The sequence below is a fragment of the Actinomadura macrotermitis genome (genome assembly GCF_009604375.1).
Classification (GTDB): Bacteria; Actinomycetota; Actinomycetes; order Streptosporangiales; family Streptosporangiaceae; genus Spirillospora; species Spirillospora macrotermitis.
In genome coordinates this window covers 230,687-286,094 of record NZ_WEGH01000007.1, presented here as the reverse complement: position 1 = coordinate 286,094, position 55,408 = coordinate 230,687, and the positions used below count along the sequence as shown (strand labels likewise).

53 protein-coding genes and 1 rRNA gene (1 of these 54 only partly in view) are annotated in these 55,408 nt (G+C 73.4%); 14 read left to right on the top strand and 40 right to left on the bottom strand.

The features are described 5' to 3' along the window. From ACRB68_RS39650 to argC, 12 genes are all read right to left on the bottom strand, one after another. Positions 1 to 121: ribosomal RNA gene (locus ACRB68_RS39650) — 16S ribosomal RNA — on the bottom strand; the annotation flags it as partial. 620 nt (positions 122 to 741) lie between these two features. Beyond that, complete coding sequence (gene tyrS, locus ACRB68_RS39645) at positions 742 to 2,019, bottom strand: tyrosine--tRNA ligase (RefSeq protein WP_328595348.1); 1,278 nt, start codon at positions 2,017 to 2,019, stop codon at positions 742 to 744. An 85-nt stretch (positions 2,020 to 2,104) separates the two neighbouring features. After that, positions 2,105 to 2,491 (bottom strand): hypothetical protein, encoded by a 387-nt coding sequence (locus ACRB68_RS39640; protein WP_153542077.1) that lies wholly within the window; start codon positions 2,489 to 2,491, stop codon positions 2,105 to 2,107. Then, a complete protein-coding gene (locus ACRB68_RS39635; protein ID WP_153542075.1) occupies positions 2,484 to 3,116 on the bottom strand; it encodes a DNA-3-methyladenine glycosylase in 633 nt (210 codons plus the stop codon). Before ACRB68_RS39635 ends, ACRB68_RS39640 begins: the two co-directional genes overlap by 8 nt. A gap of 58 nt (positions 3,117 to 3,174) precedes the next feature. After that, positions 3,175 to 4,593 (bottom strand): argininosuccinate lyase, encoded by a 1,419-nt coding sequence (gene argH / locus ACRB68_RS39630; protein ID WP_328595347.1) that lies wholly within the window; start codon positions 4,591 to 4,593, stop codon positions 3,175 to 3,177. Between the two features lie 130 nt (positions 4,594 to 4,723). Continuing rightward, positions 4,724 to 5,923 carry an argininosuccinate synthase gene (locus ACRB68_RS39625; protein WP_153542073.1) on the bottom strand — a complete coding sequence of 400 codons (1,200 nt, stop codon included), beginning with the start codon at positions 5,921 to 5,923 and terminating at the stop codon, positions 4,724 to 4,726. Between the two features lie 91 nt (positions 5,924 to 6,014). After that, a complete protein-coding gene (locus tag ACRB68_RS39620) occupies positions 6,015 to 6,530 on the bottom strand; it encodes an arginine repressor (RefSeq protein ID WP_153542071.1) in 516 nt (171 codons plus the stop codon). Then, positions 6,527 to 7,447 (bottom strand): ornithine carbamoyltransferase, encoded by a 921-nt coding sequence (gene argF / locus ACRB68_RS39615; protein ID WP_153542069.1) that lies wholly within the window; start codon positions 7,445 to 7,447, stop codon positions 6,527 to 6,529. The genes ACRB68_RS39620 and argF overlap by 4 nt, the downstream gene beginning before the upstream one ends. Positions 7,448 to 7,450: 3 nt before the next feature. Continuing rightward, positions 7,451 to 8,647 carry an acetylornithine transaminase gene (locus tag ACRB68_RS39610; protein ID WP_153542067.1) on the bottom strand — a complete coding sequence of 399 codons (1,197 nt, stop codon included), beginning with the start codon at positions 8,645 to 8,647 and terminating at the stop codon, positions 7,451 to 7,453. Continuing rightward, positions 8,644 to 9,546, bottom strand: coding sequence for an acetylglutamate kinase (gene argB, locus ACRB68_RS39605; RefSeq protein ID WP_153542159.1), 903 nt, complete (start codon positions 9,544 to 9,546; stop codon positions 8,644 to 8,646). The genes ACRB68_RS39610 and argB overlap by 4 nt, the downstream gene beginning before the upstream one ends. Positions 9,547 to 9,584: 38 nt before the next feature. Beyond that, positions 9,585 to 10,742, bottom strand: coding sequence for a bifunctional glutamate N-acetyltransferase/amino-acid acetyltransferase ArgJ (argJ, locus tag ACRB68_RS39600; RefSeq protein WP_153542065.1), 1,158 nt, complete (start codon positions 10,740 to 10,742; stop codon positions 9,585 to 9,587). After that, a complete protein-coding gene (argC, locus tag ACRB68_RS39595; protein ID WP_153542063.1) occupies positions 10,739 to 11,767 on the bottom strand; it encodes an N-acetyl-gamma-glutamyl-phosphate reductase in 1,029 nt (342 codons plus the stop codon). Before argC ends, argJ begins: the two co-directional genes overlap by 4 nt. Positions 11,768 to 11,922: 155 nt before the next feature. Between argC and ACRB68_RS39590 the strand changes: the two genes are divergently transcribed. The 4 genes from ACRB68_RS39590 to ACRB68_RS39575 all read left to right on the top strand — a co-directional run bounded on the left by ACRB68_RS39590 (position 11,923) and on the right by ACRB68_RS39575 (position 15,615). Beyond that, entirely contained in the window at positions 11,923 to 12,411 is a 489-nt protein-coding gene (locus tag ACRB68_RS39590; RefSeq protein ID WP_153542061.1) for a MarR family winged helix-turn-helix transcriptional regulator, read from the top strand. Next, positions 12,408 to 13,433: an ABC transporter ATP-binding protein gene (locus ACRB68_RS39585; protein ID WP_153542059.1), complete on the top strand. Its 1,026-nt coding sequence runs from the start codon at positions 12,408 to 12,410 to the stop codon at positions 13,431 to 13,433. Before ACRB68_RS39590 ends, ACRB68_RS39585 begins: the two co-directional genes overlap by 4 nt. Then, complete coding sequence (locus ACRB68_RS39580) at positions 13,430 to 14,305, top strand: ABC transporter permease (protein WP_153542058.1); 876 nt, start codon at positions 13,430 to 13,432, stop codon at positions 14,303 to 14,305. The genes ACRB68_RS39585 and ACRB68_RS39580 overlap by 4 nt, the downstream gene beginning before the upstream one ends. A gap of 80 nt (positions 14,306 to 14,385) precedes the next feature. After that, positions 14,386 to 15,615, top strand: coding sequence for an alpha/beta hydrolase (locus ACRB68_RS39575; protein ID WP_153542056.1), 1,230 nt, complete (start codon positions 14,386 to 14,388; stop codon positions 15,613 to 15,615). On the opposite strand, the gene ACRB68_RS39570 is transcribed toward ACRB68_RS39575, so the two are convergent. The 9 genes from ACRB68_RS39570 to infC form a co-directional block, all read right to left on the bottom strand. Continuing rightward, positions 15,593 to 17,182 carry an ABC-F family ATP-binding cassette domain-containing protein gene (locus tag ACRB68_RS39570; RefSeq protein WP_153542054.1) on the bottom strand — a complete coding sequence of 530 codons (1,590 nt, stop codon included), beginning with the start codon at positions 17,180 to 17,182 and terminating at the stop codon, positions 15,593 to 15,595. The two genes, ACRB68_RS39575 and ACRB68_RS39570, sit on opposite strands and share 23 nt — an antisense overlap. A gap of 304 nt (positions 17,183 to 17,486) precedes the next feature. Continuing rightward, on the bottom strand, positions 17,487 to 19,964 hold the full coding sequence (gene pheT / locus ACRB68_RS39565; protein ID WP_153542052.1) for a phenylalanine--tRNA ligase subunit beta: 2,478 nt from the start codon (positions 19,962 to 19,964) through the stop codon (positions 17,487 to 17,489). Continuing rightward, positions 19,964 to 21,073, bottom strand: a complete 1,110-nt coding sequence (pheS, locus tag ACRB68_RS39560; RefSeq protein WP_153542049.1) for a phenylalanine--tRNA ligase subunit alpha — start codon at positions 21,071 to 21,073, stop codon at positions 19,964 to 19,966. Before pheS ends, pheT begins: the two co-directional genes overlap by 1 nt. A 121-nt stretch (positions 21,074 to 21,194) precedes the next feature. Further along, positions 21,195 to 22,250: a sensor histidine kinase gene (locus tag ACRB68_RS39555; protein WP_153542157.1), complete on the bottom strand. Its 1,056-nt coding sequence runs from the start codon at positions 22,248 to 22,250 to the stop codon at positions 21,195 to 21,197. 124 nt (positions 22,251 to 22,374) lie between these two features. Then, positions 22,375 to 22,845: an STAS domain-containing protein gene (locus ACRB68_RS39550; RefSeq protein ID WP_153542047.1), complete on the bottom strand. Its 471-nt coding sequence runs from the start codon at positions 22,843 to 22,845 to the stop codon at positions 22,375 to 22,377. Positions 22,846 to 23,091: 246 nt separating this feature from the next. Then, positions 23,092 to 23,904, bottom strand: coding sequence for a TrmH family RNA methyltransferase (locus ACRB68_RS39545; protein WP_153542045.1), 813 nt, complete (start codon positions 23,902 to 23,904; stop codon positions 23,092 to 23,094). Positions 23,905 to 23,927: 23 nt separating this feature from the next. Beyond that, entirely contained in the window at positions 23,928 to 24,305 is a 378-nt protein-coding gene (rplT, locus tag ACRB68_RS39540; protein WP_328595346.1) for a 50S ribosomal protein L20, read from the bottom strand. 70 nt (positions 24,306 to 24,375) lie between these two features. Then, positions 24,376 to 24,570, bottom strand: coding sequence for a 50S ribosomal protein L35 (gene rpmI, locus ACRB68_RS39535; protein WP_153542043.1), 195 nt, complete (start codon positions 24,568 to 24,570; stop codon positions 24,376 to 24,378). 181 nt (positions 24,571 to 24,751) lie between these two features. Then, complete coding sequence (infC, locus tag ACRB68_RS39530; RefSeq protein ID WP_328595345.1) at positions 24,752 to 25,414, bottom strand: translation initiation factor IF-3; 663 nt, start codon at positions 25,412 to 25,414, stop codon at positions 24,752 to 24,754. 367 nt (positions 25,415 to 25,781) lie between these two features. On the opposite strand from infC, the gene ACRB68_RS39525 reads away from it, so the two are divergent. Together ACRB68_RS39525 and ACRB68_RS39520 are read left to right on the top strand one after the other, a co-directional pair. Then, positions 25,782 to 26,243, top strand: a complete 462-nt coding sequence (locus ACRB68_RS39525) for an NUDIX domain-containing protein (protein ID WP_153542042.1) — start codon at positions 25,782 to 25,784, stop codon at positions 26,241 to 26,243. 4 nt (positions 26,244 to 26,247) lie between these two features. Beyond that, positions 26,248 to 27,183, top strand: a complete 936-nt coding sequence (locus tag ACRB68_RS39520; protein WP_207709996.1) for a PfkB family carbohydrate kinase — start codon at positions 26,248 to 26,250, stop codon at positions 27,181 to 27,183. On the opposite strand, the gene ACRB68_RS39515 is transcribed toward ACRB68_RS39520, so the two are convergent. Further along, on the bottom strand, positions 27,150 to 27,797 hold the full coding sequence (locus ACRB68_RS39515; protein ID WP_153542040.1) for an HIT family protein: 648 nt from the start codon (positions 27,795 to 27,797) through the stop codon (positions 27,150 to 27,152). The genes ACRB68_RS39520 and ACRB68_RS39515 overlap by 34 nt on opposite strands. Positions 27,798 to 27,889: 92 nt before the next feature. Here ACRB68_RS39515 and ACRB68_RS39510 point away from each other — a divergent pair, with 92 nt between their 5' ends. Next, the gene (locus ACRB68_RS39510; protein ID WP_153542038.1) at positions 27,890 to 29,176 is read left to right on the top strand and encodes a prenyltransferase/squalene oxidase repeat-containing protein; all 1,287 of its coding nucleotides are present in this window, start codon (positions 27,890 to 27,892) and stop codon (positions 29,174 to 29,176) included. Here the strand turns inward: ACRB68_RS39510 and ACRB68_RS39505 are convergent. From ACRB68_RS39505 to ACRB68_RS39475, 7 genes are all read right to left on the bottom strand, one after another. Next, complete coding sequence (locus ACRB68_RS39505; protein ID WP_407924342.1) at positions 29,163 to 29,981, bottom strand: shikimate dehydrogenase; 819 nt, start codon at positions 29,979 to 29,981, stop codon at positions 29,163 to 29,165. The two genes, ACRB68_RS39510 and ACRB68_RS39505, sit on opposite strands and share 14 nt — an antisense overlap. 83 nt (positions 29,982 to 30,064) lie before the next feature. Further along, positions 30,065 to 31,225 (bottom strand): endolytic transglycosylase MltG, encoded by a 1,161-nt coding sequence (gene mltG / locus ACRB68_RS39500; protein WP_153542036.1) that lies wholly within the window; start codon positions 31,223 to 31,225, stop codon positions 30,065 to 30,067. Then, the gene (gene ruvX / locus ACRB68_RS39495; RefSeq protein ID WP_153542034.1) at positions 31,222 to 31,680 is read right to left on the bottom strand and encodes a Holliday junction resolvase RuvX; all 459 of its coding nucleotides are present in this window, start codon (positions 31,678 to 31,680) and stop codon (positions 31,222 to 31,224) included. Before ruvX ends, mltG begins: the two co-directional genes overlap by 4 nt. A 145-nt stretch (positions 31,681 to 31,825) precedes the next feature. After that, positions 31,826 to 34,495, bottom strand: coding sequence for an alanine--tRNA ligase (alaS, locus tag ACRB68_RS39490; RefSeq protein WP_153542032.1), 2,670 nt, complete (start codon positions 34,493 to 34,495; stop codon positions 31,826 to 31,828). Positions 34,496 to 34,497: 2 nt separating this feature from the next. Beyond that, a complete protein-coding gene (locus ACRB68_RS39485) occupies positions 34,498 to 34,812 on the bottom strand; it encodes a hypothetical protein (protein ID WP_153542029.1) in 315 nt (104 codons plus the stop codon). 43 nt (positions 34,813 to 34,855) lie between these two features. Then, positions 34,856 to 35,233: a DUF948 domain-containing protein gene (locus ACRB68_RS39480; RefSeq protein ID WP_407924341.1), complete on the bottom strand. Its 378-nt coding sequence runs from the start codon at positions 35,231 to 35,233 to the stop codon at positions 34,856 to 34,858. 242 nt (positions 35,234 to 35,475) lie between these two features. Continuing rightward, positions 35,476 to 36,762 carry a replication-associated recombination protein A gene (locus ACRB68_RS39475; protein ID WP_153542151.1) on the bottom strand — a complete coding sequence of 429 codons (1,287 nt, stop codon included), beginning with the start codon at positions 36,760 to 36,762 and terminating at the stop codon, positions 35,476 to 35,478. Between the two features lie 234 nt (positions 36,763 to 36,996). Between ACRB68_RS39475 and ACRB68_RS39470 the strand changes: the two genes are divergently transcribed. Genes ACRB68_RS39470 through ACRB68_RS39455 form a run of 4 tightly spaced genes read left to right on the top strand, consistent with a single transcriptional unit; the run spans position 36,997 to position 39,352 of the window. Continuing rightward, positions 36,997 to 37,407, top strand: a complete 411-nt coding sequence (locus ACRB68_RS39470) for a hypothetical protein (RefSeq protein WP_153542025.1) — start codon at positions 36,997 to 36,999, stop codon at positions 37,405 to 37,407. 59 nt (positions 37,408 to 37,466) lie between these two features. Then, positions 37,467 to 38,081 (top strand): DUF3105 domain-containing protein, encoded by a 615-nt coding sequence (locus ACRB68_RS39465; RefSeq protein WP_153542023.1) that lies wholly within the window; start codon positions 37,467 to 37,469, stop codon positions 38,079 to 38,081. Next, on the top strand, positions 38,078 to 38,716 hold the full coding sequence (locus ACRB68_RS39460; RefSeq protein WP_328595343.1) for a DUF305 domain-containing protein: 639 nt from the start codon (positions 38,078 to 38,080) through the stop codon (positions 38,714 to 38,716). The genes ACRB68_RS39465 and ACRB68_RS39460 overlap by 4 nt, the downstream gene beginning before the upstream one ends. A 39-nt stretch (positions 38,717 to 38,755) precedes the next feature. Then, complete coding sequence (locus tag ACRB68_RS39455; RefSeq protein WP_153542021.1) at positions 38,756 to 39,352, top strand: TIGR03086 family metal-binding protein; 597 nt, start codon at positions 38,756 to 38,758, stop codon at positions 39,350 to 39,352. A 41-nt stretch (positions 39,353 to 39,393) separates the two neighbouring features. Here ACRB68_RS39455 and ACRB68_RS39450 read toward each other — a convergent pair whose 3' ends face one another. Further along, positions 39,394 to 40,629: a DUF349 domain-containing protein gene (locus tag ACRB68_RS39450; protein ID WP_328595342.1), complete on the bottom strand. Its 1,236-nt coding sequence runs from the start codon at positions 40,627 to 40,629 to the stop codon at positions 39,394 to 39,396. A gap of 73 nt (positions 40,630 to 40,702) precedes the next feature. Next, entirely contained in the window at positions 40,703 to 41,506 is an 804-nt protein-coding gene (locus ACRB68_RS39445; protein ID WP_328595341.1) for a peptidylprolyl isomerase, read from the bottom strand. Between the two features lie 228 nt (positions 41,507 to 41,734). On the opposite strand from ACRB68_RS39445, the gene ACRB68_RS39440 reads away from it, so the two are divergent. From ACRB68_RS39440 to aspS, 3 genes are read left to right on the top strand one after another with little or no spacing between them, the layout of a single operon-like run. After that, positions 41,735 to 42,430, top strand: coding sequence for an MBL fold metallo-hydrolase (locus ACRB68_RS39440; RefSeq protein WP_328595340.1), 696 nt, complete (start codon positions 41,735 to 41,737; stop codon positions 42,428 to 42,430). Between the two features lie 10 nt (positions 42,431 to 42,440). Then, complete coding sequence (gene hisS / locus ACRB68_RS39435; protein ID WP_153542017.1) at positions 42,441 to 43,709, top strand: histidine--tRNA ligase; 1,269 nt, start codon at positions 42,441 to 42,443, stop codon at positions 43,707 to 43,709. Further along, on the top strand, positions 43,706 to 45,469 hold the full coding sequence (gene aspS, locus ACRB68_RS39430; RefSeq protein ID WP_153542015.1) for an aspartate--tRNA ligase: 1,764 nt from the start codon (positions 43,706 to 43,708) through the stop codon (positions 45,467 to 45,469). Before hisS ends, aspS begins: the two co-directional genes overlap by 4 nt. Before the next feature lie 60 nt (positions 45,470 to 45,529). On the opposite strand, the gene ACRB68_RS39425 is transcribed toward aspS, so the two are convergent. From ACRB68_RS39425 to ACRB68_RS39385, 9 genes are all read right to left on the bottom strand, one after another. Then, positions 45,530 to 47,704 carry a RelA/SpoT family protein gene (locus ACRB68_RS39425; RefSeq protein WP_153542147.1) on the bottom strand — a complete coding sequence of 725 codons (2,175 nt, stop codon included), beginning with the start codon at positions 47,702 to 47,704 and terminating at the stop codon, positions 45,530 to 45,532. 408 nt (positions 47,705 to 48,112) lie between these two features. Continuing rightward, positions 48,113 to 48,637, bottom strand: coding sequence for an adenine phosphoribosyltransferase (locus ACRB68_RS39420; protein WP_328595339.1), 525 nt, complete (start codon positions 48,635 to 48,637; stop codon positions 48,113 to 48,115). A gap of 80 nt (positions 48,638 to 48,717) precedes the next feature. Beyond that, the gene (secF, locus tag ACRB68_RS39415; protein ID WP_153542013.1) at positions 48,718 to 49,866 is read right to left on the bottom strand and encodes a protein translocase subunit SecF; all 1,149 of its coding nucleotides are present in this window, start codon (positions 49,864 to 49,866) and stop codon (positions 48,718 to 48,720) included. 2 nt (positions 49,867 to 49,868) lie between these two features. Then, positions 49,869 to 51,584: a protein translocase subunit SecD gene (gene secD, locus ACRB68_RS39410; protein ID WP_328595338.1), complete on the bottom strand. Its 1,716-nt coding sequence runs from the start codon at positions 51,582 to 51,584 to the stop codon at positions 49,869 to 49,871. 110 nt (positions 51,585 to 51,694) lie between these two features. Next, positions 51,695 to 52,099, bottom strand: a complete 405-nt coding sequence (gene yajC / locus ACRB68_RS39405) for a preprotein translocase subunit YajC (RefSeq protein WP_235960965.1) — start codon at positions 52,097 to 52,099, stop codon at positions 51,695 to 51,697. Between the two features lie 229 nt (positions 52,100 to 52,328). Beyond that, on the bottom strand, positions 52,329 to 53,408 hold the full coding sequence (gene ruvB, locus ACRB68_RS39400) for a Holliday junction branch migration DNA helicase RuvB (protein WP_153542009.1): 1,080 nt from the start codon (positions 53,406 to 53,408) through the stop codon (positions 52,329 to 52,331). Then, complete coding sequence (ruvA, locus tag ACRB68_RS39395; RefSeq protein WP_328595337.1) at positions 53,405 to 54,007, bottom strand: Holliday junction branch migration protein RuvA; 603 nt, start codon at positions 54,005 to 54,007, stop codon at positions 53,405 to 53,407. Before ruvA ends, ruvB begins: the two co-directional genes overlap by 4 nt. Next, on the bottom strand, positions 54,004 to 54,537 hold the full coding sequence (ruvC, locus tag ACRB68_RS39390; protein WP_328595336.1) for a crossover junction endodeoxyribonuclease RuvC: 534 nt from the start codon (positions 54,535 to 54,537) through the stop codon (positions 54,004 to 54,006). The genes ruvA and ruvC overlap by 4 nt, the downstream gene beginning before the upstream one ends. 82 nt (positions 54,538 to 54,619) lie before the next feature. Continuing rightward, positions 54,620 to 55,408, bottom strand: partial view of a GNAT family N-acetyltransferase gene (locus ACRB68_RS39385; RefSeq protein WP_153542008.1) — the 3' portion only. Its footprint extends 363 nt past the window's final position; the window shows 789 of its 1,152 coding nt (coding positions 364-1,152); the start codon falls outside the window, past its right edge — the gene reads right to left on this strand; its stop codon occupies positions 54,620 to 54,622.

Below are 55,408 nucleotides of genomic sequence, written 5' to 3'. Positions count from 1 at the left end.
GCTCACGTGTTACTCACCCGTTCGCCGCTCGAGTACCCCCGAAGGGGCCTTTCCGCTCGACTTGCATGTGTTAAGCACGCCGCCAGCGTTCGTCCTGAGCCAGGATCAAACTCTCCATTAAGGTCCATCGCGACGACCCCAGGGGGCGAACCCCAGAACCGCCAAACCTTGAAAGGATCGAAATCCCAGCAAATGCGACCACCGCTACAGTGGCCGACTTGCCTCAAAGAAATCCCTGCCAACCATCCCGAAGGACAGCCGGCACGGGGTGATCGAGTCTGTGCTCGATCGTTAAAGGCACTGGCTTTTAACACGCTGTTGAGTTCTCAAGAAACGGACACCCACCGCGCCCGACCTACTTCCGCAGGTCCAAGCTCCGGGGCAACTCTTCAAGCTTATCCGATTCGTCCGATTTGTTCAACTTCGGGCGTTTCGGTCTCCATCGGGTTCAGGGCGTGAGAATTCCCGCCCGTCCTGCCTGTGGAGTTCCCCCGGGGCCGGCCGCCTCGTTCGGCGTCCCGCTCCCCCGTAGGGCAGGTAGAACATTAGGTCGCTCCCGCAGGACCGTCAAATCGGGCTCACCGCCCCTTGAAACCTCCGCTGACCAGCGGTTTCAAGGGGATGAACACCGGGTTAAGGCTTCTCCCGTGACGCCACTGTGACGTGGATCTACCTAAGTTTTCCCGTTCGATGGCCGATGCCCGTCCGGAGCGGTCCGGACGGGCACCTCAGGCCACGCGCTCAGGGACGGACGACCTCGACGCCGCCGATGTTGCGCTTGCCGCGCCGCAGCACCAGGAAGCGCCCCTGCAGCAGGTCCTCCGCCGCCGGCACCGCCTCCTCGGACTCCACCTTGGCGTTGTTCAGGTAGGCCCCGCCCTGGGCGATCGTCCGCCGGGCCTCCGACTTGCTCTTGCAGAGGCCCGAGGACGCCAGGAGGTCGGCCACCGGCGGCAGTTCGCCGGGGGCGAGCTCGACGCGGGGCACCTCGGCGAGGGCGGCCCGCAGGGTGCGCTCGTCCAGCTCCTCCAGGGAGCCCTGGCCGAACAGGGCGCGGGAGGCCGCGATGACGCGGGCGGTCTCGTCGGCGCCGTGGACCAGGGTCGTCATCTCCTCGGCCAGCGCGCGCTGCGGCGTGCGTGCCGCGGGCCGCTCGGCGCCCTCCTTCAGCAGCGCCTCGATCTCCTCGCGGGAGCGGAAGGAGAAGACCTTGAGGAACTTGTCCACGTCCCGGTCGTCGGCGTTGATCCAGAACTGGTAGAAGGCGTAGGGCGAGGTCAGCTCGGGGTCGAGCCAGTAGGTCTCGCCGCCCGCGGTCTTGCCGAACTTGGTCCCGTCGGCCTTGGTGAGCAGCGGCGTCGTCAGGGCGTGCGCGCTGCCGCCCTCGGCGCGGCGGATGAGGTCGACGCCCGCGGTGAGGTTGCCCCACTGGTCGCTGCCGCCGGTCTGCAGGACGCAGCCGTAGCGGCGGTACAGCTCCAGGAAGTCCATGGACTGCAGCAGGACGTAGCTGAACTCGGTGTAGCTGATCCCGGTGGTGTCGAGGCGGCTCTTGACGGTGTCGCGGGCCAGCATCTTGTTGACCGGGAAGTGCTTGCCGATGTCGCGCAGGAACTCGATGGCCGTCATCGGGCCGGTCCAGTCCAGGTTGCTGACCATGGTGGCGCCGGTCGGGCCGTCGTCGAAGTCCAGGTAGCGCGAGACCTGGCCGCGGATGCGCTCGACCCAGCCGGCGACGGTCTCGGCGGAGTTCAGGACGCGTTCGGCGCTCTTGCCGCTCGGGTCGCCGATGAGCCCGGTCGCACCGCCGACCAGGCCGATGGGCCGGTGGCCGGCCTGCTGGAAGCGGCGCAGGGTGAGGATCTGGATGAGGTTGCCGAGGTGCAGCGACGGCGCCGTCGGGTCGAACCCGCAATAGAGCGTGACCGGCCCCGCGGCGAGCAGCGCTCGCAGTTCACCCTGATCAGTGGACTGCGCGATCAGATCGCGCCAGGCGAGATCGTCCAGGATGTCGGTCACGTTCTTCCTCGTCTCCGGCTTGCTTCGGGTACGTCCATCAGGGTGCCCGATGGAACGGCGTCAACGGTAACGGTATTCGGGCGGCTCACCGGCCGTACATGAAGGCGCGCGCCGGGACGAACACCTCGTGCCCGGAGGCGAAGCGCAGCCGGACGCCCTCGGGCCGCCAGTCGGCGCCGGCGAGGACGGGCCGGCTGTCGAGCACTTCCAGCTCGACCAGGTGGCCGTAGGTGAGGCCGGGGTCGTGGCCGACGACCAGCTCGTAGGGGCGGTGGCGGCCGAAGACCCCGGTGCGCGCCTCGAACACCCCGGCGTAGTGGACCGACTCGTCGGGGTAGGCGATCGTCGCGGGCTGGACGGCCTTGCCGATCAGCTTGCGGTCGGTGGTCTGCGCGTCGGCCCAGAGGGCGAGGGTCGTCAGCAGGGTCGCGGTCACCAGGCCGATGACCAGGCCGGCGAGGCGCTCAGGCACGGCCGGCCGGCCGGCGCTTGCGGGGCACGTGCTCGCGGTAGGGCGAGACGGAGGGGTCGCCGTCGATCCAGAACCGCCAGGGGGTGTCCTTGGCGGAGCTGACGCCGGTGCGCGGCCCGGTGCGCACGGTGGCGGGGTCGGCGGGGACGCCGTCCAGGATGCGCAGGGTGGAGGCGGGGTCGCAGACGTCCAGGCCGTTGTGCTCGCGGACGATGGCGAGGGCCTGGCAGAGGCGCGCGGGCCCGCGCGCCAGGTCGCGGACGCTGGAGCGGGGCCGGCGGGCCTGCGCCAGGTCCTGCCCGGCGACGATCTCGCCGGCGCGCAGCAGGACGGCCGAGGACATGCCGTCCGGGCCGCAGACCAGATTCACGCAGAAGTGCATGCCGTAGGTGAAGTACACGTAGGCGTGGCCGGGCGGCCCCCACATGACGTCGTTGCGCGGGGTGCGCCCCCGGTAGGAGTGGGACGCCGGGTCGAGCGGGCCCGCGTAGGCCTCGACCTCGGTGAGCCGCACCGCGGCCTCGCCCTCGGGCGTGGCGTGGACGAGGACGCGGCCGAGCAGGGCCGGGGCGACCTCGTCGACGGGGCGGTCGAAGAAGTCGCGAGGCAGGGGTGTCGCGGTCATGGTCCTCCACCTGGGGGTCGCCGGACGATCACGGTACCGTCCGGCGCCCCCGGCCGGGTCAGGACTCGTTGCCCGCCGCCCACGCGGCGTGCTCGTTGACCTGGGCGCGCAGCGACTCCAGCTGCTCGCGGACGCGCTCGGGCGCGGTGCCGCCGTAGGCCTTGCGGGAGGCCAGCGCGCCCTTGACGTTCAGCACCTCGCGGACGTCGGGGGTGAGGTGCGGCGACACCTTGCCGAGCTCCTCGTCGGTGAGGTCGTCGAAGTCCTTGTCGTTGACCTGGCACCACACGACCAGGTGGCCGACGACCTCGTGCGCGTCGCGGAACGCCACGCCGCGGCGCACCAGCAGCTCGGCGAGGTCGGTGGCGAGCGCGAAGCCGTCGGGGGCCAGCGCCTCCAGCCGCTCGGTGTTGACGCGCATGGTGGCGATGAGGCCGGACATGGCGGGCAGCACCAGCAGCAGGGTCTCGACGGCGTCGAAGGCGCCCTCCTTGTCCTCCTGCAGGTCGCGGTTGTAGGTGAGCGGCAGGCCCTTGAGGGTGGTGAGCAGCGCGACCAGGTGGCCGATGAGGCGGCCGGCCTTGCCGCGGGCCAGCTCGGCGACGTCGGGGTTCTTCTTCTGCGGCATGATCGACGACCCGGTGGCGTAGGTGTCGTCCATCTCGATCCAGCGGAACTCCTGCGAGGCCCACAGCACGACCTCTTCGCCGAGCCGCGACAGGTGCACGCCGACGAGGGCGGCCGCGAACAGGAACTCGGCGACGAAGTCGCGGTCGCTGACGGCGTCCATGGAGTTGGGCGCGGCGGCGTCGAAGCCGAGCTCGGCGGCGGTGGCCTGCGGGTCCAGCGGCAGCGAGGAGCCGGCGAGGGCGCCCGAGCCGAGCGGGGACACCGAGGCGCGCCTGTCCCAGTCGCGCAGCCGGGAGATGTCGCGGGTGAGCGGCTGGACGTGCGCGAGCAGCTGGTGCGAGAACAGCACCGGCTGGGCGTGCTGCAGGTGGGTCATGCCGGGCGCGGCGACGCCGAGGTTGTGCTCGGCCTGCGCGATGAGGGCGGTCTCCAGCTCGACCAGGCGGCTGACGATCTGCCGGGCGTGGTCGCGCAGGTACAGCCGCAGGTCGGTGGCGACCTGGTCGTTGCGGCTGCGGCCGGCGCGCAGCTTGCCGCCGAGGGCGCCGAGGCGCTCCAGCAGGCCGCGCTCCAGGGCGGTGTGCACGTCCTCGTCGGCGACGGTGGGGCGGAACTCGCCCGAGCGGCACGCCTCCTCCAGGTCGTCGAGGGCGCCGAGCATGCGCGTCAGTTCGTCGTCGGTCAGCAGCCCCGCCCGGTTGAGGACGCGAGCGTGCGCGCGCGAGCCCATCAGGTCGTAGGGGGCGAGCCGCCAGTCGAACTGGACGCTCACCGAGAGCCGCGCGAGCGCGTCGGACGGGCCGCCTTCGAACCGGCCGCCCCACAGACGCGTCGGTGCCTTGGTCACGAGATTCCTCTTCTTCCCACCGCTGGACGTTGCTTCCACTGCACGGATACACCCCGCACGGGGGCCGTGCCAAACCACGCGCCGGGCCGGGTGATCCGGTCTGCCCGGATCACCCGTTCCCGCGGGGCCGTCAGCCCTGCGCGCGGTCCCGCATCGCGGCGATCTTGCTGGGCAGGCTCCACAGCTCGACGAAGCCCTTGGCCAGGCTCTGGTCGAAGGTGTCGCCGGTGTCGTAGGTGGCCAGGTCGTAGCTGTACAGCGAGGCGCCGCTGCGCCGGCCGGTGACGACGGCCTGGCCGGCGTGCATGCGCAGCCGGATGTCGCCGGAGACGTGCTGCTGGGCGTCGGCGATGAAGGCGTCCAGGGCGCCCTTCAGCGGCGAGAACCACAGGCCGTCGTAGACGAGCTCGCCCCACCGCTGGTCGACCGACCGCTTGAAGCGGGCCAGGTCGCGCTCGACGGTGACGTTCTCCAGCTCCATGTGCGCGGTGATCAGCGCGATCGCGGCGGGGGCCTCGTAGACCTCGCGGCTCTTGATGCCGACGAGCCGGTCCTCGACCATGTCGATCCGGCCGATGCCCTGGGCGCCGGCCCGCTTGTTCATCTCGTCGATGATCTGGAACGGGGTGAGGGCGCGGCCGTCCAGCGCGACCGGGACGCCGCCGGCGAAGGTGACGACGACCTCGTCGGCCTCGCGCGGCTGCGCGGGGTCGGCGGTGTAGTCGTACAGGTCCTCGATCGGCCCGTTCCAGATGTCCTCCAGGAAGCCGGTCTCGACGGCGCGGCCCCACAGGTTCTGGTCGATGGAGTAGGGCGACTTGGCCGACACCTCGATCGGCAGGCCCTTCTCCTCGGCGAAGGCGATGGCCTTGTCCCGGGTCCAGGCGTAGTCGCGGGCCGGGGCGATGACCTTCAGCTCGGGGTGCAGCGCGGACAGGCCGGCCTCGAAGCGGACCTGGTCGTTGCCCTTGCCGGTGCAGCCGTGCGAGACCACGGTGCCGCCGAACTGGCGGGCCGCGGCGACCAGGTGCTTGACGATCAGCGGCCGGGACAGGCCCGACACCAGCGGGTAGCGGTCCATGTAGAGGGCGTTGGCCTGCAGCGCCGGGACGCAGAAGTCGCGGGCGAACTCCTCCTTGGCGTCCACCACGATCGACTCGACGGCGCCGCAGGCGAGGGCCCGCTCGCGGATGACGTTCATGTCCTCGCCGCCCTGGCCGAGGTCCAGGGCGACCGCGATGACCTCCCCGCCGGTCTGCTCGGCGAGGTAGGGGATGGCGACGGAGGTGTCCAGGCCGCCGGAGTAGGCGAGTACGACGCGCTCGCTCATGATCTTGTGTCTCCCGTGTGAAAAGTGTGCGGTGCGGATGGGGTGCCGTACGGGCCGTACGACGAGGCCGGAGGCGGGGGCGCTGCCGCCCCTAGCTTCGTCGCTCGCGGCCGGCGGCGAGCCGGAGCAGGGCCTGCGCGAGGTCCTCCCCGCCGTCGGGCGCGCGCGCGATGACCAGGATCGAGTCGTCGCCCGCGACGGTGCCGAGGACGCTCTGCCATTCGGCGTGGTCGATGGCCGAGGCCAGGTACTGCGCGGCCCCGGGCGGGGTGCGCACGATGACCAGGTTGGCCGACGCCTCGGCCGAGACCAGCAGTTCGGCGGCGAGCCGCGACAGCCGGCCGCCGAAGGTCTCGGCGGCGCCGGTGCGGGCCCGCCGGATGCGGTCCCCGCCCTCGCCCGGCACGGCGTAGATGAGGCTGCCGTCGTCGGCGCGCAGCTTGACCGCGCCGATCTCGACCAGGTCCCGCGACAGGGTGGCCTGGGTGACCTCCAGCCCCGCGTCGGCCAGGAGCTTGGCCAGCTCCCCCTGCGAGTGGACGGGGTGGCGGGTCAGCAGCTCGATCACCTTGGCGTGCCGGGCGGCCTTGGTCATCGGTGTGGTCATGGCGCGGTCTTCTCCAGCAGCCAGGTCAGCAGGGCCTTCTGCGCGTGCAGCCGGTTCTCGGCCTCGTCCCACACCAGGCTCTGCGGGCCGTCCAGGACGGACGCGGCGATCTCCTTGCCGCGGTAGGCGGGCAGGCAGTGCAGCACGGCCGCGCCGGGCGCGGCGAGGGCGAGCAGCGCCTCGTCGACGGCGTAGGGCTCGTACAGGGCGGTGTCCTTGCCCTCCTGCCCCATCGACACCCAGGTGTCGGTGGCGAGGACGTCGGCGCCCTCGGCGGCGGCCTTGGCGTCGTCGGTCACGGTGACCGAGCCGCCGGTGGCGGCGGCGATCTCGGTGGCGCGGGCGACGACGGCGGCGTCCGGCGGCAGCTCGGCGGGGTGCGCGACCCGCACGTGCATGCCGGCGGTGGCGCAGCCGAGCAGGTAGGAGTGGGCCATGTTGTTGGCGCCGTCGCCGAAGTAGGCGAGGGTGCGGCCGGGCAGGTCGCCCTTGGCCTCGCGGACGGTCTGCAGGTCGGCCAGGATCTGGCACGGGTGGAACAGGTCGGTGAGGGCGTTGACGACCGGGACGGTGGTGCCGGCGGCCATCTCCTCGATCCGCTCCTGCCCGGCGGTCCGCCACACGATGGCGCTGACCTGCCGCTCCAGCACCCGGGCGGTGTCGGCGATGGACTCGCCGCGGCCGAGCTGGCTGCTGCCGGCGTCCATCACCAGGGCGTTGCCGCCGAGCTCGGCGATGCCGACGGCGAAGGAGACGCGGGTGCGGGTGGAGGGCTTGTCGAACAGCACCGCGACCGACCGGGGGCCGGCGAGGGGCCGGCGGGCGAACCGGTCGCGCTTCATGGCGGCGGCGAGGTCCAGGACCTCGGCCTGCTCGGCCTGGGTGAGGTCGTCGTCGCGCAGGAAGTGCCGGGTCATCGGTCAGTTCTCCTTGTCGGCGGCGTCGAGGATCGCGGGGAGGGCTCCTGCGAACGCGCGGGCTTCGGCGGCGGTGAGGATCAGCGGCGGGGCGAGCCGGATCGCGTCGGGCTGGACGGCGTTGACCAGGAACCCGGCGGCGCGGGCGGCGGCCTCGACGGCGCCGGCCTTGGCGGCGGTGAGCACGAGCGCGCGCCAGAGGCCCCGGCCCCGCACGCCCGCCAGCAGCGGGTGGTCGACGGCGGCGACGCCCTCGGTGAGGATCTCCCCCACCTCGGTGACGTGGTCCAGCAGGCCGTCGGCCTCGATGGTGGCGATCACCGCGAGGGCGGCGGCGGCGCTGACGGGGTTGCCGCCGAAGGTGGAGCCGTGGTCGCCCTTGGCGAAGATCGAGCCGTGCGCGCCGAACGCCAGGCACGCGCCGACCGGCAGGCCGCCGCCGAGGCCCTTGGCGAGGGTGAGGACGTCGGGGCGGGCGTCTTCGTGCTGGAAGGCGAACCAGGCGCCGGTCCGGCCGATCGCGGACTGGATCTCGTCGGCGACGAACAGCGCGCCGGTGGCGTCGCAGACGCGCCGGGCCGCGGCGAAGTAGCCGGGCTGCGGCGGGACGACGCCGGCCTCGCCCTGCGTCGGCTCCAGGAACACCGCGGCGCAGTCGGCGGTGACGGCGGCCTCCAGCGCGGCGGCGTCGCCGTAGGGGACGAACCGCACGTCGAGGGCGTACGGGCCGAACGGCTCGCGGATCGACTGCTTGCCGGTCAGCGACAGCGCGCCCATCGAGCGGCCGTGGAAGCCGTTCTCGGTCGCCACGAAGTAGGACCGGCCGTGGGTCTTGCCGTACTTGATGGCCAGCTTCAGCGCGCACTCGTTGGCCTCGGTGCCGCTGTTGGTCAGGAAGGCCCTCGCGTCGCCGCCGGCGAGCTCCACGAGCTTCTCGGCGAGGCGCACCTCGGGCTCGTGCAGGAACAGGTTCGAGGTGTGCGCGAGGGCCGCCGCCTGCGCGGCGACCGCCTCGGCCAGGGCCGGGTGGCCGTGGCCGAGGGAGCTGACCGCGATGCCGGCGATCAGGTCGAGGTAGGCGTTGCCGTCCACGTCCCACACGGTGCTGCCCGCGCCGCGCGCGAGGGCGAGCGGCGGCACGCCGTAGTTGGGCATGAACGCGGCCTCGTACCGCGCCTTCAGGTCGTCGTTGCGGGTCATGAGACCGGGGCTCCCGGGGGGCTCGGCAGGACCATGGTCCCGATTCCTTCGTCGGTGAAGATCTCCAGCAGCAGCGAGTGCAGCACCCGGCCGTCCAGCACGTGCGCCTGCGGGACGCCGCCGCGCACCGCGTGCAGGCACGCCTCCATCTTCGGCACCATGCCGGCCGACAGGCCCGGCAGCAGCGCGGCCAGCTCGTCGGTGGTGAGGCTGTCGATCACGTCGTCGCTGTCGGGCCAGTCGGCGTACAGGCCCTCCACGTCGGTGAGCACGACCAGCTTGGTGGCGTCCAGCGCGACGGCCAGGGCCGCGGCGGCGGTGTCGGCGTTGACGTTGTAGACCTCGCCGTCGTCGCCGCGCGCGACGCTGGACACCACCGGGATGCGGCCGTCGTCCAGCAGCGCCTTCACCGCGCCGACCTGCACCTCGACGATCTCGCCGACCTGGCCGATGTCGACCGGCTCGCCGTCGACGATCGCGTGCTTGCGCTCGGCGACGAACAGGTTGGCGTCCTCGCCGGACATGCCGACCGCGAACGCGCCGTGCCGGTTGATCAGGCCGACGACGTCCCGGCCGACCTGGCCGACCAGCACCATCCGCACCACCTCCATCGCCTCGGGCGTGGTCACCCGCAGCCCGGCGGTGAAGGTCGACTCGATGCCGGCCTTGGTCAGCGCCGCGTTGATCTGCGGGCCGCCGCCGTGCACGATCACCGGCTTCAGCCCGGCGTAGCGCAGGAACACCACGTCCTCGGCGAAGGAGTGGCGCAGCTCCTCGTCGGTCATCGCGTGGCCGCCGTACTTGATGACGACGGTGGTGCCGTGGAACCGCTCCAGCCACGGCAGGGCCTTGATCAGCGTCTCGGCCTTGGACATCACCCCGGCCCGGTTCTTGCGCATCCGGGCGCCGCTCACCAGGCTCATCGACTCCGCGCCGCTCATGTGGAGTACGCCGAGTTCTCGTGGACGTAGGCGGCCGTGAGGTCGGTCGTCCAGACGGTCGCGCTGTGCGGGCCCGCCGACAGGTCGACGGTGATCGTCACGTCCCGGGGGCGCAGGTCGACCTTGTCGCGGTCGTCGCCGACCGCGCCGCCCCGGCACACCCACACGCCGTTGACGGCGACGTTCAGCTGGTCGGGCTCGAAGACCGCGTCCGTGGTGCCCACCGCCGACAGCACCCGGCCCCAGTTGGGGTCCTCGCCGTGGATGGCGCACTTCAGCAGGTTGTTGCGGGCGACCGCGCGGCCCGCGGTGACCGCGTCGGCCTCGCTGGCGGCGCCGACGACCTCGATGGCGATGGCCTTGGAGGCGCCCTCGGCATCCACCAGCAGCTGCCGGGTGAGGTCCTGGCACAGGTCGGTGAGCAGCGCGGTGAACTCGGCCTCGCCGGGGGTGACGCCGGTGGCGCCGGAGGCGAGCAGCAGCACGGTGTCGTTGGTCGACATGCAGCCGTCGGAGTCCAGCCGGTCCAGGGTGACGCCGGTCGCGGCGCGCAGCGCCCGGTCCAGCGCGGCGGCGTCCAGGTCGGCGTCGGTGGTGATGACGCACAGCATGGTCGCCAGGGACGGGGCGAGCATGCCGGCGCCCTTGGCCATGCCGCCGATCCGGTAGCCGCCCTCGCCCTGCCGGAAGGCGATCTTGGCGACGGTGTCGGTGGTGCGGATCGCGTCGGCGGCGGCGAGCCCGCCGTCGCCGCGCGACAGCTCCGCGGCGGCGGCGTCCACGCCCGGCAGCAGCCGGTCCATGGGCAGCCGCACGCCGATCAGGCCGGTGGAGCAGACCGCGACCTCGCCGGCCGAGTCGCCGAGCGCCGCGGCGACCTTCTCGGCGGTGGCGTGGGTGTCCTGGAAGCCGGGGGCGCCGGTGCAGGCGTTGGCGCCGCCGGAGTTCAGCACGACCGCGTGCACGCGGCCGCCCTGGACGACCTGCTCGGTCCACAGGACCGGCGCGGCCTTGACGCGGTTGGCGGTGAACACGCCGGCCGCCGCGCGCGACGGTCCGTCGTTGACGACCAGGGCCAGGTCGCGGGCGCCGCTGTCCTTCAGGCCGGCGACGACGCCGGCGGCGCGGAACCCCTGGGGGGCGGTGACGCTCAAGGGGACACTCCGATCGTGGTGAGACCGAGCTGCTCGGGCAGGCCGAGGGCGATGTTGGCGCTCTGCACCGCACCGCCGCCGGTGCCCTTGGTGAGGTTGTCGATGGCGGCGACCACGACGATGCGGCCGGCGGCCTCGTCGTGGGCGACCTGGACGAGGGCGGTGTTGGCGCCGAGCGTCATGGCGGTCGCGGGCCACTGCCCCTCGGGCAGCAGCTCCACGAACGGCTCGCCGGCGTAGGCATCGGTGTAGACGGCCCGCAGCGACGCGGCGGTGACGCCGGGCCGGGCCTTGGCGGTGCAGGTGGCCAGGATGCCGCGGCTCATCGGGGCGAGCGTCGGGGTGAACGACACCGTCACCGGCTCCCCCGCGACCGCGCTGAGGTTCTGGATCATCTCGGGGGTGTGCCGGTGCACGCCGCCGACGCCGTAGGCCGAGACCGAGCCCATGACCTCGCTGCCGAGCAGGTTCGGCTTCGGCGCGCGGCCCGCGCCGGAGGTGCCGGACGCGGCGACGACCACCACGTCGGGCTCGGCGATCCCGGCGGCGAACGCCGGGAACAGCGCGAGGGTGACCGAGGTGGGGTAGCAGCCGGGGACCGCGATCCGGCGCGTCTCGCGCAGGATCTCGCGCTGGCCCGGCAGCTCGGGCAGGCCGTAGGGCCAGGTGCCGGCGTGCGGGGTGCCGTAGAAGCGGGTCCAGTCGTCGGCCCCGGCGAGCCGGAAGTCGGCGCCGCAGTCGACCACCAGCACGTCGTCGCCGAGCCGCTCGGCGAGCGGGCCGGACTGGCCGTGCGGCAGGCCGAGGAAGACCACGTCGTGCCCGGCCAGGGTCTCGGGGGTGGTCTCGGCCAGCACCCGGTCCGCCAGCGAGCGCAGGTGCGGCTGGTGCGCGCCCAGCTCGGTGCCGGCGTTGCCGCCCGCGGTCACCGTCTCGATCTCGAACTCGGGGTGCCCCGCGAGGATGCGCAGGATCTCGCCGCCCGCGTACCCGCTGGCGCCGGCCACCGCCGCCCGGATTCCCATGTCGCCCCGCCCTTCATGATGATGAGTAAGAGTATGCATGAGGGCGAATGAGTATTCAAAGCCGGGACCGCAACCTCTCACTATGTGGGACGGCCGAATATGCTTAGTGAGCTAAATACTTGACGACTGATGATCTGATCCCTAAGGATGAATCCATGGAGTTGCGCGATCTCGGCTTCGGGGACCTGACCGAGCTCGGCCCGATGGAGAAATGGCCGATCGGCCGCCTGTTCGCGGTGGCGGCGCGGATGTCGGGCCCGGTGTTCTTCCGCATGCTCGAACGGCACGACGTCAGTCCCACCGGCTACCTGCTGCTGCGCATGCTGGCCGGCCAGGACGGGCTGCGGGCCGGCGAGGCCGCGCGCCGCCTGATGATCACCCCGGCGACCGTCACCACCGTCGCCGACACCCTGGAACGCGCGGGGAACCTGGAACGGCGCCGCGACCCCGCCGACCGGCGGGGCGTCCGGCTGCACATCACCGAGTCCGGGCTCGCCGTGGTCGAACTGACCGGCCAGGCGGTCGCCCCCGATCTGCGGAGCCTGTACGACGTGGTCGACGAGGCCGACGAGCCCGCCGTCCGCCGGTTCCTGCTCCGGCTCATCGAACGCTTCGACGCCCTCACCGACGGGAACTGCACATGAGCGCACCATCCCCCGAACCACCGGCCCCCGAACCACCGGCCCCCGAACCACCGGCCGGCGAACCACCGGCCGCCGAAGCGGCGGTCCGCGCGGTGGACCTGCACAAGACCTACACCGGCCCGCGCGGCGACGTGCCCGCCGTGCGCGGCGTCGACCTGGCGGTCGCGCCCGGCGAGTTCTTCGGGCTGCTCGGCCCGAACGGCGCGGGCAAGTCCACCACCATCGGCATGCTGACGACGCTGGTCGTCCCGACGTCGGGGCAGGCCCGCGTCTGCGGCCTGGACGTCACCCGCGACGCCGTCGCGGTCAAGCGGCGCATCGGCATGGTGTCGCAGAACAACACCCTGGACAACGAGCTCACCGCCGTCGAGAACCTGGAGTTCCGCGGCCGCTACTTCGGCCTCGGCGCCAAGGACGCGCGCCGCCGCGCCGACGAGCTGCTGGAGATGTTCAACCTGACCGACCGGCGGACGGGCACCCCGTTCGAGCTGTCGGGCGGCCAGGCCAAGCGGCTGATGATCTGCCGCGCGCTGGTGCACCGGCCCGAGGTGCTGTTCCTGGACGAACCGACCGCCGGCCTGGACCCGCAGACCCGCGTCAACCTGTGGGAGGTGCTGCGCGAGCTGCAGGCCGGCGGGCAGACCACCCTGCTCACCACCCACTACATGGAAGAGGCCGAGGCCCTGTGCGACCGGGTCGCGGTCGTCGACCACGGCCGGGTCCTGGCCAGCGGCACCGTGCCCGAGCTGAAGTCCTCGGCGGGCGCCGACACCGTCATCACCGTCACCTACGACGGCGACGTGCCCGAGGGCGTGCGCAAGCTGAGCGAGCGCGAGGGCATCGGCAAGGTCGAGGTGACCGGCGCGCAGGTGCGGGTGTTCGCCCGCTCCCCCGACGGGCTGCTCGCCGAGCTCGTCGCCGCCGGCGCGGCGGCCGGCGTCGGCGTCACCGACGCCTCGCAGCTGCGGCCCAGCCTGGAGACCGTGTTCCTCACCCTGACCGGACGGGACTACCGAGAATGAGCGCCACCGGAATCGACACGAGCGGCCCCCTCGCCCCGGCGGCCGCGCCGCGCCCGACGCTGCCGCGCACCTTCCTGGCGATGATGGCCCGCGAGGTGCGGGTCATGCGCAAGAACTTCGTCTCCACCTTCGCCCGCGTCATCATCCAGCCGGTGCTGTTCGTCTTCGTGTTCGCCTACGTCCTGCCCAAGATCGGCCCGGGCGGCGCGTCGTTCGCCGGGCAGGCCGGCGGGCGGGCCGGCGGCCCGGCGTTCTCCACCATCCTGGTGCCCGGCCTGATCGCCTCCTCGGTCGTCATGCAGGGCATGATGGCGGTGGTGTTCCCGCTGATGATGGAGCTGTCGTGGCAGCGCTCGATCACCGACCGGGCGCTCGCCCCGCTGCCGGTCCCGCTGCTGGCGATCCAGAAGATCGTGGCGGCGGCGCTGCAGGCCCTCATCGGCGGGCTGCTGGTGCTGCCCGCCGTGCTGCTGATCCACGCCGACGGGCAGGCGCCGCGGGTGCACATCGACGACTGGCCGCTGTTCGTGCTGGTCATGATCATGGGGTCGCTCCTGTCGGCGGCGGGCGGGCTGCTGCTCGGCACCCTGATGGACCCGCAGAAGATGCAGATGCTGTTCGCGCTGGTCCTGCTGCCCATGTCCATGCTCGGCTGCGTCTACTACCCGTGGGCCGCGCTGGAGCACGTCCGCTGGCTGCAGATCACGGTGCTGGTCAACCCGATGGTGTACGTGAGCGAGGGGCTGCGCGCCGCGCTCACCCCGCAGGTCGGCCACATGTCGTTCTGGGCGTACGGCCCGGTGCTCGTCATCGGCACCGCCGTGCTGACCTGGTTCGCCACCCGCACCTTCACCCGCCGCGTGCTCACCTGACGGGGTGTCCCCAAGTCCACCCCCGGGCCGGGGCGTAAGCCCCTGGGGACGCGCACGGACGCCGCCTAGCGTTCCGTGACATGAAGAGAACATCGTCCTTACTGGTGGCGGGGCTCACCGCCGCGTGCGCCACCACGCCCACCGCCGCGTCCGCCGCGCCCCGCCCGGCCCCCACCGGGCGGGGCGCCGTCGTGTCCGCCGAACCGGTCGCGGCCATGGCGCCGGACCGGGTCCGCGCCTACCTGGCGGACGTCCATCCCGTGCTCGGCTCGCCGCGGCCGCGGCACGCCGTGACCGCCTACCGGGTCGTCTACCGGACGATCACCCCGGGCGGGCGGCCCACGACCGCCAGCGGCGTCGTCGCGCTGCCGGACGGGCGCGGCGCGGTGCGTGCCGTCGGCTTCGCGCACGGCACGCACGCGGCCCGCGACATCGCCGGGTCGGTCGCCGAGGACGGCCAGGGCCGCGTCGCGGCGATCTACTACGCGGGCGCCGGGTACGCCGGTGTCGCGCCCGACTACCTCGGGCTCGGCCTCGGGCCGGGCTTCCACCCCTACGGGCACGCCGCCTCCGAGGCGAGCGCCTCCCTGGACCTGCTGCGCGCGGCCCGCGCGGTGGCCGCCGCGCACGGACGGCGGCTGGAGCGCGAGGTCCTGCTGACCGGCTTCTCCCAGGGCGGGCAGGCCGCGATGGCCCTCGGCCGGGAGCTGCAGCGCGGCGCCGACCCCTATCTGCGGCTGCGGGCGCTCGCGCCGGTGAGCGGCCCCTACGACATCCGGCACCAGCAGATCCCCGAGTCGCTGCGGAAGGGGACCGGGCTCGACGCGCGGACGTCGGTGTTCTACACGGCCTACGTCACCGTGACCTGGCAGCGGATGTACGGCCTGTACCGCAAGCCCTCCGAGGTCTTCAAGGAGCCCTACGCGAGCCGTGTGGAGAAGCTGTTCGACGGCCGCAAGGACTTCGAGGAGATCGGCCCGCACCTGCCGGGGAACCTGCGGGCGCTGCTGACGCCGTCCTACATCGCCCGGCTGCGGCACCCCTCCGGCGTCCTGGCGCGGGCGATGCGCGAGGCCGACGGGACCTGCGGCTGGCGGCCGCGGGTCCCGGTCCGGCTGTTCGGCGCCTCCGGGGACGAGCAGGTGACCTACCGCAACACCCGCGCCTGCCTGCGGGCGCTGCGCGCCGCGGGCGCCCGGCCCTCGTCGGTCGACTTCGGGCCGGGCACCCGGCACTTCGGCACCCTGTTCGCGGGGCTGCCCGCCACGCTCGCCTGGTTCGGGACGCTCACATCGGCTCGGCCTCGGTGAGCCCGGCCTGCCGGTCCAGGCGCAGCCAACGGGTGATCCCGATGCCGCGCAGGAACGGCAGGTCGTGGCTGACCACGATCAGCGCGCCCTGGTAGGCCTCCAGCGCCTGCGCGAGCTGGCGGACGCTGGCCAGGTCGAGGTTGTTGGTCGGCTCGTCCAGCAGCAGCAGCTGCGGGGCGGGCTCGGCCAGCAGCAGCGACGCCAGCACCGCGCGGAACCGCTCGCCGCCCGACAGGGTGCCGGCCGGCTGCTCGGCGCGCGCGCCGCGGAACAGGAACCGGGCGAGCCCGGCCCGGATCTCGTTCACCGACGCCGAGGGGGCGACGGCGCGGACGTTGTCGACGACGCTCAGGTCGTCGTCGAGCACGTCCAGGCGCTGCGGCAGGTAGCGGGCGGCGACCTTCGGCGGCTCCTCCAGCAGCCGGCGCAGGAACGTGGTCTTGCCCGACCCGTTGGGGCCGACCAGCGCGATCCGCTCCGGCCCCTGCACGACCAGCTCCTCCAGGGTGGCCGGCTCGGGCTCGGCGGCCCGCGGCGCGGCGACGGCGAGCACGGCGCGGCCGGCCGGCACCTCGGTCGCGGGCAGCTCCACCCGGATCGCGGCGTCCTCGCGCACCGTCTCCTCGGCCTCGGTGAGCCGCTCGCGGGCCCCGGCGAGCCGGTCCTCGTGCATGAGGCGGTGCTTGCCGGCCGAGACCTGCTGCTGCCGCTTGCGCTCCTGCATGATGATCTTCGGCTCGCGCTTGTTCTCGTACATCTTCCTGCCGTAGCGGGCGCGGCGCGCCAGCTTGACGTGGGCGTCGGCCAGCTCGCGCTCCTGGCGGCGCACGTCGGTCTCGGCGGCGCGGACCATCCGCTCGGCCGCCTCCCGCTCCACCTCCAGCAGCTCCTCGTAGGCCGGCAGGTTGCCGCCGAACGAGCGGACGGCGCCGTCGCGCAGGTCGGCGATCTCGTCGACCAGCTCCAGCAGCTCCCGGTCATGGCTGATCACCACCAGCACGCCCGGCCAGGACGCGACGGCGTCGTGCAGGCGGCGCCGGGCGTCCAGGTCGAGGTTGTTGGTCGGCTCGTCGAGCAGCAGCACGTCCGGGCGGGCCAGGAACAGCGCGGCCAGCCCGACCATCACGGTCTCGCCGCCCGACAGCGTCGCCACGGTGCGGTCCAGGTCCAGCCGGTCCAGGCCGAGCCGGTCCAGCTCGGCGCGGGCCCGCTCCTCCACGTCCCAGTCGTCGCCGACGAGAGCGAAGTTCTCCTCGGTCGCCTCGCCCCGCTCGATCGCATGCAGCGCGGTGCGCGCCGCCGAGATGCCGAGCAGGTCCGCGACGGTGCGGGCGGTGCCGAGGGGCAGGTTCTGCGGCAGGTAGCCGATCTCCCCCGCCACGCTCACCGTGCCCGACGACGGGCTCAGCTCCCCGGCGACCAGCTTGAGCAGGGTGGACTTCCCCGACCCGTTGACGCCGATCAGGCCGGTGCGGCCGACGCCGAACGCGGCGTCCAGGCCGTCCAGGACGACGGTGCCGTCGGGCCAGGCGAAAGAGAGATCGGAACAGACGATGGCGAAAGACATAGGGCGGCTCCACAACGCGTCGAAGAAGGAAAAGGACACGTGGAGACACCGCGGAGCGCACCTGCGGGCATGAAAAAAGCCCGGGACAACAGGGGTCCACAACTGAGGTCACGTGCGCGAGCCGGAAACGGCCACAGCGCGGCGTCTCGACCTCAGTTCTTCAATGGACTCCCCTACCGGGCGACGATAAGACCCTGGAATTATACCCAAGCCACTGCTGCGACTCAAGAGGTTTCTGCCGGCTCCCGGAAAAGCCGAAGGGCCGCCCGCACCCGAAGGTGCGGGCGGCCCCGGCGGTGGGGCGTTACGCGCCGCGCAGGACCGCGCCGGTGCGATCGGCGGCCACCGCGACGGCGGCGTCGCGGGCGGCGCCGGCCTCCTCGGCGGTCAGCGTCCGGTCCGGCGCGCGGAACCGCAGCGTGTAGGCCAGGGACTTGCGGCCCTCGCCCACCTGCTCGCCGGTGTAGACGTCGAACAGCCGGACCGACTCCAGCAGCTCGCCCGCGCCTTCGCGCAGGGCCGACTCGACCTCGGCGGCCGGGACGGCGCCGGCCACGATCAGCGCGACGTCCTGGGTGGCGACCGGGTAGGTCGTCACGTGCGTCGCGCGCGGCGCGACCGGCTCGCCGAGCCCGCGCAGCTCCAGCTCCATCGCGCAGGTGCGCGGCGGCAGCCCGTAGGCCTTGATCGTGCGCGGGTGCAGCTCGCCGGCGTGGCCGACGAGGGTGCCGCCCGCGTACAGCGCGGCGCAGCGGCCCGGGTGCCAGGGCGCGTGCTGGTCGGCCTTGACCGTCAGCTCCACGCCGGCCTCGCGGGCCACCGTGCGGGCGGCCTCGATCGCGTCCGCCCAGTTCGCCGGCTCGCCCTGGCCCCACCAGCCGGCCGGGCGGCGGTCGCCCGCCAGCACCGCGCCGACGCGCAGCGGCTGGTCGGGCAGCGCGGCGTCCACCGACGCGATCTCCTCCGGCGTCGGGCCCCGGTCGACGGCCAGGCGCGGCGCGGTCTTCGGCGCGTCCGGGCGCGGCCGGAACACCACGCCGACCTCGAACAGGGCGACGTCGCTCATGCCGCGGCCCACGTTGCGCGCCAGGGTCTTCAGCAGGCCCGGCAGCAGCGTGGTGCGCAGCAGCGGCTCGTCCTCCGACAGCGGGTTGGCCAGGCGCAGCGCGTCGCGGCGCGCGTCGCCCGCCGGGAGCTGCAGGGCGTCCCAGTCCTTCTCGGCGGCGAACGAGAAGTTCAGCGCCTCGACGTAGCCGGCGCCGGCGAGGGCGCGGCCGACCCGGCGGCGCAGCCGCTGCCGCGGCGTGAGGCCGCGGCCCGCGACCGGGCGCGGCGCGCGGACCGGGATGGCCTCGTAGCCCTCCAGCCGCAGCACCTCCTCGGCCAGGTCGTTGGGGTCGGTCAGGTCGGGGCGCCAGGTCGGCGGCGTCACCGTGAGGACGTCGCCGCCCGCGACGGCGCAGCCGACCTGCTCCAGCCGCCGCACGACGGTGTCGCGGCCGTAGCCGACGCCCGCGACCTTGTCGGGGTGGTCGGCGGCCATCGTGACGGTGCGGGCCGGCACCGGCTCCTCGGCGTGGGTGACGCCGGGGACGATCTCGGCGCCGCCGAGCTCGGCGAGCAGCTCGGCCGCCCGCCGCGACGCGCGCAGCGGCAGCTCGCGGTCCACGCCCCGCTCGAACCGGTACGACGCCTCGCTGTGCAGCTTGTGGCGGCGCGCCTGGCGGGCCACCGCGACGGCGTCGAAGTGCGCGGCCTCGATCACGATGCCGGCCGACGTCTCGTCGATCTCGGTGGCCAGGCCGCCCATCGTGCCGGCCAGGGCGATCGGCCCCGAGTCGTCGGTGACCAGCAGGTCGCCGGCGTCCAGCGTCCGGGTGAGGTGGTCCAGGGTCTCCAGCTTCTCGTCCGCCGCGGCGCGGCGCACCACGATCGGGCCGGTCAGCTTGGCCCGGTCGAAGGCGTGCAGCGGCTGGCCGAGCTCCAGCATCACGTAGTTGGTGACGTCGACCGCGAGCGACACCGGCCGCACCCCGGCGCGGAACAGGCGGGTGCGCATCCACATCGGGGTCTGCGCGGACGGGTCCAGGCCGCGCACCTCGCGCAGCACGAACCGGTCGCAGCCCGCGGGGTCGGCGATCGCCGCCGGGTAGGACCCGCCCTCCTCGGCGGGCGGCTCGACCAGCGCGGGGTCGGTGAACGGCACGCCGTAGGCGGTGGCGGCCTCGCGGGCCAGGCCGCGGATCGACAGGCAGTAGCCGCGGTCGGGCGTGACGGCGATGTCCAGGACGTCCTCGCGCAGCCCGAGCAGCCCGATCGCGTCGGCGCCGATCTCGGTGTCCGGCGGCAGCACCAGGATGCCCGCGTGGTCGTCGCCGATGCCGAGCTCGGTGACCGAGCAGATCATGCCCTCGGACATGCGCCCGTAGGTCTTGCGGCTGCCGATCCGGAACCCGCCGGGCAGCACGCCGCCCGGCAGGATCACCACGACGCGGTCGCCGACCGCGAAGTTGGTCGCACCGCACACGATCTGCTGCGGCTCGCCGGTGCCGTTGGCCTGCCCGACGTTGACGGTGCAGTAGCGGATCGGCTTCTTGAAGCCGGTCAGCTCCTCGATGGTCAGCACCTCGCCGACCACGATGGGGCCGGTGATGTCGGCACCGGCCTGCTCGACCGTCTCGACCTCCAGGCCCGCGTCGATGAGCTTGGCGGCCAGCTCGCGGCCGGTCACGCCGGCGGGCAGTTCGGCGTGCTCGCGCAGCCAGGAAAGCGGGGCGCGCATCAGATCTCCATCCCGAACGGAAGGGTGAAGCGCGTGTCACCCTCCACCATGTCGTGCATGTCCTCGACGCCGTGGCGGAACATCAGCGTCCGCTCCACGCCGAGGCCGAACGCCCAGCCGCTGTAGCGCTCGGGGTCGACGCCGCAGGCCACCAGCACCCGCGGGTTGACCATGCCGCAGCCGCCGATCTCGATCCAGCCCTCCGAGCCGCAGGTGCGGCACGGGTCCGCGCCCGGCTCCACCGAGGCGCCCCGGCACACGAAGCACTGCATGTCGACCTCGGCCGACGGCTCGGTGAACGGGAAGTACGACGGGCGCATCCGCACCGTCAGGCCCTCGCCGAACATGCCCGCGACGAACGCGTCGATGCCGCCGCGCAGGTCGGCCATCGTCAGGCCCTCGTCCACCGCCAGGCCCTCCAGCTGGTGGAAGACCGGGGCGTGGGTGGCGTCCAGCTCGTCGGTGCGGAAGGTGCGGCCGGGGCCCACCACGTACACCGGCAGGTCGCGCGACAGCAGCGAGCGGATCTGCATCGGCGAGGTGTGGGTGCGCAGCACCAGGCCGGACTCCTCCGACTCCACGAAGAAGGTGTCCTGCATGGAGCGGGCCGGGTGGTCGGGCGTGAAGTTCAGCGCGTCGAAGTTGAACCATTCGGCCTCGACCTCGGGCCCCTCGGCGACCTCGAAGCCCATCGAGACGAACACGTCGACCATCCGCTCCTGCAGCGTGGTCAGCGGGTGCCGGGCGCCCTTCGGCGCGCGGTCCCAGGGCAGCGTGACGTCGACGCTCTCCTCGACCAGCACGCGCTGGTCGCGCTTGGCCTCCAGCTCGGCCTGGCGCTCCTTCAGCGCCGTGGACACCGCGCCGCGGGCCGCGCCGATGCGCTTGCCCGCCTCGGCGCGGGCCTGCGGCGGCAGCGCGCCGATCTCGCGGTTGGCCAGGGCCAGCGGGGAGCGGTCGCCGGCGTGCGCCAGGCGGACCTGCTTGAGTGCGTCGAGGTCGGCGGCGCCGGCGATGGCCGCGAGGGCCGCGTCACGCGCGCCGTCGAGCTCGTCCGGCTGCAGCGCGGACACCTCGACGGGGTCGTAGGACTTGTTGGGTGCAGACATGGTGGTGTGATGACTCCGGTCGGCATGGGATGCCCGGCAGTCTAGTGCGCGGGCAGGAAAGATCCGGAAAAGGACGGCGGGTGCGGCCCGCGCGGTGCCCCTCGTGCCCGGCCGAATGTGCTCAGACGGCGTGGTCGGGGGCCCCGGCGGGCATGGTAAATCGGAACTCTGCGCCGCCGCCGGGCGCGCGCTGCACGGTGATGGTGCCGCCGTGGGCCTCGACCAGGCCCTTCACGATGTACAGGCCGAGCCCGGTGCCGCCACGGCGGTTGCCGCCGGGCCCGCGCCAGAACCGCCGGAAGACACGCGAGGCGGCCTCGGGCGGAATGCCCTCGCCCTCGTCGCGTACCGACACGGCCGCCCCCTCCTTGTGCGCGTCCGGCTCCACCACGATGGTGACAGTACCAGCGCCGTGCCGCACCGCGTTCTCCAGCAGGTTGCCGAAGATCTGATCGACCTTGTCGGGGTCCAGCCACAGCTCCGGCAGCTCCCCCGACAGCTCGAACCGGAACCGGTCCGCGGGGTCGCCGGCCGCGACCCGGCCCGCGATGACCTTGCGGATCTCGGCGGGCAGGTCGACGACCTGGCGGTGCATCTCCAGCCGGCCCGACTCGATCCGCGACACGTCCAGCAGCTCGGTGATCAGCCGGGTCACCCGGTCGGCGTCGGCGTTGACGGTCTCCAGCATGACCCGCTTCTGGTCGTCGTTGAAGCGGTGCCACTTGGCCAGCAGCGTGGCGGTGAAGCCCTTGACGCTGGTCAGCGGGGAGCGCAGCTCGTGCGCGACGGTGGAGACCAGGTCGGCGCGGTCGCGCTCCTGGCGGGCCCGCTGCAGCGCGTCGCGCAGCGCGACGCTGAACCGCACCACCCGGCCGCGCTCGTCGCGCCGGTAGGCGGCGGTGACCAGGACCTCGGCGCCGCCGGGCAGGAACAGCGCGCGCTCGGGGTGGCGGGTGCGGGTGGACAGCCCCTCGTAGGGGGCCACGCACCGCCACCAGTCGCGGCCCTCGGCGTCGTGCAGCGGCAGGACCTCGCGGAAGTCGCCGCCGAGCGCGTCGCCGGCGGGAACGCCGGTGATGCGCTGCGCGGCGGCGTTGAAGACCACGACCCGGCCGGTCTCGTCGGCGACCAGCAGCCCGTCGGGCAGGTCGTCGGGCGAGGCCGCCCCGGCGGGCATGCGCTGCGGCACGTGCGGGGAATCCTCTTCGCCCACAACGGCCTCCAGAACACCGGTGAGAACGCGGCCTGTCGAGTAGAGACCCTACCCGTAGACCGGGGCCCTCCGGGACCCGGAAAGCTCCCTACGGCAAGGCTTTTGTGGCTTCGGCGACGGCCTCGTCCAGGTCGTCGTGCAGGGCGAACAGGGCGTGCAGTCCCGTGATGCGCACCAGCCGCTCCTGCGCGCGGCGCAGCCGGGCGAGCCGGATCTCCCCGCCGCGGCCGGCCACCCGGTTGTGCGCGGCGACCAGCGCGCCGAGCCCGGCGGCGTCGCAGAACGGCACCGCGGCGAAGTCGACGACCAGCCCCCGGTGGCCCGCGTCGTGCAGCTCGGTCAGCCGGGCGCGCAGCGCGTCGGCGGTGTGCAGGTCGATCTCGCCGGCGACGGCGACCACCGCGACCGCGCCGTGCGCGCGGGTCACCGTGATCTCCAGCCCGGCGGGCGGCGCCGTCCGCACGGCCCGCCCGGCCGGCGCGCCCGCCCCCGCGCGGCAGCGCACGCCCGGCCCCCGCCGGTGCGGCCGCCTGATCGCGGTCCCGTTGTCCTCGGCCATTCTCCGTCAGCCCCCATTCGCACGGCGTCGTCGCCGCCCTTGCCGAACACGCTAGGCACCCGGGGCGGCGCTCGGATCCCCCGCCGGGCCGGTTTCGCTCTCCTACCTTCGGACGACCTCGGCCCGTTCGCCCCGCACGTCACTGCGCGTGACACTATCCTCGCAGGTCACAACCGGGAAGAAGCCGCCCGGCGCGACCGTTTGCGGTCAGCGCCGGCGCAGCGGCGGCCGGTGGACGCGCGCGCCTCAGGCGCGCTGGGCGCGGGCCGAGGCGTACAGGCAGACCGCGGCGGCGGTCGCCAGGTTCAGGCTCTCGGCATGTCCGTGGATCGGTACCCGGACGACGTCGTCGACGAGCCGCAGGATCTCCTCGGGCAGGCCCCAGGCCTCGTTGCCGAAGACCCACGCGGTGGGCTTGGCCAGGGTGCCGTCGTCGATGGCCTCGTCCAGGGTCCGCTCCCCCGCCCCGTCGGCGGCGAGCACGGTGAGGCCCGCCTGCTTCAGCTCGGGGATCAGGGTGTCGAACCGGGGGCCGACCACGACCGGCAGGTGGAACAGGCTGCCCGCCGAGGCGCGCACGCACTTGCCGTTGTAGGGGTCGACCGAGGCGTCGGTGAACACCACCGACTCCGAGCCGGCGGCGTCGGCGGTGCGCAGCACCGTGCCGGCGTTGCCGGGGTCGCGCACGTGCGCGAGCACGGTGACCAGCCGGGGCGACGCCGCCAGCGCGGTGGCCAGCGGCGCGTCGACGAACCCGCAGACCGCCAGCAGCCCCTGCGGGGTGACGGTCTGGGCGAGCTCGGCCATCACCTCGCCGCTGACCCGCAGCACCGGCACGCCCGCCGCCTCGGCGGCCTGCACCAGGTCGGCGTGCCGGTTCTCGGCCTCGGCCGTGGTGAACAGCTCGGTGAGGCCCCCCGGGATGCGCAGGGCCTCGCGCACCGCCTGCGGCCCCTCGGCGAGGAACCGGCGCTCGCGGTGCCGGAAGGTGCGTTTGGCGAGCCGGCGAGCGGCCTTCACCCGTGGTGATCGGAGGGAGGTCAGCTCGCGGCCCGCCATGACGCCTGCTACCTTCGGCCGGTTCAGGCGGCCTCGCTGCCCTCGGCGGGCAGCGCGGCCTTGGCGACCTCGACGAGCGCCGCGAACGCGGCGGCGTCGTTCACGGCCAGCTCGGCCAGCATGCGGCGGTCGACCTCGACCTCGGCGGCCTTCAGCCCCTGGATGAAGCGGTTGTAGGTCATGCCGTTGGCGCGGGCGGCGGCGTTGATGCGCTGGATCCACAGCCGGCGGAACTGGCCCTTGCGGTCCTTGCGGTCCCGGAAGGCGTAGGTCATGGAGTGGAGCTGCTGCTCCTTGGCCTTGCGGTACAAGCGCGACCGCTGGCCGCGGTAGCCGCTCGACCGCTCCAGGACGACCCGACGCTTCTTGGCGGCGTTGACCGCCCTCTTCACGCGTGCCACGTGATGAACTCCTTCGTGGTGGCCGGGGCCTTGCGGGCCTCGGCAGGTCGTACGGGTTGCTGGTCGGGGGCTACTTGCGCAGCAGCTTCTTGATGTTCTTGGTGTCGGCGGGCGACACCACGGCCGGGCCGTCCAGGCGGCGGGTGCGCTTGGTCGGCTTGTGCTCAAGAAGGTGGTTCTTGTTGGCGCGGCGGCGCATCACCTTGCCGGAGCCGGTCAGCTTGAACCGCTTCTTGGCGCCGCTGTGCGTCTTGGTCTTCGGCATGGTCGCCGTCGTCTCCCTCACTCGATCGCCCGGACGCGTCCGGCATCCGGGCGTGCCTGATCGGACGCGCTCCACAGGACACGTGGAGTGCGCCTGGTCAGACTAGGTGTACGTGCGTGCCGACCCGACCATGGCCGGGTCGGACCGAGCCGGCCGGAGGACCGGCCCGGGTGGCCCGGCCTCAGGCGATGCCGGCGTCCGGCTCCGCCTCGGCGGCACCGCCGCGGGCGGCGGCGCGCTCGGCCTTGGCCTCGGCCTTGGCCTCGGCCTTCTTCTTGTGCGGACCAAGCACCATGATCATGTTACGGCCGTCCTGCTTGGCGCGGGACTCCACGAAGCCGAGCTCCTCGACGTCGTCGGCCAGCCGCTGCAGCAGCCGGAAGCCCAGCTCGGGGCGGGACTGCTCACGACCACGGAACATGATGGTCACCTTGACCTTGTCCCCGGCCTTGAGGAACCGCACCACGTGACCCTTCTTGGTCTCGTAGTCGTGCGGGTCGATCTTCGGCCGGAGCTTGATCTCCTTGATGACCGTGTGCGCCTGGTTCTTCCGCGCCTCACGCGCCTTCATCGCGGACTCGTACTTGAACTTGCCGTAGTCCATGAGCTTGGCGACGGGCGGGCGCGCGGTGGGCGCCACCTCGACGAGGTCGAGGTCCGACTCACGCGCGAGCTCAAGGGCCTTGGCGATGGGGACGATGCCCACCTGTTCGCCGTTCGGGCCGACGAGCCGGACCTCGGGCACGCGAATGCGGTCGTTGATACGCGGTTCGGCGCTGATGGGACCTCCTAGGGGCCGTACGTTCCAGGTTCTTCGGACCGGTCGTACCCCTGGGCCTTTCACGCAAAAAGCCCCGCACGACTCCCATGCGAGGCCACCTTCGGTCGCCGCGTCGCCGAAGACGACACGGACTGCGGCGGTACGGGCGAACCCGCACGCCGGACCGGTACCCTCCAGCCTCGCGGCCGGTCAGGTGGGAGGTGGCCTCCGCTTGTGCGCCCGGTGCGGTCGCCGCGAGGCGCCCACGTCGGGCCGGTCAGAGGTCCAGCCTACACCATCGGGAAGGGCGCTTCACCAGGCCCGGACGGGGCGCCCGCCACGGGTGAGGGTCTTGTCGCCGCCGCGCGACCGTGGCGGGTCCGGCCCGGCTTGTTACGGTGAAGGACAGGACGGACCGCCGGGGTCGGTCGAACGGAAAGATCTCCGTGCGATGCCCGCTTTCACCACCGCTCCCCCGACCACGCTGGAATTCGCGCAGAAGGCCTTCATCCTGGACGGCGACCGCCTGCTGCTCGTGCGCAAGGCCGCGTCCGACCCCTACCAGCCGGGCCGCTGGGAGGTGCCGGGCGGCCGGCTGGAGGTCGCCGCCGACGCCGACCTGGACGACCACATCCGCCGCGAGGTGTGGGAGGAGGTCGGCCTGAGGATCGATCCGGGGCCGCCGTTCCACCTGTGGCAGTGGGTCATGCCGGGCGGCCGGGTCCGGGTCGTCGCGGCCGCCCGGCACTGCCGGCCGGTCACCCTGGAGGTGTCGCTGGCCAACCAGACGCCGTCGGACCACCTGTGCGAGCCGCGCTGGGTGCCGCTCGCCGAGGTGGCCGGCTTCGACCTCATCCCGAGCCTGCGGCCGGTGATGCGCGCGTTCCTGCGGCTGCGCGCGGCGGCCGGCTGACGCGGTGGCCGTCCCGGGGTCGCCGGTGCGCCGGCCCGGGCTGGACGGCGCCGCCGTCCGCCGGTTCGGGCTGCTGGTGCTCGGCGACGTGCGCATCGAGGTGCGCGCGGAGCTGCCCGGTGTGCGCTTCACCGAGCTGACCGGCGACCGGCTCGCCTACGCCCCCGCGCGCGTGCTGGTCGCGGGCACCGCGGTGAACCTGGCCCGGCGCGCGACCGGCTACTTCCGCCGGACCGCGGTGCTCGGCAAGATCGGCGACGACGACTTCAGCCCGGTGATCCGGCGCGAGCTGCGCCGGCTCGGCGTCGCCGACCTGCTGTGCGCCGAGCCGGGCGCCGCGAACGCGGTCTCGGTGATGCTGCGCGACCGGCCCGGCGCGGACGGCCCCGGGAGGCGGCTGCTGGTCGCCGGGGAGCACGCGCCGAGCCGGCGGCTGTCGGCCGCCGACGTGCGCCGCGCGGCGGACGGGATCCGCCGCGCCGACGTGCTCTTCCTGGACGGCTACGGGCTGCTGTCGCCGGTGTCGCGCGAGGCGCTGCTCACCGCCGCCGGGATCGCCCGGGGGGCCGGCACCGCGGTCGCCTTCGACGTGGTCCCGCACGACGTCGACGCCCGGCTCACCGCGGCGGCGCTGCGGCCGGTGCTGGAGCTCGCCGACGTCGTCATCAGCGAGGCGCCGACGCTGGCCCGGATGCTCGGCCTCGGCGGCGCGCGGGAGTGCGCCCTGCCGCCGGCGCTGGACGCCCTGGTCCCCGGCCGGCCGCTCTGGCTGCTGCGGTGCGGGCCGACCTCGCTGGAGCGGGTGCTCGCCCACCGCCGCGGCGATGCGCCGCTGGAGTACGCGACGGGCTTCGGCCCGGGCGTGGAGCGGGCGGGGTTCGGCGACCGGCTGGCCGCCGCGGAGCTCTACTGGTGGCTGTCGGCGCACGCCGCCAGCTGATCGAGGGTGCGCCGGAACCGGGCCCGGCCGCGGGGCAGCCCGAACGTCTCCTGCCAGCGCCAGGCGTGCCCGTCGCCGAGGGCGGTGGCCGCCGCCCAGCGCAGGAACTGGCCGGGCACGCCGTCGCCGGGGTGGACGGTGGCGGCCCCGTCCTCCTCCACCAGCAGGTAGGAGCGGCCCGCGCGCAGGCGGGCGCGCAGGGCGGCCGGGGAGGCGGGTTCGCCGGGCAGGCCGCGCCCCTCCACCAGCGGCCGCATGCCGGCGGTGCCGGGCAGGAAGTGCCAGTGGGCGTGGTCCACGCAGGCGCCGCCGCTCTGCGGGCCGGCCGGGCCGTGCTCGAACAGCGTCAGGTCCGCGGCGCCGTAGGCCGCCTGGTACAGCCCGGCGATCCGGTCGCGCCAGGCCCGCGCCCGCGCCCACAGTTCGTCGTCGAAGGCGCCCGCGCACCGGTGGTGCCGTTCGGTGACCAGCAGCAGGTGGCCGTCGGCGAGCGGCGCGAGATCGGGCATCAGCAGGAACTCGTCATCGGCCGCGAGGACGGCGTCCGCCCCCGGCAGGTCCGCGACGGCGTTCAGCCGGTAGCGCAGCGGCGGGCAGAACACACAGTCTCGCATCGGTCTCCTCCGCGGTTCCCTTACGGAGCGTGCCCGTTCCCGCGTGCAAAATCCGCCTAAACGGGCACATATCTCCTAGAAGGCGGCTCCCCATGAACAATTCCCCCTCGATCGATCTGACCGTGCTCGCCCGGCGCCTGGCCGAGTCCCTGGACGTGCTGCGCGAGGCGTACACGCCCGCCCCCGCCGAGGGCGGCGGCTGGTACCACGAACTGACCCGGCCCGAACCGGGCTCGACCGCGACCGCGCTCGGGCTGTCGGCCTTCGTGGAGGCCGAGCGCCCCTACGAGCACCTGGACGAGGGCCTCGCCCTGCTCGCCGCCCGCCAGCACGCGGACGGCGGCTGGGCGACCAAGACCAGCCTCGGCCTGCCTGTGGTGGAGGCGACCGCGTGGATCGCCCGGTTCCTCGCCCGCGCCCGCTGCGACCTGCGGCCCGGCGCCCCCGACCTGCACGCCGCGCACCGCTGGCTGCTGGCCGGCCAGAACCCCGACGGCGGCTGGGGCTCGCTCCCGGGCTGCCCGTCGCGCACCTGGCTCACCTGCCTGGCGCTGCGCGCCCTCGCCCAGCTGAACCCGGCCGAGCCGGCCGTGGACCGCGGGGTGGAGTGGCTGCTGGCCGACCGGACCACCTACCGGCCCGGCTGGGGCCCGGTCCCGGCCGCCCGGCCGACCGTCACCCACACCGCGTTCGCGCTGCTCACCCTCGCCGAGACGCGGCCCTGGCTGCGCGACGAACGGCTGCTCGCCGCCTACGACTGGCTGCGCGCGAACCTGGACCCCGAGGACGGCCACACCTGGATCGAGACCTACGACGTCTCCCCGCAGGGGGCCGCCGGCCGCCCGGTGTGGCGGCTCGCCCTCTGGCACTACGGGCTGCCGCTCGCGGTGTCGGCGCTGCTGCGCGACCCGCGCGGCGTCCCCGGCCCGCTGGTCGGCCGCGCGTTCGCCACCCTCGCCCGCGCCGAGGTGACCGACCCGCGCCGCGACGGGCACCCCGCCGACGGCCACCCCTCGCTGTGGACGCTGTGGTGGCGGCTCGCCGCCCTGATCGACCTGGCCCGGCACCCCCTGGTGCAGCCGGACGGCATCGTGCACTGGCTGCCGGACGCGACGGTGGTGCAGCACGCGCACGCCCGCGGCCGGCCGCTGGCCGCGCTGCTGCCGGCCCCGCCGCGCCGCGACCCGCTGGCCGCGCTGCGCCGGCACTGGGCCGCCGCCGCCTTCGGGCTGATCGCCCTCGCCAGCCTCACCGGCGTCGCGACCGGCACCTGGGCGTGGCGCGACTTCTGGCTGAGCGTGATCCTGCCGATGGCGCTGACCACCGTGCACGAGGCCGCCAAGCGCCGCCGCGTGCCGCGCCCGCCTACCGCCGGCTGAGCTCGGCCTCGCCCGCCGCGCGCATCGCCTCGACGGGCACGTCGTCGCGCCCGGTCATCAGGGCGACCTGCCGCACCGCCTGGTGCAGCAGCATCGCGAACCCGCCGACCACGGTGCCGCCGCGGGCCGCCACCGCCGCCGCCAGCGTCGTCGGCCAGGGCGCGTACACCACGTCGAACAGCGCGGCCCGCGACGCCGCGACCGGCCCGGCGAACGCGTCCGCCGCGGTGCCCGGCAGCGTGGACACCACCAGGTCCACGTCCAGGCGGCCGGCGACCTCCGCCAGGGTGCCGACCCGCACCTCCAGGCCGAGGCGCCGGCCCACCTCGACCGCTTCGGCCGCCCGCTCGGGGCTGCGCACCGCCAGGCCCGCCTCGGTCAGCCCGAGCCGGGCCAGCGCGGCGAACGCCGACGCCGCCGTGGCGCCGCCGCCGAGCACCAGCGCGGACGCCGGGGCGCCGAGGCCCGCCTCGGTGAGCGCCGCGACGATGCCGTGCACGTCGGTGTTGTCGGCGTGGCGGCGGCCGTCGCGCAGCAGCAGGGTGTTGGCGCCGCCGACCGCGGCGGCCAGGTCCGAGACGCTGTCGGCCAGCTTCAGCGCCTCGCGCTTCAGCGGCATCGTCAGCGACAGCCCCGCCCAGTCGCCGCCGAGGCCGTCCAGGAAGGGCGCCAGGCCCGCCTCGTCCACCTCGAACGCCTCGTAGGACCACTCGTCCAGGCCCATCGCCGCGTACGCCGCCCGGTGCAGCACCGGCGACAGCGAATGGGTGATCGGCGATCCGAGGACCGCCGCGCGCCGTGCCACCTGATCCACTCCTTGCGACCGCGCCGGCGCGGCGGGACCGTCCCCGCCGCGCCGGCGCCGTCATCGTCGTGCCATGCCCCGGGTCAGTTGCCGGGGTGCGCCTTCTGCCAGGCGCGGAACTCCGCCACGAGCCGCTTGCGCTCGTCCTCGGTGGAGGCGAACTTGGTGATCTTGCGGGACGGGTCCGTCGCCACGAAGTACAGCCAGTCCCCGTTCTCGGGCTTCAGCGCCGCCTCGATCGCGTCCGGGCCGGGGTTGCAGATCGGCCCGGGCGGCAGCCCCTTGTTGATGTAGGTGTTCCACGGGGTCTGGATCTTGGTCTCCTGCTCGGTGACCGTCAGCGTGCGCTTCTTGAGGTAGTACAGGATCGTGGTGTCGAAGCCGAACGGCATGCCGGCCTTGATCCGGTTGTAGAGCACCCGGGAGATCTTGGGCAGGTCCTCGGGCTTGCCGCCCTCGGCCTGGATCAGGCTGGCCAGGTTGACCAGGGCGGCCGGGCTGAGGTGCGCCGCCCTGGCCTTGGCCTCCAGGCCGGTGCTCGCCGCCTCCTGGTTGTAGCGCGCCACCATCTGCTTGAGGATCTGCGGCGCCGTCGCGTTCGGGCTGAGGTCGTACCGGCCCGGGTACAGGTACCCCTCGACGCTCTGCGCGTACGACGGCAGCCCGAGCGCGCGCCGGTTCTTGGCCGCGTTCTCGAAGGTGCGCACCGGGATGCCGGTCTTCTTCGACATCAGCGCGTAGATCTCGTACGCCCGCTGCCCCTCGGGGATGATGATCTGGCTGCCCGCCCGCGACCTCGGGTCGAGCAGCATCGCCATCGCCGCCTGGGACGACATCCGCAGCCGCATCTGGTAGTAGCCCGGCTGGATGCTGGACGCCCGCGTCTCCTTGGCGTACACCTTCATGAACCCGCGCACGCTCTTGACCACGTCGTGCTCCTGCAGCGTGGTCGCGATGCTCGCGCCGGTCGCGCCCTCCTTGATCTGGACGGACACGTTGCCCGCGCCCGGACCGGAGTAGTCCGGCGGGTGCATCCGGTTGTCCAGCCAGGCGAAGCCGAACACCCCGGCGGTCCCGAAGACCGCCACGATGAAGGCGAGCGCGAACAGGAACGCCGCGCTGCCCTTGCGGCGCCGCCGCTGCTGCTTCCTGCGGTTGCGGCGCTGGGCGCGGCGCGACAGCGGCTCCTCGGCCTGCGGCCCGCCCCGGCCGCCCGGCTCAGCGAACAGATCCAGATCACTCATGCGCTTCCTCGGACGATCTCGCCTGCGGGGCGTCCCGTCGACCGCTCGCCGTCGAGCGCCGCCTGGAGCAGCACCGCCGCGGCGGCCTGGTCGACCACCTTGCGGCGCGCCTGGCCGTGCACCCCGCCGGCCCGCAGGCCGCTCTCGGCGGTCACGGTGGTGAGCCGCTCGTCGTACAGCCGGACCGTCCCGGGCGGCAGCCGGCCGGCCAGCCACCCCGCGAACCGGCGCGCCGACTTCGCCGCCGGGCCCTCCCGGCCCGACAGCGACGTCGGCAGCCCCACGACCACCTCGACGGCCTCGTGCTCGGCGACGAGCGCGACCAGCCGGTCGATGTCCCCCTTGCCGCTCTTCACGGTCTCCAGGGGCGAGGCGAGGATCCCGCCCGGGTCGCTGCGCGCCACCCCGATGCGGACACTGCCCACATCCACCCCGAGCCGGACGCCCTGCCTCATGGCCTCGCTCCGCTCAGCGGTTCGGCGCGCTTCTTCGGCACCGGCTTCCCTCGTCGCTCCGGTCGCAGGCTCCCTGCGCTCCTCAGCCCAGCAGGCGCCGCGCGCCTCACGGGCCTCATGGCCTCACTCCGCACGGACTGCTCGCTCACACGGCCCCTACGGCTCGTTCGACGGCGGCCAGCGCGTCGCCGATCGCCGCGGCGTCCGCGCCTCCGCCCTGGGCCAGGTCGTCCTTGCCGCCGCCGCCCCCGCCGAGGGTGCGGGCGGCGATGCCGACCAGCGCGCCGGCCTTCAGGCCGCGCTCGCGGGCGGCGTCGTTGACGGCGATGACGACGACCGGGCGGTCCTTCGGCACGCCCGCGACCATGACCACGGCGGGGCGGGCGGCGAGGCGGCCGCGCACGTCGGTGGCGAGCCGGCGCAGGTCGCCGGCGTCGGTGCCGTCCGGCGCGCGGTGCCCGACGAAGGCGATGCCGCCGAGGTCGGCGGCGTTCTCGGCCAGCGACCCGGCGACCGCCAGGACCTGCTGGGAGCGCACCTTCTCCAGCTCCCGCTCGGCGTCGCGCAGCCGGGCGACGATGCCCGAGACCCGCTCGGGCAGCTCCTCCTTGCGCACCTTCAGCTGCTCGGCGAGCTGGGCGACCAGCACGTTCTCCCGGGCCAGGAAGCGGAACGCGTCGATGCCGACCAGCGCCTCGACGCGGCGCACGCCGGCGCCGATCGACGACTCGCCGAGCACCTTGACCAGCCCGAGCTGCCCCGAGCTGCCCACGTGGGTACCGCCGCACAGCTCGCGGGAGTAGTCGCCGACCTCCACCACGCGGACCTGGTCGCCGTACTTCTCGCCGAACAGGGCGAGGGCGCCCATCGCGCGGGCCTCGTCGATGGAGGTGTGGAAGGCGCGCACGTCCAGGTCGTTGATCAGGACGTCGTTGACCTCGTCCTCCACGTCGCGCAGCACGCTGAGCGGGACCGCGCCCGAGGCGGTGAAGTCGAACCGGAACCGGCCGGGCGAGTTCTCCGAGCCGGCCTGCGCGGCCGACTCGCCGAGCGCCCGCCGGAACCCGGCGTGCACCATGTGGGTCGCGGTGTGCGAGCGGGAGATGGCCTGCCGCCGCCGCACGTCGATCCTGGCGAGCGCGGCGTCGCCGGCCTGCGCCTCGCCGCGGGTGACCCGGCCGCGGTGCACGATCAGCCCGGCGAGCGGCGACTGCACGTCGGTGACCTGGATCTGCGCGCCGTTGCCGAGGTCGATGACGCCCTGGTCGGCGAGCTGGCCGCCGCCCTCGGCGTAGAAGGGGGTGCGGTCCAGGACGGCCTCGACCTCGGTGCCCTCGCCCGCCGCCGGCACCGCGGCGCCGCCGGCCAGCAGGCCGACCAGGCGGGCGTCGGCCTCGGTGGTGTGGTAGCCGAGGAACTCCACCGCGCCGCCCGAGCGGCTGAGCAGCTCGTCCAGGACCGAGACGTCCAGGTTGCCGGTCTTCTTGTCGCGCGCGTCCTGCTTGGCCCGCTCGCGCTGCTCGGCCATCAGCTGGCGGAAGCCCTCCTCGTCCACCCGCAGGCCCTGCTCGGCGGCCATCTCCAGGGTGAGGTCGATCGGGAAGCCGTAGGTGTCGTGCAGCTTGAACGCCTGGTCGCCGGCCAGGCGGGCGGCGCCCTGCTCCTTGGCCGCGGCGACCGCCGTGTCGAAGATCGTGGTGCCGGTGCGCAGCGTCGCCAGGAAGGACGCCTCCTCGGCGTCGATGACGGCGTGGATGCTGTCGGCGGTGCGGACCAGGTCGGGGTACTGCTCGCCCATCGCGGCGATCGCGACCGAGGTCAGCTCGTGCATCAGCCCGGCGTCCTGGCCGCCCAGCAGGCGCAGGTTGCGCACCGAGCGGCGCAGGATGCGGCGCAGCACGTAGCCGCGGCCCTCGTTGCCGGGGCGGATGCCGTCGGCGACCATCATGGTGCCGCTGCGCACGTGGTCGGCGACGACCCGCAGCGACACGTCGTCGCGGTGGTCGCGGCCGTAGGAGGTGGCGGTGAGCGCGGCGGCGCGCTCCAGCACCCGCCACAGGGTGTCGGTCTCGTAGATGTTGTCGACGCCCTGCAGGATCGCGGCCATGCGCTCCAGGCCCATGCCGGTGTCGATGTTGCGGTTCGGCAGGTCGCCCACGATGTCGAAGTCGACCTTGGAGCGGACCGTGCCGAGCTGCTTTTGCATGAAGACCAGGTTCCAGACCTCCAGGTACCGGTCCTCGTCGGCGACCGGGCCGCCCTCGCGGCCGTGCTCGGGCCCCCGGTCGTAGTAGATCTCCGAGCAGGGGCCGCCGGGGCCGGGCACGCCCATGTGCCAGTAGTTGTCGGCCAGGCCGCGGCGCTGGATGCGCTCCAGCGGGACGCCGACCTTGGTGTGCCAGATGTCGCGGGCCTCGTCGTCGTCCTCGAAGACGGTCACCCAGAGCTTCTCCTCGGGGAAGCCGAAGCCGCCGCCCGCGCGGTCGCCGGTCAGCAGCTCCCAGGCGAACGGGATCGCCTGCTCCTTGAAGTAGTCCCCGATCGAGAAGTTCCCGAGCATCTGGAAGAACGTGGCGTGCCGGGTGGTCTTGCCGACCTCGTCGATGTCGGGCGTGCGCACGCACTTCTGGGCGCTGGTCATCCGCGGCGACGGCGGGGTGCGCTGCCCGAGGAAGTAGGGCTTGAACGGCGCCATGCCGGCGTTCACCAGCAGCAGCGTCGGGTCCTCGGCGATCAGGCTGGCCGAGGGCATCACGGTGTGCCCGCGCGCCTCGAAGAACGTGAGGAAACGGCGGGCGATCTCTGCCGACTCCATGATCAGTGGCCATCCTTGTCGTCGATGATGGTGTAGCGGGCCTTCAGGACCCGGCGGCGGGGCCCGTCGACCTCGGGCGGGGCCTGGTCCATCCGGACCGCCTCGCGCAGTTCGGCCTCGCGCGCCCGCATCTCGGTGCGCACGTCGGCGGCGAAGTACCTCAGCCGCCGGCCGGTGCTCTGCCCGGTGGTGACGGCGCGGGCCGCGACGCCCTCGGGCGACCAGGCCTGCGCGATCCGCGTCACCTTGCGCTTGACGCGGTTGGTGGCGTACACCCCGGCGCCGGCGCCGACCGACAGCCAGAACAGGCGCTTCATCGTCTCCCGCCCTCCGTCGCCTTGGCGAGCCGTTTTCCGGTGCTCACTTGCGCCCCTTCCCGGTCTGGCGGGCGGGGAGCTGCGGGCGGTCCGGGGCGCCGGCGCCGCCGTTGCCGCCGAGGGCCTTGCGCACGCCGTAGGAGAACGCGGCGGCCTTCACCAGCGGCCCGCCCACCACCGAGGTCATCACGGTGGTGACGGCGGACACGTTCTGGGTGACCCCGGCGACCTGCTTGGTGATCACGTCGGTGCGGCCGAGCTGTTCGTTGGCGCGGCGCATCGTGCGGTTCATGTCCTCCAGCAGCGGCCCGGCCTGCTCGCCGAGGTCGTGCACGACCTTGCCGGCCTCGTCCAGCAGCCGGGCGAGCCTGAGCAGGGTGAAGGCGAGGAAGGAGACCAGCACCGCCCAGAACACGGCCACGATGAGACCTGCTAGCTGTCCACCAGTGAGCATCAGGGCTTTCCGTTCGCTGTGTCGACTCGGGCCGGACGTTGGTGACAGACCCTACCGTGGGCGCGAGCCCGCGAACGCGAGCCGGAAAAAGCCCGCGGCGGGCGGTTCGTCCCCGGGGTGGCCGCCGGCGCGGGCCGGGACCGTCCGAGTGCAGGCTATCGCTCGCGGGCCCGCCGCGGGTGGAGCGGCGGCGCCGGGAGACCGGGTGGTCACCCCTTCTTCGCGCCGCCCTCGCGGCGGCGGCCGTCCGGCGGCCGCAGCACCGACCTGATCCGGGCCAGCACCTCGGTGAACCGCGCCTCGGCGCCGTAGGTGGTCGGGCGGTAGTACTCGCGGCCGTGCACCGCGTCGGGCGCGTACTGCTGCCGCACCACCCCGCCGGGGTGGTTGTGCGCGTACAGGTAGCCCTTGCCGTGCCCGACGCGGGCCGCGCCCGCGTAGTGCGCGTCGCGCAAGTGCCCGGGGACCGGGCCGACCAGGCCCTTGCGGACGTCGCCGATCGCCTCGTCCACCGCCGTGATCACCGCGTTGGACTTGGGGGCCAGCGCCAGGTGGACGACCGCCTGCGCCAGGTTGATGCGGGCCTCGGGCAGCCCGACGAACTCCACCGCCTGGGCGGCGGCGACCGCGGTCTGCAGCGCGGTCGGGTCGGCCATCCCGATGTCCTCGCTGGCGTGCACGATCAGCCGCCGGGCGATGAACCGCGGGTCCTCGCCCGCCTCGATCATGCGGGCCAGGTAGTGCAGCGCGGCGTCCACGTCGCTGCCCCGGATGCTCTTGATGAACGCGCTGGTGACGTCGTAGTGCTGGTCGCCCTCGCGGTCGTAGCGGACCGCGGCGCGGTCGACGGCCTTCTCCAGCACGTCCACGTCGATCGGCGCGCCCTCGGGGGCCACCAGCGCGGCGGCCTCCAGGTAGGTGAGGGTGCGCCGGGCGTCGCCGCCCGCCAGCCGGACCAGGTGGTCCTCGGCGGCGGCGTCCAGCGCCACCGCGCCGTTCAGGCCGCGCTCGTCGGCGAGGGCGCGGCGGATCACCTCGCGCAGGTCGTCCTCGCCGAGCGGCTCCAGGGTGAGCAGCAGCGACCGCGACAGCAGCGGGCTGATCACCGAGAAGAACGGGTTCTCGGTGGTGGCGCCGATGAAGGAGACCCAGCGGTTCTCCACCGCGGGCAGCAGCGCGTCCTGCTGGGCCTTGTTGAAGCGGTGCACCTCGTCGACGAACAGCACCGTCTGCCGGCCGCTCATGCCGAGCTCGCGGCGGGCCAGGTCGATCTCGGCGCGGACCCGCTTGACGCCGTCGCTGACCGCGGAGATCTCCACGAAGCGGCGCTCGGTGACCCGGCTCACCACGGTCGCCAGGGTGGTCTTGCCGGTGCCGGGCGGCCCCCACAGCAGCAGCGACATGGGCACGTCGCGCTCGACGAGCTGGCGGATCGGGGTGCCGGGGCCGAGCAGGTGGCCCTGCCCGACGACCTCGTCCAGGCCGCGCGGGCGCATCCGCACCGCGAGCGGGTCGGTGCCCTTCGGCGGGGACGGCGGCGCGGCGGAGGGAGCGGGGGGCCGGGGAGGCGCGCCCGCCGGATCGTCGAACAGGCCCTCCGCCTGGCCCGCGTCATTCCAGCTGGTCACGCTCCGACACTATCCCTCCGCGCCGACATTCCGGTCCGGGCGGGAACCTATCCTCGGGGTACGCGCGTTGATGACGCGCGGAGACCGATTTTCGGGAGCTTGATGAGGTTCGGGACGGCGTCGTTGCGGCGCCATGGGCGGGCGGGCCTGCTCATGGTGCTGTTCGTCGTCGCCGGGCTGCTGTTCAGCTACGGCCTCGAGCACAGTGCGTCGGTCCGGCTCTGCACCGCCCACCTGGTGCACGACGCCTCGGGCGGCACCGCCGTCGTGTCGGACGGCCCGTCCGTCACCGGCCCCGCGCTGACCGCCCCCGGGCATCCGGCGCCGTTCGCCCCGGCGGACGCCTGCCTCTGCCTGGCCGTGCTGCTCACCCTCCTGGTGATCGCCCTGGCGGCCCGGCCGCACCGGGCCCGCGTCCGCGTCCCGGCCCGCTCGGGCTGGACGCTCGCGCTGCCCCCGCCGTCCCGGCCCGCTCCCCCGTCCCTGTCCTCCCTCCAGGTGCTCCGGCTGTGACGGGCCGGCCGTGAGGCCGCCGTCCCGTCATGCCGTCGACCACCTGAGAGGGAACCCCCATGTCCAAAAGCGCCCGCACGCGCGCCCAGAAGAACAGCAAGAAGAAGAACGCGCTGACCCAGCGCCAGACGCCCTGGGGCGGCATCGTGTTCTTCACCGCGATCGGCCTCGCCGCCGCCGTCGCGATCACCTTCGCCTTCCTGCAGAGCCGCTCCTCCTCCGCCGACGGCGCCTCCATCGCCGGCGTGGTGAGCAAGGAGGGCCTCGGCCGCGACCACACCCAGGCCGCCGTCAAGTACGACTCCAGCCCGCCGATGGGCGGCGCGCACGACCCGATGTGGCAGAACTGCGACGCCCGCGTCTACGACCGGCCGCTGCGCGACGAGAACGCCGTGCACGCGCTGGAGCACGGCGCGGTGTGGGTCGCCTACCGGCCGGACCTGCCGGCCGACCAGCGGGACCTGCTCGCCGCCAAGATCAAGGCCACCGACTACTCGCTGATGAGCCCCTACCCCGCCCTGGACAAGCCGATCGCGCTGACGGCGTGGGGCAAGCAGCTGAAGGTGGACAAGGCGTCCGACCCCCGGGTGAACAAGTTCCTGCTCGCCTACGTCAAGGGGCCGCAGACGCCCGAGCCGGGCGCGGCGTGCACCGGCGCCAAGGACACCCCGTGAGTCAGGCGGGGCCGGCACCGCGCGGGCGGCGGGTCACCGCCGTCCTCGCGGTGCTGGCGCTCGCCGCCGGCGCCCTGCTGCTCGCCCGGCCGCTGCTCGGCTCCGGCGCGCCCGCCGCCGGCGGCCCGGAGGCGGGGTTCGCCCGGGACATGAGCACCCACCACGCGCAGGCCGTGCGGATGTCGTTCCTCGTGCGGGACCGCACGCAGGACGAACCCGTCCGGACCCTGGCCTTCGACATCATCACCACCCAGCAGGCCCAGATCGGCATGATGACGGCCTGGCTCGACGCCTGGCGGGCGCCGAAGGCCGACCCGGCCGGGCCGATGCGCTGGATGGGCGGCCACGCCGGGCACGGCGCGGCCGCCGGGGCCTACTCGATGCCGGGGATGGCGACGCCGCAGCAGCTGCGCGAGCTGCAGGCGGCGTCGGGGCGCGACGCCGAGCGGCTGTTCCTGCGCCTGATGATCGCCCACCACCGGGCCGGCGTGGAGATGGCCCGGGCCGTGCTGGCCCGCACCGAGCAGGCGCAGGTCCGGCGGCTGGCGCAGACCATGGTCGACGGGCAGCGCGCGGAGATCACGCTGATGGAGTCGATGCTCGCCGCGCGCGCCTCCGGGCGATCTTCGCGATAGCGCTTGACAGCGCTGCCCGGACGCGCGTCACTGGGCGCCATGGCTCAGGAACTCAGCGGCTACCAGCGGGCTCTGGATCGGTTCGAGGGCGTGCTCGGCGGCGTCGCCGGGAACGGCTGGGACGCGGCGTCGCCGTGCGCCGGCTGGACCGCGCGCGACGTCGCCGGGCATGTCACCGGGGGCCAGCACCTGGTCCGCGCCCTCGCCACCGGGACGCCGGTCCCCGACGTCAACCACGACCCCGGCCGGTTCTGCACCGGCGACGCGCTGCTGGCGTGGCGGACCGCCCGCAAGGAGACCGAGGCGGCCCTCACCGCCGAGGCGCTGCGCCGCCCGGTCCCGGTCGGCGGGCTCGGCGAGCTGCCGCTGGCCGACTTCCTCGAGGGCTACATCCTCGAACCCCTGGTGCACACCTGGGACCTGGCGGTGGCGACCGGGCAGCCGTCCCGGCTCGACCCCGACCTGGTGCACCACGCGTTCGCGACCGCGCAGATGGTCGCGGCCGCGATGCGCCGCGAGGGGCATCTGGCGCCGGCCCTGCCCGCACCGCGCGGGGCGGACGAGCAGACCCGCCTGCTGGCCTTCCTCGGCCGCCCGCGCGGGGTCCGGGCCGAGGAGGGCGGGCCGACGCCCTGAACGCGCCGGCCCCGCCGCGCAGGCGGCGAGGCCGGAGCCTTCTAGGAGAACTCCGCCAGGGTGCGCTCGGCCTCTTCCAGCCAGGCGCGGCGGGCCGTCAGGGCCTCCTCGGCGTCCTTGACGTCCTTCTCGCGCCCGGAGCCGCGGGCCTTGTCCAGCCGCTTCTCCAGCTGCTCGATCGAGGACCGCAGCTGGGTGACGGTGGCCTCGGCGCGGGCGCGCGCCTCGGGGTTGGTGCGCCGCCACTCCTGCTCCTCGGCGCCGCGGATCGCCTCCTCGATCTTGCGGAGGCGGCCCTCCAGCCGGTCGCGCTGGTCGCGCGGCACCATGCCGGCCGCCTCCCAGCGCTCCTGCACGGCGCGCAGCGCCTGCCGGGCCTGCCGGATGTCGCGGACCGGCAGCAGCTTCTCGGCGTCGGCGAGGATCTTCTCCTTCTCCGCGGCGTTGCCGGCGAACTCGGCGTCGCGCTCGGCGAAGGCGGCGCTGCGCGCGGCGAAGAAGGTGTCCTGCGCGCCCTTGAAGCGGGCCCACAGCTCCTCTTCGACGTCGCGGGAGGCGCGCCCGGCGACCTTCCAGCGGCGCATCAGCTCGCGGTAGGCGGCGGCGGTGTCGCCCCACTCGGTGGAGCCGCTCAGCGCCTCGGCCTCGGCGACCAGGCGCTCCTTGTCGCGGCGGGCCTCGTCGCGCTGGTCGTCCAGCGTGGCGAAGTAGGCCTTGCGGCGCTTGGTGAAGGCGTTGCGGGCCGACGACAGCCGCTTCCACAGCGCGGTCTCGGTCGGCCGGTCGATGCGCTCGGCGGCCTTCCACTCCTCCACCAGCTGGCGCAGCCGCTCGCCGCCGTTCTTCCAGTGCGTCTCCTCGGCGGCGATCCGCTCGGCCTCGGCGACGATGCGCTCCTTGACCTCGCGCGCCTCGTGCCGGGCGTGCTCGCGCTTGGCCTTGACCTCCTGGCGGCGGCGCCCGACCAGCTCGGTGAGGGCGTCCAGCCGCCGGGCGAGCGCGTCCAGGTCGCCGACGGCGTGCGCCTCGGTGACCTGCTCGCGCAGCCGGTCGATGCCCTGCTGGGCCTGCTGCGGCTGCAGGTCGGTGGTCTTGACCCGCTGTTCCAGCAGGCCGATCTCGGTGACCAGCGTGTCGTACTTGCGCTTGAAGTAGGCCAGAGCCTCCTCCGGTGCGCCGGCCTGCCAGGACCCCACGACGCGCTCGCCGTCCGACGTCTTCACGTAGACGGTGCCGTCTTCGTCCACCCGGCCCCAGGGATCGGTCGCGCTGGACACCCTTGCCTCCTGAATCGCAGGTCCGGCCGCACTCACAGCCACCGGACCCTCCACACCTTAGTATCCCGTACGCCTATTTCCCGGCGATCGTCACGTCCTCGATCGTCACCTTCTTCTTCGGCTCGCCGGTGCCGTCCTGCCCGGGCTTGGCGATGCCGGCCTTGGCCACGGCCTCCAGCGTGTCCAGCCCCGAGGTGATCTTGCCGAGCACCGTGTAGCTCGGGGGCAGCTGCGAGTCGCCGTAGACCAGGAAGAACTGGCTGCCGTTGCTGCCGGGGGCGCCGGTGTTGGCCATGGCCAGCGTGCCCTTGCCGTACTTGGCGCCGTCGGTGTTCTCGTTGTCGAAGCCGTAGCCGGGGCCGCCGCGGCCGGTGCCGGTCGGGTCGCCGCACTGCAGCATCTTCAGGCCCTCGCCGGTGGACAGCCGGTGGCAGAAGCTCTTGTCCCAGAAGTCCTTCTTGGCCAGGAAGGCGAAGGAGTTCGTCGCGCAGGGCGCCTTCTTGCCGTCCAGCTCCAGGCCGATGTCGCCCTGGGAGGTCTTCAGCGTCGCCTTGACCGTGTCGGTGTAGGCGGGCTTGACCGGCGGCGTGCCGAGCTTCTTGGGGGCGCCCTCGTCCTGGCTGGGCTTGTAGGCGCACTCGCCGGGCTTGGCGGCCGGCGGCTTGGAGGCCTCCGCGTTCGGCTTGGCCTCGGCCTTCTTGTCGTCCTTGCCGACGAGCAGGGCGATGCCGGCACCGCCGGCGGCGATGACCGCCACGGCCGCGACGGCGCCTATGATCTTGATGCGCTGCGCCTTGGCCTGCTCGGCCGCCCGGCGCTGCTCCTGACGCTCGTAGCGCTGCCGTGCGAGCTGCTTCTTGCGGTCCTTCCCCGCCACGTGCCTGCCCTTCCGCTGTGATCAGGTGAACGTGCTGCGCATGGTAGCGGTCACCGGCCGGTGATGGCGCCCCGCCGGCCGGTCCCGGGCCCCGGCACCGGCCTTTGGAACGGGCCATCGGCCGCGGCCGCCACGCGGGACACGGCGAAGCGGCTATCCGTTCGCGGTGGCCATGGCCGCGCCGGTACCCTCGGTGGCACCGCAGCTGGCCTCGAAGGAAGGACGACCGTGCTCGTCGCCGGGTTCCCCGCTGGATCGTTCGCCGCGAACTGCTACATCGTGGCGCCCGCCGCGGGCGAGGAGTGCGTGATCATCGATCCGGGCCAGGACGCCGTGGCCGGGATCGAGGAGATCCTGCGCGAGCACCGGCTGAAGCCGGTCGCCGCGCTGCTCACGCACGGCCATATCGACCACGTCTGGTCGGTCGCGCCGGTCTGCGGTGCCAAGGACATCCCCGCGTTCGTCCATCCGGGCGACCGGGACCTGCTGACCGATCCGGCCAAGGGCCTGTCGCTGCAGGCCGGGCAGCAGCTGTTCGGCGGCATCACGCTGAGCGAGCCCGACGACGTGCGCGAGCTCACCGACGGCGCGGTGCTGGAGCTGGCCGGCCTCAGCCTCACCGTCGACCACGCGCCCGGCCACACGCCCGGTTCGGTGACGTTCCGCACCCCGCCCGCCGGTGACGTCCCCGACGTCATGTTCAGCGGCGACCTGCTGTTCGCCGGGTCGATCGGCCGCACCGACCTGCCGGGCGGCTCCTACGAGCAGATCCTGGCGAGCCTGTCGCGGGTCTGCCTGACGCTGCCCGAGGAGACGGCCGTCCTGCCCGGCCACGGCGGCCAGACCACCATCGGCCGTGAGCGCGCCACCAACCCGTTCCTGGCGGATCTGGTACCCGCCGACGGGCCACACAAGGGATTCTGAGCCAAAGATCATGAGTTCGAGCTTTCAGGCCCCCAAGGGGGTCAGTGAATACGTGCCGCCGCGCGCCGACCTGTTCTACGCGATCCGCGAGGCGTTCGCCGAGCAGGCCCGGCTGGCCGGATACGGCTACCTGGAGCTGGCGGTGTTCGAGGACACCAACCTGTTCAAGCGCGGCGTCGGCGAGTCCACCGACGTGGTCAGCAAGGAGATGTACACCTTCGAGGACCGCGGCGGCCGGTCGCTGACGCTGCGCCCGGAGTTCACCGCCTCGGTGCTGCGCGCGGTGCTGGAGAACAACCTGCACCGCGAGGGCGCGCTGCCGGTCAAGGTCTGGACGACCGGCCCGGCGTTCCGCGCCGAGCGCCCGCAGAAGGGCCGCTACCGGCAGTTCTACCAGCTGGACCTGGAGGCCATCGGCAGCGAGGACCCGCAGGTCGACGCCGAGACGATCGCGATCGCGGCGAACTGGTACCGGAGCCTCGGCCTCACCCAGGTGCGGCTGCTGCTGAACTCGCTCGGCTGCAAGGAGTGCCGCCCGGCCTACCGGGCCCTGCTGCAGGAGTTCCTGCGCGGCCTGGACCTGGACGAGGCCACCCGCGAGCGCATCGAGATCAACCCGCTGCGGGTGCTGGACGACAAGCGCCCGCAGGTGCGCGAGCAGCTGGCCGGCGCGCCGCTGATGGCCGACCACCTGTGCGGCGACTGCAAGGCCTACCACGACAAGGTCCGCGAGCTGCTGGCCGACCTCGGCATCGCCTGGGAGGACACCCCCACGCTGGTGCGCGGCCTGGACTACTACACCCGCACCACCTACGAGTTCGACCACCCGCTGCTCGGCGCCCAGTCGGGCATCGGCGGCGGCGGCCGCTACGACGGCCTGTCGGAGGACATCGGCGGCCCCGAGCTGCCCGGGATCGGGTTCGGGCTCGGCCTGGACCGCACCATCCTGGCGCTGGAGGCCGAGGGCGCGCAGTTCGCGGCCAAGCCGCGCTGCGAGGTGTTCGGGGTGGCGCTCGGCGAGGCCGCCGAGCGCAAGGTGTTCACGCTGGTCGCCGAGCTGCGCCGGGCCGGGATCGCCGCCGACATGGCCTTCGGCGGCAAGAAGCTGAAGGGCGCCATGAAGGACGCCGACCGGTCGGGGGCGAAGTACGCCGTGATCCTCGGCGAACGGGACATCGCCGCCGGCGCGGCCCAGGTCAAGGACCTGGCCGCCGGCGACCAGACCGCCGTCCCGCTCGCCGCAATCGTCTCGACGCTGAAGGAAAGGCTTTCACGATGATCCGCTCACACGAGGCGGGCACGCTCCGCAGGGAGCACGCCGGACAGCAGGTGACGCTGGCCGGCTGGGTGGCGCGCCGCCGCGACCACGGGGGCGTCACCTTCATCGACCTGCGCGACGCCTCCGGCTCCGCCCAGGTCGTCTTCCGCGAGGACGAGGCGGCGCACGACCTGCGCGCCGAGTACTGCGTCCGGGTCGTCGGCGAGGTGCGGATCCGTCCGGCGGGCAACGAGAACCCCGAGCTGCCGACCGGCGACATCGAGGTCGCCGCGACCGAGATCGAGGTGCTGTCGGAGTCCGCGCCGCTGCCGTTCCCGATCGAGGGCGACGTCAACGTCAACGAGGAGATCCGGCTCAAGTACCGCTACCTCGACATCCGCCGCGAGGCCGTCGCCCGCGCGCTGAGGATCCGCTCCCAGGCCTCGTTCCTGGTGCACCGGGTGCTGGACGGGCACGGCTTCGTCAACGTCGAGACCCCGACGCTGACCCGCTCCACCCCCGAGGGCGCCCGCGACTTCCTGGTCCCGGTGCGGCTGAAGCCGGGCCACTGGTACGCGCTGCCGCAGTCGCCGCAGCTGTTCAAGCAGCTGCTCATGGTCGGCGGCCTGGAGCGCTACTACCAGCTCGCCCGCTGCTACCGCGACGAGGACTTCCGCGCCGACCGGCAGCCCGAGTTCACCCAGATCGACATCGAGATGTCGTTCGTCGAGCAGGACGACGTGCTGAAGGTCGGCGAGGACCTGGTGGCGACGCTGTGGAAGGAGATCGCCGGGTACGAGATCCCGCGGCCGATCCCCCACATGACCTACGCCGACGCCCTGTCGCGGTACGGGTCCGACAAGCCCGACCTGCGGTTCGGCAACGAGCTGACCGAGATGACGGAGTACTTCGCGGGCACCTCGTTCCGGGTGTTCCAGGCGCCCTACGTCGGCGCGGTCGTCATGCCCGGCGGCGCGTCGCAGACCCGCAAGGAGCTGGACGCCTGGCAGGACTGGGCCAAGGCGCGCGGCGCCCGCGGCCTCGCCTACGTGCTGGTGCAGGAGGACGGGACGCTCGGCGGCCCGGTCGCCAAGAACCTGTCCGACGCCGAGAAGGAGGGGCTGGCCGCCAAGGCCGGCGCCGCCCCCGGCGACGCGATCTTCTTCGGCGCGGGCCGGCCGCACGCCACCCGCGAGCTGCTCGGCGCGGCCCGGCTGGAGATCGGCCGCCGCTGCGACCTGATCGACGAGTCGGCCTGGGCGTTCGTGTGGATCGTGGACGCGCCGATCTTCGAGCCGGTGGAGGACGACAAGGGCGAGCGGATCGGCTGGACGTCGGTGCACCACCCGTTCACCGCGCCGAAGCCCGAGTACGCCGACACCTTCCAGGACGACCCGGGCTCGGCCCTGGCCAACGCCTACGACATCGTCTGCAACGGCAACGAGATCGGCGGCGGCTCGATCCGTATCCACCGCGCCGAGATGCAGCAGCGGGTGTTCGACGTGCTCGGCCTGTCCAAGGAGGAGGCCGAGTCGCAGTTCGGCTTCCTGCTGGAGGCGTTCAAGTTCGGCCCGCCGCCGCACGGCGGCATCGCGTTCGGCTGGGACCGCACGATCATGCTGCTGGCCGGCGAGCCCTCGATCCGCGACGTCATCGCCTTCCCCAAGGCCGCGTCCGGGTACGACCCGCTGACCGCCGCGCCCACGCCGATCACCGCGCAGCAGCGCAAGGAGGCCGGGGTGGACGTCGACCCCGCCAAGGAGGCGGCCGACAAGGCCTGAGCCATGACGCGAAGAAGGGCCGCTCCGGACGGAGCGGCCCTTCTTCGCGTCCGGGGCCTGCTACCGGGGGGCGCCGCTGGTGACGCGGTACACGTCGTAGACGCCGTCGATGGACCGCACGGCCTTCAGCACGTGCCCGAGGTGCTTGGGGTCGCCCATCTCGAAGGTGAAGCGGCTGACGGCGACGCGGTCGCGGGTGGTGGTGACCGACGCCGACAGGATGTTGACGTGCTGGTCGGACAGGACCCGGGTGACGTCCGACAGCAGCCGCGGCCGGTCCAGCGCCTCGACCTGGATCGCGACCAGGAAGACCGAGTCCTCGCCGGGCGACCACTTGACGTCGATCAGCCGGTCGGGCTGCGACTTCAGGCTGTCGACGTTGGCGCAGTCGGCGCGGTGCACCGACACGCCGTGGCCGCGGGTGACGAACCCGACGATGTCGTCGCCGGGCACCGGGGTGCAGCAGCGCGACAGCCGCACCCACACGTCGGGGTCGCCCGCCACGACCACGCCGGGGTCGGCGGACGGCCGGCTGCGCTTGCGGCGGGTCGGCACCGCGATCTCGGCGAGGTCCTCCTCGGCGCTCTCCACGCCGCCGAGCGCGTCCACCAGGCGCTGCACGACGGTCTGCGCCGACACCTGGTTCTCGCCGACCGCCGCGTACAGCGACGACACGTCGGCGTAGCGCATGTCGCGGGCGAGGGCCAGCAGCGCCTCCCCCGACATCATCCGCTGCAGCGGCATGTTCTGCTTGCGCATCGCGCGGGCGATGGCCTCCTTGCCCGACTCGATCGCGGTGTCGCGGCGCTCCTTGGAGAACCAGTGCTTGATCTTGTTGCGGGCGCGGGCGGACTTGACGAAGTTCAGCCAGTCGCGGGAGGGGCCCGCGTCGGGCGACTTGGAGGTGAAGACCTCGACGGCGTCGCCGTTGTCCAGGGTGGACTCCAGCGGCACCAGCCGGCCGTTGACGCGGGCGCCGATACATCGGTGCCCGACCTCGGTGTGGATGGCGTAGGCGAAGTCGACCGGGGTGGCGCCCTGCGGCAGCGCCATCACGTCGCCCTTGGGGGTGAAGACGAACACCTCCGACACCGACAGGTCGAAGCGCAGCGACTCCAGGAACTCGGCCGGGTCGGCGGTCTCCTTCTGCCAGTCCAGCAGCTGGCGCAGCCACTGCATGTCGGCCGCCTTGCGGCCGCCGACCGTCTCCTCCTTGTACTTCCAGTGCGCGGCGACGCCGTACTCGGCGCGCCGGTGCATGCCCCAGGTGCGGATCTGCAGCTCCACCGGCTTGCCCTCGGGGCCGATGACGGTGGTGTGCAGCGACTGGTACATGTTGAACTTCGGCATCGCGATGTAGTCCTTGAACCGGCCGGGGACCGGGTTCCACCGCGCGTGGATCGTGCCGAGGGCGGCGTAGCAGTCGCGGACGCTGTCCACCAGGACCCGGATGCCGACCAGGTCGTAGATGTCGTCGAACCCGACATCGCGGGCGATCATCTTCTGGTAGATCGAGTAGTAGTGCTTGGGCCGGCCGGTGACGGTCGCCTTGATCTTGGACTCGCGCAGGTCGGCCGAGACGTTCTCGATGACCTCCTGCAGGAAGATGTCGCGGCGCGGGGCGCGCTCGGACACCAGCCGGGCGATCTCGTCGAACCGCTTGGGGTACAGGGTGGCGAAGGACAGGTCCTCCAGCTCCCACTTCAGCGTGTTCATGCCGAGGCGGTGCGCCAGCGGGGCGAACACCTCCAGCGTCTCGCGCGCCTTCTTCTCCTGCTTGTGCCGCGGCATGTAGCGCAGCGTGCGCATGTTGTGCAGCCGGTCGGCGAGCTTGATGACCAGGACGCGGATGTCGCGGGCCATCGCCACGACCATCTTGCGCACGGTCTCGGCCTCGGCGGCGTCGCCGTACTTGACCTTGTCGAGCTTGGTGACGCCGTCGACCAGCGCGGCGATCTCGTCGCCGAAGTCGGCGCGCAGCTCGTCCAGGGTGTAGGGGGTGTCCTCGACGGTGTCGTGCAGCAGCGCCGCGCAGATCGTCTCGGTGTTCATGCCGAGCTCGGCGAGGATGGTGGCGACCGCGAGCGGGTGGGTGATGTAGGGATCGCCGCTCTTGCGCTTCTGGTCGCGGTGGTAGTGCGCGGCCACGTCGTAGGCGCGCTCGATCATCCGCAGGTCCGCTTTGGGGTGGGTGTTGCGGACGGTCTTGTTGAGTGGTTCCAGTACCGGGTTCATGGCAGGTCCGCGCTGGGCGCCGAGCCTGGCGAGCCTACGGCGCACCCGGGCGGCAGAGGGTGGGATGGCGGCCGGGGCCGGCCGGGAGGGGTCGGCCGGTTCGGCCGGGTCGGCCGCGGCGGGCGGCGTGGTGCCGCCCGCCCGGCCGGCGGGTGCGGGCGGGCGGGTCGCCGGGGGCGTGGCGGGCGTCCCGGCCGGCGGCGCGGTGTCGCGCGCGGCCCCGGGCGCGGCGGTGTCGTCACGCGCGGCGCCGGGCACCGCGTCATGGCTCACCGCTCCGGTCGATACCGCCTCACCTGGCACCCAGCCTCCTTAGCGCATGCGGGCGCGGCCCTTGGTCGTCCCGCGGGGAGCGCCCGTCCCCGCCGGACCGCCGATTCCGCCAGTCTATCCGGCGGCCTTTCGGCACTAGACCTTGACCAGGGAATGGACGTCCAGATCCCCCAGCTTGGCGCGGCCGTCCAGGAACGTCAGCTCCATCAGCACCGACAGCCCGGCGACCTCGCCGCCGCCGCGCCGCACCAGCTCGGCCGCCGCGCGGGCGGTGCCGCCGGTGGCCAGCACGTCGTCGACGATCAGCACCCGCTCACCGGGCGCGAACGCGTCGGTGTGCATCTGGATGGTCTCGGTCCCGTACTCGAGATCATAGTTCTCCTCGATGGTGGCCGCGGGCAGCTTTCCCTTTTTCCGCACCGGGACGAAGCCCGCGCCGAAGTGGTAGGCGACCGGGGCGGCCAGGATGAACCCGCGCGCCTCGATCCCGACGATCTTGTCGACGGTGCCGCGGCCGTGGTGGGCGACGATGGCGTCCACCACGCCGGCGAACGCCACGTGGTCGGCCAGCAGCGGCGTGATGTCCTTGAACAGCACCCCGGGCTTGGGGTAGTCGGGAACGTCGCGGATCCGGTCCTGGATCAGCCTGTCGAGGTCCACTGGTTCCTCCTGTGCTCATGACGACGGCCGTGCCCGCCCGCAGGGGGGTGGGCACGGCCGCCGGTGATCTCGTACGGGGACTACTTGTTGCGGCGCTGCGTCCGGGTGCCCTTCTTGGGCTGGTTGCGCGACCCCTGCTGGACGACCTTGCGGACGGTCACCCCGGCCGGGACGCCCTCCTGGGAGGCGTCGTCGCCGGCGGCGGGCGCGGGCTCGTCGTCCACCTCGTCCACGGCCGAGGCCGCCTTGGCGGACTTGGCCTGCCGCTTGGCGCTGGCCTCGCGGCGCGCGATGTTGGCCCGCAGCTCGCGGTAGCGCGGCTCGCGCTCCTTCAGCTGCACCAGCAGCGGCGTGGCCACGCAGATCGAGGAGTAGGTACCGACGATCATGCCGACGAACAGCGACAGCGACAGGTCCTTCAGCGTGCCCGCGCCGAACAGCGTGGTGCCGATGAACAAGATCGCGCCGACCGGCAGGATCGCGACCAGCGAGGTGTTCAGCGAGCGGATCAGCGTGCTGCTGAGCGCCTGGTTGGCCGCCTCGCTGTAGGTGATCTTGGAGGTCGGGGTCAGCGGCCTGGTGACCTCCTTGATCATGTCGAACACCACGACCGCGTCGTACAGCGAGTAGCCGAGGATGGTGAGGAAGCCCAGCAGCGTCGCCGGGGTGACCTCGAAGCCCGACCAGGCGTACACGCCGGCGGTGATGACCAGGTCGTGCAGCAGCGCGACCATCGCCGCCACCGCCATCCGCCACTCGAAGGCGACCGACAGGTAGGCGACGATCAGGACCATGAAGACGATCAGCGCCTGCCAGGCCTTGTTCTGGATCTCACCGCCCCAGGAGGCGCCGACGACCTGGGTGCTGACCTTGTCGGCCGGCACCTTCAGCTCCTTGGCGATGTTCTCCTTGACCTTGGTGACCTCGGGCGACTCCAGGCTCTCGGTGGTGACGCGCCAGTCGCCGCCCGCCTTCTGCACGATCGCCTGGTGCGGGCCGGCGCCGGTGACCGCGCCGCGCACCTGCTCGATGGACTGGCCGCCGGCCTTGAAGGTGAAGACCGAGCCGCCCTTGAACTCCACGCCGAAGTTCATGCCCTGGATGAGCAGGCCGGCGATGGAGAACACCAGCAGCAGGCCCGAGATGGAGTACCAGATCTTGGGCTTGCCGACGATGTCGGCGCTGATCTCGCCCCGGTAGATCCGGGAAAGGGCTGCGCGCAGGCCCATGGTCACGCCTCCTGGCTCTTCGGACGGGCGGTGGCGACGGGCGCCGGCTCCTTGTGCAGCTTCCTCGGGTCCAGGCCCGACAGCGGGTGGCCCCGGCCGAAGAAGTCGGTCCGCGCCAGCAGCGCGACCAGCGGCTTGGTGAAGAAGAAGACCACCACGACGTCGATCAGGGTGGTCAGGCCCATCGCGAACGCGAAGCCCTTGACGCCGCCGACGGCGAGGAAGAACAGCACCAGCGCCGCGATGAAGGTCACCGCGTCGGCGACCAGGATGGTGCGCCGCGCCCGCTTCCACGCCACCTCGACCGAGGGCCGCAGCCGGCGGCCCGCCCGCAGCTCGTCACGGAGCCGCTCGAAGTACACGATGAAGGAGTCGGCGGTGATGCCGATGGACACGATGAGGCCGATGATGTGCGCCAGCGAGAGCCGGAAGCCCATGTTCTCGCCGAGGATCACCACCGACAGGTAGGTGATGCCGGCCGCGACCACCAGGCTGGACACCGCCACCAGGCCGAGGCCCCGGTAGTACAGCAGGCAGTACAGCACGACCAGGGCGAGGCCGATCCCGCCGGCGATCAGGCCGCCGCGCAGCTGGTCGGTGCCGAGGGTGGAGGACACCTCGTCGATGGAGCTCTGCTTGAACTCCAGCGGCAGCGCGCCGTACTTCAGCACGTTGGCGAGGTTGGTGGCGTAGGCCTGGTCGAAGCTTTCGGGCGGGCCGTCGATGCTGGCGGAGCCGCCGGTGATCGCGCCGCGGCTGATGCTCGGCGCCGACACCACCTGGCCGTCCAGCACGATCGCGACCTGCGCCTGCGGCGAGTTCGGGCTCGCCTGGTAGGCCTGGGAGGCCTCGGTGGTCACCGCGCCGAAGTCCTTGGCGCCCTTGCCGTCGAACTTCAGCCCGACCGACCAGCTCGCCGAGGCCTGCTGGGCGTTCGGCGGCATCGCGTCGGCGCTGGTGACGTTCTTGCCGTCCACCCGCACCGGGCCGAGGATGTACTTGCCGATCTGCCCCTTCTCGGCCTTCTCGTCGCACGCGGCGACCCACTGGCGGTTCGGGTCGTTGGCGCCGGGCACGCGCCGGTCGCCGTGGTAGCAGTCCAGCTTGGCGAACTGCTCCAGCACCGCCTTGTCCTTGATCGCGGACAGGCCGCCGTCGGGCTGCGGCGTGATCGGCGGCACCGAGGCCTGCGGCGACGGCTTGGCCGAGGCCGACGGGCTCGGCGACGGCGCGGTCAGCGCCTGCGACAGCGCGCGGCCGCGCGGCGACGGCGAGGCCGACGGCTGGGCCGAGGACCGCGGCGACGGCGTCGAGGACGCCGACGGCTTGGCGCCCTTGTCCTTGCCGTCCTTGCCGCTCGGGCTCGGCGACGGCGAGGGCACCGTGGTCGGCTTGCCGTCGGTCACCGCGAACACCTGGCGGAACTGCAGCCTGGCCGTGGTGCCGATGAGCTGGACGACGCGGCCCTGCCCCTCACCGGGCACGTTCACCACGATGTTGTTGCTGCCCTGCTTGGCCACCTCGGCCTCGGCGACGCCCAGACCGTTGACCCGCTTGGTCATGATCTTGACGGCCTGGTCCATCTGGGTGGCCGGCGGGTTCTTGCCGTTCTCGGTCTTGGCGGTGAGCGTCACCGTCGTCCCGCCGGCGAGATCGAGCCCGAGTTTCGGGGTCGTCTGGCCCTGCAGGAACATCACACCGGTCAGAACGGCCAGCACCGCGAAGAGCGCGAAGAGCGTGCGCCCGGGCCTGGGAACATTGCTACGAGGCGGAGCCACTGGTCGTCATACTTCCCGTCTTGGAGTGTCGTTGCCGGTCGAGCCTCGGATCAGGCCGAGGGCTTGTCCGCGGCCTTGGCCGTGGAGACGGGCTCGGGGGCCTCGCCGGCAGCGTCCTTGGCGTCGTCCTTGGTCAGCTCGACCCGCTCGCCGGCGGGCTCGCCGTCCTCGGCGACGTCGTCGTCGTCGATCTCATCGTCGGCCACGTCGTCCTTGACCACCTGCATGACGGCCTGCTTGAGGAAGCGGGCCTGCACGCCGGGGGCGATCTCCAGCAGCACGCCGTCGTCGTCGACCTCGACCACGGTGGCGTGCATGCCGGCGGTGGTGATCACCTTGGCGCCGGGCTCGACCGAGCTCTGCATGTTCAGCTGCTCCTTGCGCCGCTTGCTCTGCGGGCGGATCAGCAGAAAATAGAACACCAACGGCACTGCGAGCAGCATCAGCAGGGTCATGGGGCTGCCGCCGCCCGAATTGGATGCCGCAATAATCATGTCGCTGCCCATAACAGGGCGTCCTTCCGATGTGGTTTGCCCAGCCTGTCGCCGAAATCGGCCTCGCCCCACTGGGCAGTCGGCTGGAACCGGTGACCAAGTCCCGGAGTCTAGAGAGTACGCCAGACCCCGGCAACGACGTGACGAGCGACGGTCCCGGAAGGTTCCCAACCCGTTACCGGATGATCACCTATCCCGTTTCGCCGGGATCGTCCCCCACCTCGAAGAGGGTGCCGGCGAGCGGCGCGGTCGGCGGCACCGGCAGGCCGAGATGCGCCCAGGCCGCCGGGGTCGCGATCCGGCCGCGCGGGGTGCGCGCCAGCAGCCCCTGGCGGACCAGGAACGGCTCGGCGACGACCTCGACCGTCTCGGGCTCCTCCCCCACCGACACCGCGAGCGTGGACAGCCCGACCGGGCCGCCGCCGAACTTGCGCAGCAGCGCGTTCAGCACCGCCCGGTCCAGCCGGTCCAGGCCGCGCTCGTCCACCTCGTACAGGCTGAGCGCCTCGCGCGCCGACTCCAGCGTGACCTCGCCGCCGGTGCGCACCTCGGCGAAGTCGCGGACCCGGCGCAGCAGCCGGTTGGCGATGCGGGGGGTGCCCCGGGACCGGCCCGCGACCTCGGCCGCGGCATCGTCTGCGATGCGCACGTCCAGCAGCCGCGCGGACCGCTTGATGATGACCTCCAGCTCGGCCGGGCCGTAGAAGTCCATGTGCGCCACGAACCCGAACCGGTCGCGCAGCGGCCCGGGCAGCATCCCGGCCCGCGTCGTCGCACCGACCAGGGTGAACGGGGCGATGTCCAGCGGGATCGCGGTCGCGCCCGGGCCCTTGCCCACCACGACGTCGACCCGGAAGTCCTCCATCGCCATGTAGAGCATCTCCTCGGCGGGACGGGCCATCCGGTGGATCTCGTCCAGGAACAGCACCTCCCCCTCGGAGAGCGTGGACAAGATCGCCGCCAGGTCCCCGGCCCGCTCGATCGCCGGGCCCGAGGAGATGCGCAGCGGCTGCTCCAGCTCCGCCGCGATGATCATCGCGAGGGTGGTCTTGCCGAGCCCCGGGCCGCCCGACAGCAGCACGTGGTCGGGCGTGCGGCCCCGCCGCAGCGCGCTGTGCAGCACCAGCGACAACTGCTCGCGGACGCGGTCCTGCCCGACGAAGTCGTCCAGCTGCTTGGGCCGCAGCGCGGCCTCGATGACCTGCTCCTCCGAACCGGCCGCGTCGGCGGAGACCAGCCGCTCCTCGTACCGTTCCTCGTAGTCGCTCATCGCGACAGCTTCTTCAGGGCGGCCTTCAGCAGGACCGGCACCGGCGGCACGTCGGCGCCCTCCAGGTCGGCGGCGACGGCGTCCACGGCGGCGTCGGCGTCGCGCGCCGACCAGCCGAGGTTGACCAGGCCCGCCTGCACCTGGTCGCGCCAGGCGGCCGCGCGGGCCGGGACGCGCGCGTCCGGGGCGTCGCCGATGGGGCCGCCGAGGCGGTCCTTCAGCTCCAGCACGATGCGCTGCGCGCCCTTCTTGCCGATGCCGGGCACCTTGACCAGGGCGTTCAGGTCCTCGGCCGCGACCGCGTGGCGCAGCGCGTTCGGGGTGTGCACCGCCAGCATCGCCAGGGCGAGGCGGGGGCCGACGCCGCTCGCGGTCTGCAGCAGCTCGAACACCTGCCGCTCGTCGTCGTCGGCGAACCCGAACAGCGTCATCGAGTCCTCGCGCACGATCAGCGACGTCGGCACCTGGGCCTGCTCGCCGACCCGCAGCCCCGCGAGCGTCGCCGGGGTGCACTGCACCGCGTACCCGACGCCCCCCACGTCGATCACGGCCCCCTCCGGGCCGCTCGCGGCGACCCGGCCGCTGACGAAGGCGATCACTGCCCGTTCCCTCCCCTGCTCCTGGCGCCCAGCCGCGCCGACTCCAGCCGCGCCTGCGCGCCGCCCCGCCACACATGGCAGATCGCCAGCGCGAGGGCGTCCGCGGCGTCGGCCGGCTTCGGCGCCGTCTCCAGCCGCAGCAGCCGGGTCACCATCATCGTCACCTGCGCCTTGTCGGCGCGCCCGTTCCCGGTCACCGCCGCCTTGGCCTCGCTCGGGGTGTGCATGGCCACCGGCAGGCCGCGCCGGGCCGCCGCCAGCATCGCCACGCCCGCCGCCTGCGCGGTGCCCATCACCGTGCGCACGTTGTGCTGGGCGAACACCCGCTCGACCGCGACCGCGTCGGGCCTCAGCTCGTCCAGCAGCGCCTCCAGGCCCTGCGCCACGCCGAGCAGCCGCTCGGCGATCGGCGCGTCCGGGCTGGTCCGCACCACCGAGACGTGGACCAGGCGCAGCGGCTTGCCCGGCGCCCCCTCGACCACGCCCACCCCGCACCGGGTGAGCCCGGGGTCCACGCCCATCACCCGCACGGCCGCTCCTTCGATCATCTGTTCGGTCAGCGGCCACGCTATCGGACCCCGCCCCCATCCTCCCCCCCCCCGGCGGGCCGGGTCAGAAGAAGTCGAGCGCGTAGGGCTCCGCCGCGAACGCCGCGCCGAGCGCGCCGGTGTCACCGCCCGCGAGCAGGCCCGCGCGGCGCAGCGTGGCCACCGGGACGCCCGAGTACAGCGCCGCCAGCCCCCGCGGGCCCAGCCGGACGGCCCCCGCGTGCCCGGCGGAACGCTCCAGGCGCCCCTCGCCGTCCTTGACCACCAGCGTCCAGGACCCGGCGTTGGCGGGCACCTGCGGGTCCTCGACCTCCAGCGGGACCTCGGCGGTGACGCCCGCCGGGTAGCCGCGCGCCTCGATCGCCGCCGGTGCGTCCACCACGCGCAGCATCCAGCGGGTGCGCGTCAGCCGCTCGCTCTCCCGCTCGCGGAGCGTCCAGAGGACGGGATCGTGCGGTGCGACGATCGCCCGCACCGTCTCGGCGGTGGACGAGCCCGAGCCGACGACCGCCCACAGCGCCCGCACCGTCGCCGCCGAGGCCCCGACCAGCCTGGCCACCACCAGCGCGGTGTTCCCCTCGTCCCAGCCGTAGGACAGGAAGCCGTCCTCGGCCAGGTAGTGGAAACCCCTGTCGTCGAGGGCCGGGCGCCAGGACTCCTCGCTCCGGTCGACCGCACCGCAGTCCCCGGCGGCCTCGTGGATCCGGCGCAGCGTCGCCGCGACCTCGGCCGCGTCATCCGGCCCGGCCCGGCGCACCGGCACCGCCGTCTCAGCGCGGGCGACCCGCAGGAACTCCGTGCGCAGCTCCACCTCGTCCCTGGAACCCGCGTGCTCCCAGCCGAGCGAGCGGTA

Excerpts from the sequence above, each read along its gene's own strand:
- ACRB68_RS39635 (WP_153542075.1), bottom strand. The coding sequence starts at position 3,116 with ATGACCGCGACACCCCTGCCTCGCGACTTCTTCGACCGCCCCGTCGAC.
- ACRB68_RS39625 (WP_153542073.1), bottom strand. The coding sequence starts at position 5,923 with ATGAGCGAGCGCGTCGTACTCGCCTACTCCGGCGGCCTGGACACCTCC.
- ACRB68_RS39620 (WP_153542071.1), bottom strand. The coding sequence starts at position 6,530 with ATGACCACACCGATGACCAAGGCCGCCCGGCACGCCAAGGTGATCGAG.
- argF (WP_153542069.1), bottom strand. The coding sequence starts at position 7,447 with ATGACCCGGCACTTCCTGCGCGACGACGACCTCACCCAGGCCGAGCAG.
- ACRB68_RS39610 (WP_153542067.1), bottom strand. The coding sequence starts at position 8,647 with ATGACCCGCAACGACGACCTGAAGGCGCGGTACGAGGCCGCGTTCATG.
- argB (WP_153542159.1), bottom strand. The coding sequence starts at position 9,546 with ATGCGCAAGAACCGGGCCGGGGTGATGTCCAAGGCCGAGACGCTGATC.
- argC (WP_153542063.1), bottom strand. The coding sequence starts at position 11,767 with ATGGGAATCCGGGCGGCGGTGGCCGGCGCCAGCGGGTACGCGGGCGGC.
- ACRB68_RS39590 (WP_153542061.1), top strand. The coding sequence starts at position 11,923 with ATGGAGTTGCGCGATCTCGGCTTCGGGGACCTGACCGAGCTCGGCCCG.
- ACRB68_RS39585 (WP_153542059.1), top strand. The coding sequence starts at position 12,408 with ATGAGCGCACCATCCCCCGAACCACCGGCCCCCGAACCACCGGCCCCC.
- ACRB68_RS39580 (WP_153542058.1), top strand. The coding sequence starts at position 13,430 with ATGAGCGCCACCGGAATCGACACGAGCGGCCCCCTCGCCCCGGCGGCC.
- ACRB68_RS39575 (WP_153542056.1), top strand. The coding sequence starts at position 14,386 with ATGAAGAGAACATCGTCCTTACTGGTGGCGGGGCTCACCGCCGCGTGC.
- ACRB68_RS39570 (WP_153542054.1), bottom strand. The coding sequence starts at position 17,182 with ATGTCTTTCGCCATCGTCTGTTCCGATCTCTCTTTCGCCTGGCCCGAC.
- pheT (WP_153542052.1), bottom strand. The coding sequence starts at position 19,964 with ATGCGCGCCCCGCTTTCCTGGCTGCGCGAGCACGCCGAACTGCCCGCC.
- pheS (WP_153542049.1), bottom strand. The coding sequence starts at position 21,073 with ATGTCTGCACCCAACAAGTCCTACGACCCCGTCGAGGTGTCCGCGCTG.
- ACRB68_RS39555 (WP_153542157.1), bottom strand. The coding sequence starts at position 22,250 with ATGCCCGCCGGGGCGGCCTCGCCCGACGACCTGCCCGACGGGCTGCTG.
- ACRB68_RS39550 (WP_153542047.1), bottom strand. The coding sequence starts at position 22,845 with ATGGCCGAGGACAACGGGACCGCGATCAGGCGGCCGCACCGGCGGGGG.
- ACRB68_RS39545 (WP_153542045.1), bottom strand. The coding sequence starts at position 23,904 with ATGGCGGGCCGCGAGCTGACCTCCCTCCGATCACCACGGGTGAAGGCC.
- rpmI (WP_153542043.1), bottom strand. The coding sequence starts at position 24,570 with ATGCCGAAGACCAAGACGCACAGCGGCGCCAAGAAGCGGTTCAAGCTG.
- ACRB68_RS39525 (WP_153542042.1), top strand. The coding sequence starts at position 25,782 with ATGCCCGCTTTCACCACCGCTCCCCCGACCACGCTGGAATTCGCGCAG.
- ACRB68_RS39515 (WP_153542040.1), bottom strand. The coding sequence starts at position 27,797 with ATGCGAGACTGTGTGTTCTGCCCGCCGCTGCGCTACCGGCTGAACGCC.
- ACRB68_RS39510 (WP_153542038.1), top strand. The coding sequence starts at position 27,890 with ATGAACAATTCCCCCTCGATCGATCTGACCGTGCTCGCCCGGCGCCTG.
- mltG (WP_153542036.1), bottom strand. The coding sequence starts at position 31,225 with ATGAGTGATCTGGATCTGTTCGCTGAGCCGGGCGGCCGGGGCGGGCCG.
- ruvX (WP_153542034.1), bottom strand. The coding sequence starts at position 31,680 with ATGAGGCAGGGCGTCCGGCTCGGGGTGGATGTGGGCAGTGTCCGCATC.
- alaS (WP_153542032.1), bottom strand. The coding sequence starts at position 34,495 with ATGGAGTCGGCAGAGATCGCCCGCCGTTTCCTCACGTTCTTCGAGGCG.
- ACRB68_RS39485 (WP_153542029.1), bottom strand. The coding sequence starts at position 34,812 with ATGAAGCGCCTGTTCTGGCTGTCGGTCGGCGCCGGCGCCGGGGTGTAC.
- ACRB68_RS39475 (WP_153542151.1), bottom strand. The coding sequence starts at position 36,762 with ATGCGCCCGCGCGGCCTGGACGAGGTCGTCGGGCAGGGCCACCTGCTC.
- ACRB68_RS39470 (WP_153542025.1), top strand. The coding sequence starts at position 36,997 with ATGAGGTTCGGGACGGCGTCGTTGCGGCGCCATGGGCGGGCGGGCCTG.
- ACRB68_RS39465 (WP_153542023.1), top strand. The coding sequence starts at position 37,467 with ATGTCCAAAAGCGCCCGCACGCGCGCCCAGAAGAACAGCAAGAAGAAG.
- ACRB68_RS39455 (WP_153542021.1), top strand. The coding sequence starts at position 38,756 with ATGGCTCAGGAACTCAGCGGCTACCAGCGGGCTCTGGATCGGTTCGAG.
- hisS (WP_153542017.1), top strand. The coding sequence starts at position 42,441 with ATGAGTTCGAGCTTTCAGGCCCCCAAGGGGGTCAGTGAATACGTGCCG.
- aspS (WP_153542015.1), top strand. The coding sequence starts at position 43,706 with ATGATCCGCTCACACGAGGCGGGCACGCTCCGCAGGGAGCACGCCGGA.
- ACRB68_RS39425 (WP_153542147.1), bottom strand. The coding sequence starts at position 47,704 with ATGAACCCGGTACTGGAACCACTCAACAAGACCGTCCGCAACACCCAC.
- secF (WP_153542013.1), bottom strand. The coding sequence starts at position 49,866 with ATGGGCCTGCGCGCAGCCCTTTCCCGGATCTACCGGGGCGAGATCAGC.
- yajC (WP_235960965.1), bottom strand. The coding sequence starts at position 52,099 with ATGACCCTGCTGATGCTGCTCGCAGTGCCGTTGGTGTTCTATTTTCTG.
- ruvB (WP_153542009.1), bottom strand. The coding sequence starts at position 53,408 with ATGAGCGACTACGAGGAACGGTACGAGGAGCGGCTGGTCTCCGCCGAC.